This window comes from Methylobacterium sp. SyP6R, from assembly GCF_019216885.1.
Taxonomy (GTDB): Bacteria; Pseudomonadota; Alphaproteobacteria; order Rhizobiales; family Beijerinckiaceae; genus Methylobacterium.
Genome location: NZ_JAAQRC020000001.1, coordinates 5,323,518 through 5,380,254 on the forward strand (window position 1 = coordinate 5,323,518; position 56,737 = coordinate 5,380,254).

The 56,737-nt window shown below is 66.5% G+C and carries 53 protein-coding genes and 1 pseudogene (2 of these 54 only partly in view); 28 read left to right on the top strand and 26 right to left on the bottom strand.

The features are described 5' to 3' along the window. A protein-coding gene (locus HBB12_RS24380; RefSeq protein WP_236992878.1) for a pyridoxal phosphate-dependent decarboxylase family protein crosses the window boundary here: on the top strand, positions 1-849 show its 3' portion. The gene continues 567 nt to the left of window position 1, outside the view; the window shows 849 of its 1,416 coding nt (coding positions 568-1,416); its start codon lies beyond the left edge, outside the window; its stop codon occupies positions 847-849. Between the two features lie 89 nt (positions 850-938). Here HBB12_RS24380 and HBB12_RS24385 read toward each other — a convergent pair whose 3' ends face one another. From HBB12_RS24385 to larC, 8 genes are all read right to left on the bottom strand, one after another. Continuing rightward, the gene (locus tag HBB12_RS24385; RefSeq protein WP_236991737.1) at positions 939-1,976 is read right to left on the bottom strand and encodes a hypothetical protein; all 1,038 of its coding nucleotides are present in this window, start codon (positions 1,974-1,976) and stop codon (positions 939-941) included. After that, the gene (locus HBB12_RS24390) at positions 1,973-4,036 is read right to left on the bottom strand and encodes an ORC-CDC6 family AAA ATPase (protein ID WP_236991738.1); all 2,064 of its coding nucleotides are present in this window, start codon (positions 4,034-4,036) and stop codon (positions 1,973-1,975) included. Before HBB12_RS24390 ends, HBB12_RS24385 begins: the two co-directional genes overlap by 4 nt. Next, a complete protein-coding gene (locus HBB12_RS24395; protein WP_236991739.1) occupies positions 4,033-5,355 on the bottom strand; it encodes a metallophosphoesterase family protein in 1,323 nt (440 codons plus the stop codon). Before HBB12_RS24395 ends, HBB12_RS24390 begins: the two co-directional genes overlap by 4 nt. Before the next feature lie 527 nt (positions 5,356-5,882). Next, positions 5,883-6,083: a hypothetical protein gene (locus HBB12_RS24400; protein ID WP_236991740.1), complete on the bottom strand. Its 201-nt coding sequence runs from the start codon at positions 6,081-6,083 to the stop codon at positions 5,883-5,885. A gap of 93 nt (positions 6,084-6,176) precedes the next feature. Continuing rightward, the gene (locus HBB12_RS24405) at positions 6,177-7,295 is read right to left on the bottom strand and encodes an aldo/keto reductase (RefSeq protein ID WP_236991741.1); all 1,119 of its coding nucleotides are present in this window, start codon (positions 7,293-7,295) and stop codon (positions 6,177-6,179) included. A 22-nt stretch (positions 7,296-7,317) separates the two neighbouring features. Beyond that, entirely contained in the window at positions 7,318-7,995 is a 678-nt protein-coding gene (gene larB, locus HBB12_RS24410; RefSeq protein WP_236991742.1) for a nickel pincer cofactor biosynthesis protein LarB, read from the bottom strand. Further along, a complete protein-coding gene (gene larE, locus HBB12_RS24415) occupies positions 7,992-8,804 on the bottom strand; it encodes an ATP-dependent sacrificial sulfur transferase LarE (protein ID WP_236991743.1) in 813 nt (270 codons plus the stop codon). Before larE ends, larB begins: the two co-directional genes overlap by 4 nt. Further along, the gene (gene larC / locus HBB12_RS24420) at positions 8,801-10,105 is read right to left on the bottom strand and encodes a nickel pincer cofactor biosynthesis protein LarC (RefSeq protein WP_236991744.1); all 1,305 of its coding nucleotides are present in this window, start codon (positions 10,103-10,105) and stop codon (positions 8,801-8,803) included. The genes larE and larC overlap by 4 nt, the downstream gene beginning before the upstream one ends. Positions 10,106-10,329: 224 nt before the next feature. Here larC and HBB12_RS24425 point away from each other — a divergent pair, with 224 nt between their 5' ends. The 12 genes from HBB12_RS24425 to atpC all read left to right on the top strand — a co-directional run bounded on the left by HBB12_RS24425 (position 10,330) and on the right by atpC (position 24,319). Further along, positions 10,330-11,913: an aldehyde dehydrogenase (NADP(+)) gene (locus HBB12_RS24425; RefSeq protein WP_236991745.1), complete on the top strand. Its 1,584-nt coding sequence runs from the start codon at positions 10,330-10,332 to the stop codon at positions 11,911-11,913. 95 nt (positions 11,914-12,008) lie between these two features. Next, positions 12,009-12,242 (top strand): DUF2171 domain-containing protein, encoded by a 234-nt coding sequence (locus HBB12_RS24430; protein ID WP_236991746.1) that lies wholly within the window; start codon positions 12,009-12,011, stop codon positions 12,240-12,242. A 1,002-nt stretch (positions 12,243-13,244) separates the two neighbouring features. Next, complete coding sequence (locus tag HBB12_RS24435; protein ID WP_236991747.1) at positions 13,245-14,444, top strand: Zn-dependent hydrolase; 1,200 nt, start codon at positions 13,245-13,247, stop codon at positions 14,442-14,444. A 199-nt stretch (positions 14,445-14,643) separates the two neighbouring features. Then, positions 14,644-16,749, top strand: coding sequence for a TonB-dependent siderophore receptor (locus tag HBB12_RS24440; protein WP_236992879.1), 2,106 nt, complete (start codon positions 14,644-14,646; stop codon positions 16,747-16,749). Between the two features lie 289 nt (positions 16,750-17,038). Beyond that, positions 17,039-17,530, top strand: coding sequence for a glutathione peroxidase (locus HBB12_RS24445; RefSeq protein ID WP_236991748.1), 492 nt, complete (start codon positions 17,039-17,041; stop codon positions 17,528-17,530). A 657-nt stretch (positions 17,531-18,187) separates the two neighbouring features. Beyond that, a complete protein-coding gene (locus tag HBB12_RS24450) occupies positions 18,188-18,889 on the top strand; it encodes a DsbA family protein (protein WP_236991749.1) in 702 nt (233 codons plus the stop codon). 2 nt (positions 18,890-18,891) lie between these two features. Then, the gene (locus HBB12_RS24455) at positions 18,892-19,032 is read left to right on the top strand and encodes a hypothetical protein (RefSeq protein WP_236991751.1); all 141 of its coding nucleotides are present in this window, start codon (positions 18,892-18,894) and stop codon (positions 19,030-19,032) included. A 238-nt stretch (positions 19,033-19,270) separates the two neighbouring features. Further along, entirely contained in the window at positions 19,271-19,843 is a 573-nt protein-coding gene (locus tag HBB12_RS24460) for a F0F1 ATP synthase subunit delta (protein ID WP_236991752.1), read from the top strand. 63 nt (positions 19,844-19,906) lie between these two features. Further along, complete coding sequence (atpA, locus tag HBB12_RS24465) at positions 19,907-21,436, top strand: F0F1 ATP synthase subunit alpha (protein WP_236991753.1); 1,530 nt, start codon at positions 19,907-19,909, stop codon at positions 21,434-21,436. A 30-nt stretch (positions 21,437-21,466) separates the two neighbouring features. After that, positions 21,467-22,354 carry a F0F1 ATP synthase subunit gamma gene (locus tag HBB12_RS24470; protein WP_236991754.1) on the top strand — a complete coding sequence of 296 codons (888 nt, stop codon included), beginning with the start codon at positions 21,467-21,469 and terminating at the stop codon, positions 22,352-22,354. Between the two features lie 25 nt (positions 22,355-22,379). After that, positions 22,380-23,837 (top strand): F0F1 ATP synthase subunit beta, encoded by a 1,458-nt coding sequence (atpD, locus tag HBB12_RS24475; RefSeq protein WP_236991755.1) that lies wholly within the window; start codon positions 22,380-22,382, stop codon positions 23,835-23,837. Between the two features lie 80 nt (positions 23,838-23,917). After that, complete coding sequence (gene atpC / locus HBB12_RS24480; RefSeq protein WP_236991756.1) at positions 23,918-24,319, top strand: ATP synthase F1 subunit epsilon; 402 nt, start codon at positions 23,918-23,920, stop codon at positions 24,317-24,319. Positions 24,320-24,419: 100 nt separating this feature from the next. Here atpC and HBB12_RS24485 read toward each other — a convergent pair whose 3' ends face one another. From HBB12_RS24485 to HBB12_RS24495, 3 genes are all read right to left on the bottom strand, one after another. Continuing rightward, positions 24,420-25,820 carry a sulfatase-like hydrolase/transferase gene (locus HBB12_RS24485; RefSeq protein WP_236991757.1) on the bottom strand — a complete coding sequence of 467 codons (1,401 nt, stop codon included), beginning with the start codon at positions 25,818-25,820 and terminating at the stop codon, positions 24,420-24,422. A gap of 247 nt (positions 25,821-26,067) precedes the next feature. Beyond that, a complete protein-coding gene (locus HBB12_RS24490; RefSeq protein WP_236991758.1) occupies positions 26,068-27,681 on the bottom strand; it encodes an acetate--CoA ligase in 1,614 nt (537 codons plus the stop codon). Beyond that, positions 27,678-28,286 carry a nitroreductase family protein gene (locus HBB12_RS24495; RefSeq protein WP_442919376.1) on the bottom strand — a complete coding sequence of 203 codons (609 nt, stop codon included), beginning with the start codon at positions 28,284-28,286 and terminating at the stop codon, positions 27,678-27,680. The genes HBB12_RS24490 and HBB12_RS24495 overlap by 4 nt, the downstream gene beginning before the upstream one ends. A 153-nt stretch (positions 28,287-28,439) precedes the next feature. Between HBB12_RS24495 and HBB12_RS24500 the strand changes: the two genes are divergently transcribed. From HBB12_RS24500 to HBB12_RS24520, 5 genes are all read left to right on the top strand, one after another. Continuing rightward, positions 28,440-28,814, top strand: a complete 375-nt coding sequence (locus HBB12_RS24500) for a hypothetical protein (protein WP_236991760.1) — start codon at positions 28,440-28,442, stop codon at positions 28,812-28,814. 4 nt (positions 28,815-28,818) lie between these two features. Further along, complete coding sequence (locus HBB12_RS24505; RefSeq protein WP_236991761.1) at positions 28,819-29,112, top strand: hypothetical protein; 294 nt, start codon at positions 28,819-28,821, stop codon at positions 29,110-29,112. A gap of 26 nt (positions 29,113-29,138) precedes the next feature. After that, positions 29,139-29,312: a hypothetical protein gene (locus HBB12_RS24510; RefSeq protein ID WP_236991762.1), complete on the top strand. Its 174-nt coding sequence runs from the start codon at positions 29,139-29,141 to the stop codon at positions 29,310-29,312. A gap of 206 nt (positions 29,313-29,518) precedes the next feature. Continuing rightward, positions 29,519-30,940 (top strand): SNF2-related protein, encoded by a 1,422-nt coding sequence (locus HBB12_RS24515; RefSeq protein ID WP_236991763.1) that lies wholly within the window; start codon positions 29,519-29,521, stop codon positions 30,938-30,940. A 263-nt stretch (positions 30,941-31,203) separates the two neighbouring features. Further along, on the top strand, positions 31,204-32,001 hold the full coding sequence (locus HBB12_RS24520; protein ID WP_236991764.1) for a shikimate dehydrogenase family protein: 798 nt from the start codon (positions 31,204-31,206) through the stop codon (positions 31,999-32,001). Positions 32,002-32,007: 6 nt separating this feature from the next. On the opposite strand, the gene HBB12_RS24525 is transcribed toward HBB12_RS24520, so the two are convergent. Beyond that, positions 32,008-33,099 carry a S8/S53 family peptidase gene (locus HBB12_RS24525; protein WP_236991765.1) on the bottom strand — a complete coding sequence of 364 codons (1,092 nt, stop codon included), beginning with the start codon at positions 33,097-33,099 and terminating at the stop codon, positions 32,008-32,010. Between the two features lie 443 nt (positions 33,100-33,542). Between HBB12_RS24525 and HBB12_RS24530 the strand changes: the two genes are divergently transcribed. The 3 genes from HBB12_RS24530 (at position 33,543) to HBB12_RS24540 (ending at position 37,282) form a co-directional block, all read left to right on the top strand. Next, on the top strand, positions 33,543-34,952 hold the full coding sequence (locus tag HBB12_RS24530; RefSeq protein ID WP_236991766.1) for an FAD-binding oxidoreductase: 1,410 nt from the start codon (positions 33,543-33,545) through the stop codon (positions 34,950-34,952). A 252-nt stretch (positions 34,953-35,204) separates the two neighbouring features. Beyond that, positions 35,205-36,800, top strand: a complete 1,596-nt coding sequence (locus HBB12_RS24535) for a GMC family oxidoreductase (RefSeq protein ID WP_236991767.1) — start codon at positions 35,205-35,207, stop codon at positions 36,798-36,800. 14 nt (positions 36,801-36,814) lie between these two features. Then, positions 36,815-37,282 carry an ureidoglycolate lyase gene (locus tag HBB12_RS24540; RefSeq protein ID WP_236991768.1) on the top strand — a complete coding sequence of 156 codons (468 nt, stop codon included), beginning with the start codon at positions 36,815-36,817 and terminating at the stop codon, positions 37,280-37,282. 7 nt (positions 37,283-37,289) lie between these two features. Here HBB12_RS24540 and HBB12_RS24545 read toward each other — a convergent pair whose 3' ends face one another. The 5 genes from HBB12_RS24545 to HBB12_RS24565 form a co-directional block, all read right to left on the bottom strand. Beyond that, a complete protein-coding gene (locus HBB12_RS24545) occupies positions 37,290-38,066 on the bottom strand; it encodes a DUF4198 domain-containing protein (RefSeq protein WP_236991769.1) in 777 nt (258 codons plus the stop codon). A gap of 356 nt (positions 38,067-38,422) precedes the next feature. Further along, positions 38,423-39,727, bottom strand: a complete 1,305-nt coding sequence (locus tag HBB12_RS24550; RefSeq protein WP_236991770.1) for a CCA tRNA nucleotidyltransferase — start codon at positions 39,725-39,727, stop codon at positions 38,423-38,425. Next, positions 39,724-39,981: a DUF6111 family protein gene (locus tag HBB12_RS24555; RefSeq protein WP_236991771.1), complete on the bottom strand. Its 258-nt coding sequence runs from the start codon at positions 39,979-39,981 to the stop codon at positions 39,724-39,726. The genes HBB12_RS24550 and HBB12_RS24555 overlap by 4 nt, the downstream gene beginning before the upstream one ends. A gap of 19 nt (positions 39,982-40,000) precedes the next feature. Continuing rightward, a complete protein-coding gene (locus HBB12_RS24560) occupies positions 40,001-40,675 on the bottom strand; it encodes a CoA pyrophosphatase (protein ID WP_236991772.1) in 675 nt (224 codons plus the stop codon). Then, entirely contained in the window at positions 40,672-41,271 is a 600-nt protein-coding gene (locus HBB12_RS24565; RefSeq protein ID WP_236991773.1) for a DUF1285 domain-containing protein, read from the bottom strand. Before HBB12_RS24565 ends, HBB12_RS24560 begins: the two co-directional genes overlap by 4 nt. 368 nt (positions 41,272-41,639) lie before the next feature. Between HBB12_RS24565 and HBB12_RS24570 the strand changes: the two genes are divergently transcribed. Continuing rightward, positions 41,640-42,131, top strand: a complete 492-nt coding sequence (locus HBB12_RS24570; RefSeq protein ID WP_236991774.1) for a pilus assembly protein TadG-related protein — start codon at positions 41,640-41,642, stop codon at positions 42,129-42,131. On the opposite strand, the gene HBB12_RS24575 is transcribed toward HBB12_RS24570, so the two are convergent. Then, positions 42,119-42,550 (bottom strand): PaaI family thioesterase, encoded by a 432-nt coding sequence (locus HBB12_RS24575; RefSeq protein WP_236991775.1) that lies wholly within the window; start codon positions 42,548-42,550, stop codon positions 42,119-42,121. The genes HBB12_RS24570 and HBB12_RS24575 overlap by 13 nt on opposite strands. A 90-nt stretch (positions 42,551-42,640) precedes the next feature. Here HBB12_RS24575 and HBB12_RS24580 point away from each other — a divergent pair, with 90 nt between their 5' ends. Beyond that, entirely contained in the window at positions 42,641-43,081 is a 441-nt protein-coding gene (locus tag HBB12_RS24580) for a PaaI family thioesterase (protein WP_236991776.1), read from the top strand. Between the two features lie 41 nt (positions 43,082-43,122). Here the strand turns inward: HBB12_RS24580 and HBB12_RS24585 are convergent, their stop codons facing one another. After that, positions 43,123-43,479, bottom strand: a complete 357-nt coding sequence (locus HBB12_RS24585; RefSeq protein WP_048436119.1) for a c-type cytochrome — start codon at positions 43,477-43,479, stop codon at positions 43,123-43,125. A 270-nt stretch (positions 43,480-43,749) separates the two neighbouring features. Between HBB12_RS24585 and HBB12_RS24590 the strand changes: the two genes are divergently transcribed. From HBB12_RS24590 to HBB12_RS24600, 4 genes and pseudogenes are all read left to right on the top strand, one after another. Next, complete coding sequence (locus HBB12_RS24590) at positions 43,750-45,183, top strand: FAD-linked oxidase C-terminal domain-containing protein (RefSeq protein ID WP_236991777.1); 1,434 nt, start codon at positions 43,750-43,752, stop codon at positions 45,181-45,183. Then, positions 45,180-45,416 (top strand): hypothetical protein, encoded by a 237-nt coding sequence (locus HBB12_RS24595; RefSeq protein WP_236991778.1) that lies wholly within the window; start codon positions 45,180-45,182, stop codon positions 45,414-45,416. Before HBB12_RS24590 ends, HBB12_RS24595 begins: the two co-directional genes overlap by 4 nt. A 15-nt stretch (positions 45,417-45,431) precedes the next feature. Then, positions 45,432-45,512: pseudogene (locus HBB12_RS34550) on the top strand (hypothetical protein); the annotation flags it as partial. Between the two features lie 28 nt (positions 45,513-45,540). Then, positions 45,541-46,323 (top strand): hypothetical protein, encoded by a 783-nt coding sequence (locus HBB12_RS24600; RefSeq protein ID WP_236991779.1) that lies wholly within the window; start codon positions 45,541-45,543, stop codon positions 46,321-46,323. 77 nt (positions 46,324-46,400) lie between these two features. Here HBB12_RS24600 and HBB12_RS24605 read toward each other — a convergent pair whose 3' ends face one another. Continuing rightward, positions 46,401-47,642, bottom strand: a complete 1,242-nt coding sequence (locus HBB12_RS24605; RefSeq protein WP_236987776.1) for an IS110 family RNA-guided transposase — start codon at positions 47,640-47,642, stop codon at positions 46,401-46,403. A 342-nt stretch (positions 47,643-47,984) separates the two neighbouring features. On the opposite strand from HBB12_RS24605, the gene HBB12_RS24610 reads away from it, so the two are divergent. After that, complete coding sequence (locus HBB12_RS24610; RefSeq protein ID WP_236991780.1) at positions 47,985-48,155, top strand: hypothetical protein; 171 nt, start codon at positions 47,985-47,987, stop codon at positions 48,153-48,155. Between the two features lie 55 nt (positions 48,156-48,210). Here the strand turns inward: HBB12_RS24610 and HBB12_RS24615 are convergent, their stop codons facing one another. The 6 genes from HBB12_RS24615 to HBB12_RS24640 form a co-directional block, all read right to left on the bottom strand. Further along, complete coding sequence (locus tag HBB12_RS24615) at positions 48,211-51,969, bottom strand: hypothetical protein (protein WP_236991781.1); 3,759 nt, start codon at positions 51,967-51,969, stop codon at positions 48,211-48,213. Position 51,970: 1 nt separating this feature from the next. Beyond that, a complete protein-coding gene (locus HBB12_RS24620) occupies positions 51,971-53,587 on the bottom strand; it encodes a hypothetical protein (protein WP_236991782.1) in 1,617 nt (538 codons plus the stop codon). A gap of 931 nt (positions 53,588-54,518) precedes the next feature. Next, on the bottom strand, positions 54,519-55,340 hold the full coding sequence (locus HBB12_RS24625; protein ID WP_236991783.1) for a maleate cis-trans isomerase family protein: 822 nt from the start codon (positions 55,338-55,340) through the stop codon (positions 54,519-54,521). Continuing rightward, a complete protein-coding gene (locus tag HBB12_RS24630; RefSeq protein WP_236991784.1) occupies positions 55,337-55,783 on the bottom strand; it encodes a nucleoside deaminase in 447 nt (148 codons plus the stop codon). The genes HBB12_RS24625 and HBB12_RS24630 overlap by 4 nt, the downstream gene beginning before the upstream one ends. Before the next feature lie 61 nt (positions 55,784-55,844). After that, positions 55,845-56,228: a DMT family transporter gene (locus tag HBB12_RS24635; RefSeq protein WP_236991785.1), complete on the bottom strand. Its 384-nt coding sequence runs from the start codon at positions 56,226-56,228 to the stop codon at positions 55,845-55,847. 152 nt (positions 56,229-56,380) lie between these two features. After that, positions 56,381-56,737, bottom strand: the 3' portion of a protein-coding gene (locus tag HBB12_RS24640) for a DMT family transporter (RefSeq protein ID WP_236991786.1). 30 nt of this gene lie beyond the right edge of the window; 357 of the gene's 387 nt are visible here — the last part of the coding sequence; its start codon lies beyond the right edge, outside the window; its stop codon occupies positions 56,381-56,383.

The following is a 56,737-nucleotide window of genomic DNA, read 5'->3' on the forward strand; positions in this document are numbered from 1 at the left end:
GCCGGCATCGGCGACGCCAACCTGGTGCGGATCCCGGTCTCGGGGGCCCTCCACGGCATGGACCCGGACGCCCTCGACGCGGCGATCCGAGCCGACCGCGAGGCGGGGCTGAGGCCTGCCGCCATCGTCGCGTGTCTCGGCGGCACCGGCATCGGCGCCTGCGATCCGATCGAGGCGGTCGCCGCGGTGGCGCGCCGGCATGGGGTGTTTCTCCACGTCGATGCCGCCTGGGCCGGCAGCGCGATGATCTGCCCCGAATTCCGCGACCTGATGCGCGGCGCGGAGCTTGCCGACAGTCTGGTGTTCAACCCGCACAAGTGGCTGTTCACCCATTTCGACTGCTCGGCCCATTTCGTGCGCGACCCGAAGGCGCTCACCGACACGCTGGGCCTTCGCCCCTCCTATCTGCGCACGCTCGGCCGCGACGGCGTCGTCGATTACAACGAGTGGTCGATTCCCCTCGGGCGCCGCTTCCGGGCGCTGAAGCTGTGGTTCGTGATCCGCTCCTACGGCGTCGAGGCGTTGCAGGACATGATCCGCGCCCATGTCGCCTGGGCGCGGGAGCTGGCGGAGATCATCGACGCCGATCCCGACTTCGAGCTGACCTCGGCCCCGGTCCTGTCGCTGTTCAGCTTCCGCTACGCGCCCGCCGGTGTCCTCGACCTCGACGCGCTGAACGCCCGCCTTCTGGAGCGCATCAACGACGACGGCCGCACCTATCTGACCCAGACCCGCCACGCGAACCGCTTCGTCATCCGCTTCCAGGTCGGCCAGACCACGACGACGCGGGCGGACGTGATGATGGCGTGGGACGCGGTGCGGGAGATCGCGCGCAGCGGATGCACGTAAGCCTTCCAACTTATAACAATTACGTCGGTTCAAAATAAATTTCATATTTTTGACTTATTGTTTTTGATTAAATTCATATGCAACAAAATTCAAACGCTGGTTCGGTCATCCAGGCGATATAATTTACATTTGTTTAAAGGCATTCGCTGCATGTGGACGACGCGATCAGGAACAGTTGCAAGCAGTGGGCACTCCGATTTCAATATGCTGTGTAATGTTGCAGCCGTAGCGAAAGGTTTTCCGCCTGCACTAATTATAATCGAGTGAATATTGGTCCGGTTTATACGCGAAATAGCTAGATCAATCAGCTTAATCGTTTCATTTAAATTCCATCTTTTTGTTTTTAATATGCCATCTGGGTCAATATCTAAATTTCTACACAAGCTCTGTAGAGACGCAAAGCTTTTACTATCTCTCACGGCCTCGTCTTCGATAATTAAATCGATCCGGGCTGGCTCAAGTTCTCTAATTTTAGCTATTGTTCGCTGAAAATCTAGACCGCATAAAAGTATAATATGTCTTGGTAAATTTGGTTTATACTTTCCTTCGGAATATGGAACGGCCGAAAAGCAAAAATCGATATCATTAATATCATGATGTAAGGGCCCTGCAGCATAGACATCATGAAGCCAAAGACCATTATATTGGTAATCAGCTTGCTGATATAAGATATCAATACCAGAGACAGCCCTTGTGCGAACCAACATTCCAACTATTGATGAGAGGGCTATTTTACTTATTGCCGTCGCGTCGATTAAAACTCTTCTTCTTTTTCCAGAAAAATTACGAAGATTTTTGTCGAAAAAATGCCGCATCTGCTGGAATTCTTTGGCAAAAATCATTGTATTTTCTGAATCGGACCAGCGGAAATATTCTTGATTAATTCGATCTGAGTAGACGACCAAGCCATTTTGATTTATATTGTAGCCTAGATTAACGCCACATTTGTAAAAATTTAACTGATTGATCCATTCTAACGTATATTCAGAATGAATATATCTAGGTGACAATATACCACAAGCGTAAATGTTATCATATGGCGATATATTTTCGATTGTATCTTCATATAAATCGTACCAGCCGATTCTATGTGATGAAAATGCATCTCCACCGTTTATCTTCATCATATCAAATCCTGCTGGTTCAGATCGGAAGCGCTATTCGCAGATTTTTCTTCCAAGATTTTCAAAATTTTTTCTGCCCAATGGCGGCTATCAAATTGCACACTTTCCGTTAGAATGATAAAATCAGATAAAGGTACCTGCACACTTCTTTGTGGCCCTCGTGAAGAAAAATTATATATCGGAGCTATTAACCTATGAAGCCTGAATGTTACTTCGTTTGTCTCCGATATATTTCCGTGAGATCTAAATTCTCCTTCAATGACACGAATAGATCCTGTATTTTGCCCCCTTGCCAAAGCTTTTCGGATCAAAGTTATAGTGTTTTCTTCGTCTAGCAACATGTACTCGGAGAAGTCCAGTCGAATCGCCCCGCGTTCCGGCTGAGATAATGCTCGAAATTTATCTTTTGACTGCAGCATCCTATTTAACTCAGCTACACCATTTACAATGCGCGCCAATGTACGCCCAATTCGGTCAGTCGCATTGTCCACTTGCTCAAGATAAGTGCGGCTTGCTTCGCGAAAGCATTTTGTTTGCTTATCGATTGGTATATGTCGTCCGTCTTCTAAATTAAAAAAAGGAATTAGCGACCTTTTCCGATCTCGATAATCTTCGGCAACAGAATCATACAAAACAGAAAGTATCCGGAGGAAGTCTCGTATGCAACCATCAGCTAAAAGTATCAACGCATTTTTTCCCGCATAGGGAGTTTGCCGACTTAACTCGTTAGCGGCGCAGACCAAGGCAGCAATATTTTTTTGTCGAAAATAGTTATCTACACCAGCTGGATTACGTATAGCCAGAAATTGCTCAAATCGGCCCTTGTCTTCGGCAAATAGTATATTAAAAATATACGTATGATATAAATAATTCATTTTGTTGATTTTATGGGTGTTCCAGCGAGCTCCGCGCAACCCACTCGATTTATCCGCCAATTTTTGTGCAACATATTCTACGTTTTTCAGTAGCCGCTCTCGAAATGCATTGCTACTCGTATTGTCTACAAGGTCTGAAAACAGCATACTGATATTTAGATTGCCTAGAAGTTTTGCATAATTAGATCTATGAGGTTCATGGTCATCTGTATCTCTACTGTAAGTTCTTATATCATATATTTTTTGACACAGCCGCCAAAAGTTCCTTGGATTATCTCTGTAACTTAAATCAACCAATTCAACATCATGGTGTGTGAGGGGCGAAGAGCTGTCTGGCGACAGAGATGGATCGTAACCTCCTGTGACGTATGATAAATTCCAAGTTATAGGAGATGTATTTATCTCAATAATGCTGTTAAGTAGACCCTGTTCATTCTTGCCAAATCTATGCACATCATCAAGAGAGATTTTTATATGCTTGGAAATACCAGTCCCACGAAGTATTGCGCTATCACTAATCATTTGACAGAAATCGCGATAAAATTTAACGGGGTCAACATATTCCAATAACCGCAGTATACGCTCTGGACGCAATCTGATACTGTTAATTCTCATACTCATACAAATTTTTGAAAGAATAGACCCGCATTCCAAAATCGTTTTTGCAGACGTTAAGTCGACTTCTTGCGAAAAATGCTGACGCAATAAAAATAAAAATCCTGATACAAAGCCGTTTTCGTCATATGCATTGTACTGCAAGATGCCAGCAATTCGACATTCGTCTATCGAGTTCAAAACCTTTATAAGGCATGTGAATATTAAATATGATTTGAACCATTGACTATGTATACTAATATCACTTGATAATAATAATTTTTGTTCGCTATATATACCATCGAGTTGAAGCGGCAAAAATTCTGTAAACTCAGCGATTATATTTATATACACACCTAAGCAATTTTCAGGCCTATCATCCGGATTCAGAAACCAATGATTATGATTGATGCTTGCTAAAGGATCTAGGCAGTTTAAAAGCGCGGTCTTGCCTGTGCCGCGAAGTCCGCTTATAAGGCATGCTTTAGGCGATGCAACTTTTGATATTTCGGGCGGTATCCATATCCTGTGTGATATCTCAGTTTCCCATCTGTGCGCTGTAAATGGATTGCTCCTAGGTGGTGTCTTGCTCATATCGCGCTGCCTATGTTCCACCGTTTAGACGCTCGATTTCGATTGGCGATTTGCACTAATCCGAGCCATTCAAGCTCAAGTAATGCCCGTTCGATAGCATCTTCCGGTTCAAGGGGATATTTTTTGCATACATCGCCAAAATGCAACTGCGAATTACTGGCAAATGTATCATGAAACATCCTTCGAGCAAGTTCCGTTATAGCGGCAATTCTGTGTGGCCCCTGCCTGAAGGGGATTCTTCTAGGCTCCAAGCGAGTCATTTTTCCTATTGAGTCTTGTCTTACGGCGTTTATCACAAGACCTAACGGACTACCGTCTTCTGAAAAGTGAATTTCTAATACATTATATCCATTGATAAACTCAGGCGCCGAAATTGATATGACGCAACTGGTTGGATTGCTTTGACTAAATACGACTTCAATAGGGTCTTGATGAATATGACCATGGAGATAAATAATTGGATCATCCTTGCTTGCTAAAAAAGATCTAAGTTCCCCTGAATTCATTAATTCACTAAAAAGGGCAATACGAGGAACAGTCTGAGGTAGTAGATTATGGTGACCAACAACTACATGTACCGAAGAGGGGTTTTCATTAGAGTTGCGAATAATCAAATTATCAAGTTTGTGAAGAATGCTCGAGTCGATTAGTGGTGCATCGAGCCGCTCTGTCAAATCCATAAAACTATTTACTGCGTCGTCGATTTGTTTATCAGACGTCGATCTTAGAATATCTTTCAGTCTATTTGAAAGCTCGGCTCGCATGGAGTCTGGGAACGATAAAAATTCTCCGCAGCCGATGCAGGTATTGATCCCATATATGAATGCCGACAACTCTCCTTGTTTTGCAGTGATTACCGAGATATTTTCGGCGGAGTTATGAGCATAGCCATATTTACCAATCTTTTCTATATAATATTGAAACTTTCCATATCTATCTCCGGAGCTTGACGGACATTTCGTTCTATCAACGTCATGATTTCCCGGCACGAAAATAGATCTCGCATGACCGTGTTTTCCAAGTAAAATTTTAATAACATTTCTATCGAGATAGTCTATGCACTCCTCCATTGATTGCATCTGAGATAATAGATCGGGATTGCCAGTTGTATAATCTCCCATAAAAGCAATAGCATCAAAATACTGCTCTTCATACTGTGAGAAAGATTCGGATATTTTCTGGATTCGCAGGCCTATCGGCGCAATTTCATCAGAAATATCAAACGGGTCTCTTTTCAAATCAGCGTCTGGACGATTGGAAATAGCTTCAGGAAAATGAATATCTCCGATTTGTAGAATACGAAGCGGCCGATTGCGCAATTTTTTTCTCCTCACCGCCTGAATGTCACAACAAATTTATATCATTCACTCCTTTAAATGTTATCTTCCAGAAATTTGGAAAAGGCAATAGGCAGCCAACATGCATCTTCGACTGGAAATCTGATCGCGTCACAATTTGTATTCGTTCAACTATGAATAAAAACAAAAACTAATTCACTAGTTTCTTGCTAAATATATCTTATACTAAATAAATATAATTATACAAATACAAAATCACACACTTTTTTGAATAGGCGAATACACCATTCGTTTTTGACCGTTGGGGAGAAAATGTACAAAATTTTAATCATAATCTGTAAAAAATCGTATGTAAGATCTAGCAGAATACCTGCATCAATGCAATCGGACTTCGAAAGTCCAAACATTATTGTGAAATAGCCGATCGATTAACATGACTGTGTGAAAAAATATCTCGTAAGGCGCCGAAATACGTTCGTACAGCAATGCAGCGAATCTCGTCTATGGTCTCAATACTGGCTGGCGGTTCTTGTCAAGCGCAAAGATGCTCACCCTTGGTCCGGCGGGCAGCGCAACGCCGCCTCCACCTCCTCGCGGGTCTTGCCCCGCACGGCGTAGCCCATCGCCTCGAAGCGCTCGATCAGGGCCGGGCTGTCCTCGGTGGCGCAGGCGGCCCAGGCGGCCAGCCGCTCGTTCATGGTGTGGAGTTCGGCGGACGGGTTACGGTGAGGAACGGTCGTGTCGCTCATGAGACGGCCTCAGTCTCGGCAGGGTCTTGCCGGCGTGACAACACTGGGTCAACGCGCCGGCAGCCGTCATGGTTGTGTCGTAAAACGCCGCCCTCACTCCATGGTGGGCGCCAGCGTCTTCACCCCCGGCACGTCCTCGCCGAGCCAGGCGGCGTTCTTGGCGGTGCCGTCGAAGGTGGCGCTCGTCTTGAACAGCTCGTACTTGCCCTCGAGCGCGTAGGGGCGGCTGCGGGACAGGAGTTCCGCCACCGTCGCCTTGTCCATCGGCGTGAAGGTCTTCACCGCCTCGAAGGCCTGGTCGAGGTCGCGCTGGTTCTGGATGCCGGTGATGACCACCGAGGTCTGCAGATTCAGCGAGAAGTGCAGGTACTCGATCGGCTTGATCGGCGCATCGCTCTTCAGGATCACCCCGTCGCCGAAGGTCTTCATGGCGAGCGCCGCGATGCCGTTCTGCACCAGATAGGGCAGCACGAGGTGGCCGAAGCTGCGGAAATGCGCGTCCATCACGTTGAGCGGCATCTGCACGGAATCGAAGTGGAAGCCGCGCTCGGCCGCCACTTCGAGCATCTGGAGGTGGATGCGCGGGTCCTTGTGGCCGGTGAAGCCGATATAGCGCAGCTTGCCGGCTTTTTTGGCCTCGACGAACGCCTCCATGGCGCCGCCCTCGGCGAAGACCCGATCGGGGTCGTCGTAGCGCAGGATCTCGTGATGCTGGACGAGGTCGATCCGGTCGGTGCGCAGGCGGCGCAGCGACTGGTCGATCTGCTTCATGGCTTCCTGCTTGGTCCGCCCGTCCATCTTGGACATCAGGAAGACCTTGTTGCGATACCCGTCCTGCTCGAGGGCGATGCCCATCCGCTCCTCCGAGCGGCCCTCGTTGTAGTCCCAGCAATTGTCCATGAAGGTGATGCCGCGGTCGATGCCCTCATGCATCAGCCGCGTCGCCTCGGCATCGGTCACCGCGCTCTTGCCGAGATGGAAGCCGCCCATGCCGATGGCGGAGATCGTTTCGCCCGTGCGTCCGAAGGGACGGTAGAGCATCTCGCCCCGGCGCTCGCCCGGATCGGTGACCAGCGGCAGATCGGCCGGGTCGGCGGGCCGGGTGCCCGGCAGGGGAGGGGGCGGGGCGTTGTTCACAGCCGCCCCCGCGCTGCCGGAGACGGCGAGACCGGCCCCGAGGGCGGCGCCTTGCAGGAAGCTGCGACGTTCCATGGCGATTCTCCTGAGATAAGGGTCATCGGGAGGCCTCCGCGAGCCGGTGTGCCGCGTGGAGCAGGCGCATCGCCGCGCAGGCCGCGCCGTAGCCGTTGTCGATGTTGACGACCGCGATGCCGGGGGCGCAGCTCGCCAGCACCGCGTCGAGGGCGGCGCGCCCGCCTTGCGCCACGCCGTAGCCGACCGAGGTCGGCACCGCGATCACCGCCCCGGCGACGAGGCCGCCGAGCACGCTCGGCAGGGCCGCATCCATGCCGGCGGCGCAGATGACGACCGGATGGGCCCGGATCTCCTCGATCCGCCGGGTCAGCCGCCACAAGCCGGCGACGCCGACATCGGCGATCAGCGTGGTGGCATGGCCCTGATAGGCCAGCGTCCGCTCGGCCTCGCGGGCCACCGGCACGTCCGAGGTGCCGGCCGCCACGATGGCGATGCGGGAAGGGCCCACGACGGGCCTCGCCGCGCCGAAGAAGGCGGTGCGCGAGACCGGGCAGTAATCGAGCCGGTCGCGGTAGGTCAGCGCCACATGGCGCTCCGGGTCGAGGCGGGTGACGAGAAAGCGCGCGCCGCGCTCGTCGGCGGCGGCCAGGATGGCGTCGATCTGGGCCGGCGACTTGCCGGCGGCGAAGACCGCCTCGTCGAGGCCGATCCGTTCGTTGCGGGCGAAGTCGAGGGTGAATTCGTCGCTCAAGTTCACCGCGCCGGCCCTCCGACCAGAAAGGCGCTGCCGGTGCGGTAGGGTGCGAAGGAGATCGGCGCCGCGGCGAGCCGAGCCGGGGCGCGGGCGGCGATGCGGCGGCCGAGATCGCTTCGTGCCGGCTCGGTCAGGCCGGCGAGGCTCTGCGCGTCGAGTTCCACCACGATGCCCGCGGCGCGCACCCGGCAGCGCACGGCGCTCTTCGCCCCCGTGACCGTCAGGTCTTCGCCCACCAGCCGCTCGACGGCGTGGATGAAGGCCAGGGTCTCGGGTTCGATGCGGATGCCGGTCTCGACCCGGCTCGACAGGCAGGGGGCGGCGGGCAGTTCCGCCACCGCGCCGAGGCCCAGGTCGCGGGCGAGCGCCCGCACCATCGCCTTGCTGAACCCGGCTTCGACGAAGGGGTGGCGCACCCCGTGCTCCCGGGCGGCGTCGAGGCCGGGGCGGTACTCGCCGAGATCGTCGAGATTGGCGCCGGATACCATCTGGCGGTCGGTCACCTGCCGGATCGCCCCGTAGAGGTTGGTCTTGCAGAAGAAGCAGCGGTTGACCGGATTCTCGCGATAGGCCGGGTCGGCGAATTCGCCGGCCTCGATCACCCGCAAGGCCCAGCCCTCGCGGGCGGCCTCCGCCCGCACCCGCGCGGTCGCCTCGCCCGGCACGGCGGGGGAGACGGCGTGGACCATCAGGGGCGGCTCAGGGCTGGTGCGATGCGCGATCGTCGCCAGCGTCAGGCTGTCGACCCCGCCGCTCACCGCGACGGCGATGGGCCCGAGGCCGGACAGGACGGTTTCGAGGGGCGGGCTCATCGCTCGTCCTCCGGCAGCGACAAGGCCCGACGCTCGGCCTCGCGGCGCAGGGACTGGCGGGCGGCGTGGCCCTCCGTCGCCAAGGCATCGTCGGATTCCGCCTTGGCGGTGCGCCCGCCCGGCCGCGCGACGCTCTTCACCCTGACCGTCTTGCCCCCAACCTCGACGGTGTCGAGGCGCCGCCTGAGCGCGGTGCCCGAGACGGTGTGATGGCGTAGCCCGATCGTCGTGGTCTCGCGAAAGCAGGCCTCGATCGCCTCCTCGATCGCGTCGGCCCGGACGAGCGCCCGGACATGGGTCATCATCCGGCCCTTCTTGCCGAAGACCGGCATCTGCACGACGTCGAAGATTTTGTCGTGCGCCCGCAGCCGGTCGAGTCCCATGGCGAGGTCTTCCGCCGACTGGTCGTCGACCTCGAACTCGATGATGCCGAGCTCCCGGTGACCGGGAGAACCCGTCTCGCCCTGTTCCTCGAAGGCGAGCACCCGCAGCACGTTGCTCAGGCCCGGCAGCACCTTGGTGCCGAAGCCGAGCCCGCTGCGCAGGAGCCGGCGCGGGCCGCTCGTCCTGGGCTGGCCTTCGCAGAGATGGCGCAGGATCGCCGCCCCCGTCGGGGTCACGCGCTCGCCCGGCACGCCGTCGTCGAGGGTGAGGAAGCCTTCGAGCAGGAGCGCGGTGGCGGGCGCCGGGACCGGCAGGGGCCCGTGCTGGGTCCGCACCCGGCCGGAGCCGAGCGGCAGCGCCGAGACCGACCAGCGGGTGGCGCCGATCGCGTCGATCAGGTGCGCCGCCGCCACGATGTCGGCGATCGAATCCCAGGCCCCGACCTCGTGGAACGCCACGTCCTCGACCGGGATGCCATGCACCCGCGCCTCGGCCTCGGCCAGGTGCCCGAAGATCGCGAGAGCGTGGGCGAGTGATGCCGGAGACAGCCCGCTCGCCTCCAGGTCGCGGCGGATCGCGGACCAGTGCCGGTGCGCGGGGTGGCCGCCGTGATGGTGATGGCCGTGATGGTCGTCGGGGTGATGAGGGTGATCGTGGTGATGGTCGCCGTGACGATGGCCGTGATCGTCCGCGTCCGCCGGCCGGTCGGGCGCCTCGCCCTCGGGGACGGTGACCGCGAAGCGCCGGCCCTGGAGCACGCCGTCGCCATGGGCGAGGAGCGCGCAAGTCGTGCGGCCGCGGCTTGCCCGCGCCACGCTCTCGCGCACCCCCGCCTCGTGCTCCGGAAAGGCGTCGAGGAGCGCCGCCGCGAACATGTCGCCGGCCACTCCGCCGACGGCGTCGAGATGAATCTGCATCGCGTCCTTCGTCCCGGCATCGACCGGATGCCGGTCGGGGGCACATCGGCCCGCAGGGGCCGACGGCAAGCGCCCCGGACAGACGGTCGCAGCGCGGACGACGCGGATTTTTCTCGCGGAATCTCCTCACGAGACCGGTTTTTCCAGCCTGCCCGGTGGATCACCCGCCGCCCGCCGGGGCATAAGCCCGCTCAACACCGCAAATACAGGAGAGGACGCGACCCATGCCCATCACCGGAGAGAACCTGATCGGCGCCGCCGCCCGCCGGGGCGAGGGCGAGACCTTCCGGGCCGTCGAGGCCGCCACCGGCAACAGCCTGGAGCCGGCCTTCGCCTCGGCGACCCCGGCCGACGTGGAGCGGGCCTGCGTACTCGCCGCCGCGGCCTTCGACACCTACCGCGAGACGTCGCTGGAGGACCGCGCCCGCTTCCTCGAAGCGGTGGCCGAGGCCATCCTGGGCGTCGGCGACGACTTGATCGTGCGCTGCATGGCCGAGAGCGGCCTGCCCCGCGCCCGGTTGGAGGGCGAGCGCGGGCGCACCGTCGGGCAGCTGAAGATGTTCGCCGGCGTGGTGCGCGACGGCGGCTTCCTGGAGGCCAGGGTCGACCCGGCGCAACCCGAGCGCAAGCCGCTGCCGCGCCCGGACCTGCGCCTGCGCCAGATCGCCGTCGGCCCGGTCGCGGTGTTCGGCGCCTCGAACTTCCCGCTCGCCTTCTCGGTCGCGGGCGGCGACACGGCCTCCGCGCTCGCCGCCGGCTGCCCGGTGGTGGCCAAGGCCCATCCGGCCCATCCGGGCACCTCGGAGCTGGTCGGCCGCGCGGTGCAGGCGGCGGTCAAGCAATGCGGGTTGCCCGAGGGCGTGTTCTCGCTTCTCCTCGATGCCGGCATCGCGGTCGGCCAGGCGCTGGTCGCCGATCCGCGCATCGCGGCGGTCGGCTTCACCGGCTCGCGCCGCGGCGGCGTCGCGCTGATGCAGGCCGCCGCCGCTCGCCCGGTGCCGATCCCGGTCTATGCCGAGATGAGCAGCATCAACCCGGTCGTCCTGCTGCCGGCGGCTCTGGAGGCACGGGGCCGCGACATCGGCCGCGCCTTCGTCGGCTCGCTCACCCTCGGTTCGGGCCAGTTCTGCACCAATCCGGGCCTGATCCTGGCGGTCGAGGGTGCCGGTCTCGACGGCTTCGTCGAGGCGGCCTCCGCCGCCCTCAAGGAAGTCCAGGCCGCCACGATGCTGACGCCCGGCATCCACAAGGCCTATTGCGCCGGCGTCGCGGCGCTCGAGGCCAACCCGGCCGTGGCCACGCTCGCCCGGGGGCTTGCCGGAGGCACCCACCAGGGCCAGGCGGCCTTGTTCTCGACGACCGCGGACGCCTTCCTCGCCGACCATACCCTGGCCGAGGAGGTGTTCGGCGCCGCCTCGCTGGTGGTGCGCTGCCCCGACCTCGCGACGATCAAGGCGGTCCTGGAGCGGCTGGAGGGCCAGCTGACGGCGGCAATCCACCTCGACGAGGCCGACCACGACGCGGCCCGGGCGCTGCTGCCGGTGCTGGAGCGCCGGGTCGGGCGCATCCTGGTCAACGGCTTCGGCACCGGCGTCGAGGTCGGCCATGCCATGGTGCATGGCGGGCCGTACCCGGCGACCTCGGACGGCCGCACCACCTCGGTCGGCAGCCTGGCGATCCATCGCTTCCTGCGCCCGGTGAGCTACCAGGACCTGCCCGAGTCCCTGCTGCCCGCCGCCCTGAAGGATGCCAACCCGCTCAAGCTGTGGCGGCGGCAGGACGGGAAGGCCGTGGCGCCGGGCGCCTGATCCCGCGCCGTCCCGGGAGGCCTCGCCGCCTCCCGGGACGGCCGGAACCCGCCCCCTGTATCCTCGTTGATCGCCGCACCAGAAGGAAAGCCGCGATGATCGATACGAGCCGCATCAAGGAGCACATGCCGGTCGTCGGTTCCGACGGCGGTCATGTCGGCACCATCGATCACCTCGACGGGCAGCGGATCAAGCTGACGAAGACCGACCCGGAGGCCGGCGGCCACCACCACTTCATCCATGTGGATTCGATCGCCGGCATCGAGGATGGGCAGGTGCGCCTCAACCGCACGAAGGCCGAGGCGAAGGACGAGTGGGCGACGGCGTAAGGCCTCGCGCTTCCCGGGCGGAACGCCTTTCGGCTGAGGGCAGGCCGCCAATGGAGGATGCAACCCAAGGCTCTGATTCGAGTTAGGTTAACAATCCTGGACGAAAAAAAGGCCGCCCTGCGAGAAGGCGGCCCGAGTCTAGGGAGGAAACGCCCGAGGAGGGCGCGAGCAGCGCAGCGGCATCGCCACCGCCCTGCACAGGACAAACCCGGTCCGCTGCCGCGTGGTTCCCGGGCGTGAACTGAGACCAAGGTCCGCCTCGGCGGGCCTTCTTTTTGCCGTGATCGGCGCGGCGTGAGCCTCGTCCGATCGCGCTGCGATCGGACGCTGCCCTACGGGACGAGGCAGGTCCGGGTTGTCACGACCTTGTGCCATCCCCACGGTGTCGGCCCGACGCGCCGGGTGGTCGTGCAGCCGGGTCCATAGCCCACGGGCCGGCCGTAGACGGGATAGGACCCCGCCACAAGGACGCGCCGGGGACCACCCCGCGCGATGATCGGGCGCCCGCTCCAGTGCGGTCCATGCCAGTGCGAACCGTGCCAGCCGCCGCCGCGGTGAGGGTGGTGACCGCCTCCGCCATGATGGTGATGCCCACCATGGCCGCGATGGTGGTGGCCGTGCGGGCCGCCATGATGATGCCCGCCATGATGATGCCCGCCATGATGATGCCCGCCATGAGCCGATGCCGGCGAGATCGAGATGGCGCCGAGCACGAGGGCTGTCGCCGCTACGAGACCGAAAGACGTGTTCATCGCGTTTGGACCTCTCGAGAAGTCCCCCCGCGTCCCCATGACGGAGGACGGCTGAATGGCGAGGCTCCGCCTCGTTCATCGGCCGTGCAGGCACGCCGATCCCCGGGCCCGACGGGTGGCGAGGGAGGCGCGCACCGGACCGTCCTGCTTGTTATGGCTTGGCTCGCCGGTGTCATGGTACGGATCGTGCCTCACGCGATCCGTGCAGAGCCCCGGGCCTCTGGCGCGGTAACCCATGGCTGCGAGACACATGCGGACGATCGACACGCAGGCCTTCCTCACGGATCTCCACGACCTGCGGGCCATCGGCCGCTTCCGCACCGGCGTGCACCGTCCGACCTATTCCCCGCAGGACATGGAATCCCGGCGCTGGCTGATGCGGCGCCTGGAGGAATGCGGCCTTCGACCCGCGATCGACGGCGTCGGCACCGTGCTCGGCCGTCATCCGGGGGCGGGGCCGCATCTCCTCGTCGGCAGCCACATCGAGAGCCAGAACGAGGCCGGCTGGCTCGACGGGGCGCTCGGCGTGGTGGCGGGGATCGCGCTGGCCCGGGCCGGGCTGCCGGTCGATGTCTGCGCCTTCGCCGACGAGGAGGGGCATTTCGACGTCGGCTTTCTCGGCAGCCGCTCCGCCATCGGCGAGGTCACCGAGGCCGAGATCGACGGCAGCCGCAACCGCACCGACGGTACCCCCTTGCGCGAGGCGCTTGAAGCGGCCGGTCTCGCCGGCCTGCCACGGATGCAACTGGAGCCGGGACGTTACCGCGGCTTCCTGGAGATGCATATCGAGCAGGGCACGCAGCTCGAAGCGGCGGGCCGGCGCCTCGGCATCGTCACCGGCATCGTGGCGATCTGGCAATGGCGGATCGTGATCGAGGGCGCGCAGGACCATGCCGGCGGCACGACCATGGCGGAGCGCCGGGATGCGGGGCTCACCGCCGTGCGCCTGCTCGCCGCCATCGACGACGCCTTCCCGCAGGTCTGCGGCGAGCGCAGCACCTGGACCACCGGCCGGATCATCCTCGATCCCGGCGCGCCGAGCATCATCCCGGGCCGGGCCGAGATCCTGTTCCAGTTCCGCGACGTCTCGATGCCGGTGCTGGAGCGGATGGAGGCGACCCTGCGGGCGCTGATCCGCGAGAGCAACCGGCGCGAGCGCTGCACCGCGACCCTGCACGCGATCTCCCGCAACAGCCCGGCCCTGTGCGATCCCGGCCTGATGGCCGCTCTCTCGGGGGCGGCCGAGGCCCTGTGCCCGGGCAACTGGCAGACGATGCCCTCGGGGGCCGGCCACGACGCCCAGAACGTCGCCAAGATGATGCCCGCCGCGATGCTGTTCGTGCCCTCGATCGGCGGCATCAGCCATCATTGGGCCGAGGACACGAAGGAAGAGGACCTGGTGCTCGGCGTGCAGGCGCTGGCCGCGGCGGCGGAGCGGGCGCTCGCCTGACCGGGTGCCCGGATGTGTTTGTATTTATTCAAATGAAGATTTGTTTCTCCACAAGTAGAGTGTCTGTCTCATCGTGTCTGAACGTTGACGGTCGGTGTCTCATGCCGTAGGGCCAGCCCAAGCGTAGCTATTCGTGTAGATCCCGACCGTGACTGTGAAAACTTTCCGGGGCGGTGCCGCCGTTGCGGCCGCCCTGTCGATGACCTGTGCCGTGCCGAGCCTGGCCCTGATGCCGCAGGCGGCGCGGGCACAGGCTGCCGCCGATGTCTCGCCCGAAATCCAGCTCGACGAGATCTCGGTCGCCGGCAGCAGCGGCAACCCCTTGAAGACCGACGGGTATCTCGCCCGCAACACGGTCAGCGCGACCCGCACCGACACGCCGCTGCGCGAGGTGCCCCAGACCGTCGTGCCGGTGCCGCGGCAGGTTCTCGAGGATGCGGCGGCGACGCGGATCGACACCGCGCTCGATCTCGCCGGCGTCGGCCGCGCGAACAATTTCGGCGGTCTCGGCCTCACCGAGTTCACCATCCGGGGCTTTGCCACCGGCGAGTATTATCGCAACGGCTTCCCGATCAACCGCGGCTACCCGAACTCGCCCGACATCGTGTCGATCGAGCGGATCGAGGTGCTGAAAGGCCCCTCGGCCTTCCTCTATGGCCGCGGCGATCCCGGCGGCACCTTCAACATCGTGACGAAGCAGCCGACGCCTGAGCGCTCGCTCACGATCGGCACGCAATTCGGCAGCTTCAACGCCAAGCGCAGCACCTTCGACGCCACCGGCGCCCTCGACGAGGGCGGCACGGTGCTCGCCCGCCTCACCGGCGCGGTCGAGGACAACGGCAGCTTCCGCGATTTCGTCCACGGCGACCGCACCTACCTCGCCCCCGTCATCGCTTGGAAGCCGAATGCCGACACCACGGTGACGCTGGAAGGCGAGTTCATCAGCGCCGGCCAGATCTTCGACCGCGGCATCGTGCCGTTGCGCGGCGACCTGCGGGCGGTGCCGCGCAGCCGCTACATCGGCGAGCCGGGCCTGCCGCCGTTCCGCAACGACAACGCGCTCGGCCAGTTGCGCGTCGAGCATAAGCTCGACGCGGACTGGGTCATCAATGCCGGCGCACAGCTCCTGGCCGGCAACCTCGCCGGCCAGGCGGTCCAGGCCACCGGGACCGTCGGGAACAATGGCGTGTTCTCGCGCACCTACGACCGGCGCGAACTGACCTGGTCGGACCTCGACCTGCAGATCAACCTCGCCGGCAAGTTCGAGACCGGTGCCTTCCGCCACACCCTGCTCGTCGGCCTCGAGCGCGACGCCTTGCGCTACCGCGAGGCCATCCCCCTCATCTCGAACCCCGCCATCAATCCTTTCGCTCTGAACCTGCTGGCGCCGGTCTACGGCCAGCCGCTTCCCGTCCCCACGCGGCCGTTCAGCGACTTCCTGCAGAACACCACAAGCTATGCTGCTTACGTCCAGGACCAGATCGACCTGACGCCGAAGCTCCATGCCCTCGTCGGCGTGCGGGTCGAGGACATCGCCCTCGATACGGCGAACTATATCAACAAGACGATCACGCGGCAGCAGGGCAATGCGGCGACGCCGCGCATCGGCCTGGTCTACGACGTGACCGAGATTGCCTCGATCTACGGCAACTACTCCCAGTCGTTCCGGCCCAATCCCGGCACCGACCGCACTGGCCGGCCCTTCCCGTTCCAGCAGGCCGAGAGCGTCGAGACCGGGGTCAAGCTCAGCCTCCTCGACGGCCGGCTGGATGCCACCGCCGCCTTCTTCGACATCCGGCGCACCAACCAGCTCGTCACCGATCCGGTCGACCAGGGCTTCAACACCGCGGCCGGGGCGGCGCGGAGCCGCGGCTTCGACATGAGCGTGGTGGGTTTCCTCGCCCCGGGCTGGCGGGTGATCGGCACCTACGCCTTCGTCGATGCCGCGCTCACCGAGGCTACCACCGCCCCGGTCGGCGCCCGGCTCGCCAATATCCCGCAGAACAGTCTTGCGGTGCAGAGCGTCTACGAGTTCCAGGACGGGCCTTTGCGCGGCCTCGGGCTCGGCGGCGGGATCACCTATGTCGGCTCGCGCCTGGCCGGCGAAGCCCGCCCGACCTTCAAGCTGCCGGACTACACCCTCGCCAACCTGATCTCGTATTACACGATCACGCCCGACGTGCGGGTGTACCTGAACGTCGACAACCTGTTCGACGAGCGCTACTTCGACCGCTCGTGGCAGAACCGCTACGCGACGCCGGGCCTCCCGCGCACGATCATGGGTGGGGTGGCGGCCCGGTTCTGAGCGCTTGTCCAAGCAGCTTCGACTGTCGAAATCTGACAGTGAGCATCGAAATATCCTGCCTATTTACCTCATTCTGAGGTGTTAGTCGATCGAAGATCGACTGACCTCGAAGGAGGGCTCCAGAAGTCTCGGTGGTTTCTGGAGCCCTCCTTCGAGGCTCCCTGCGGTCGCACTTCAGGATGAGGTGAATGTTTGGGATTGCCCCGATCACCTCAAGTCTTGGTTGGAAAATCGTGCTCAACCAGGCTCGGAGGCTGACGGCAGGGGCGGGCTCCGCCATAAGGCCGTCATGACCACAATCCACGACTTCGCCCCCGCCGCCCCGGACGGTACGCCCCACCCGCTCGCGCAGTACCGGGGCAAGGTGCTGCTCGTCGTCAACACCGCCTCGGCCTGCGGCTTCACCCCGCAATATGCCGGGCTCGAAGAGCTGTGGCGGCGCCACCGCGACGCCGGCCTCGTGGTCCTGGGCTTTCCCTGCAACCAGTTCGGCGCCCAGGAGCCGGGCGACGCCGCCGAGATCGCCCGGTTCTGCACGCTCAAATACGACGTGACCTTCCCGCTCCTCGCCAAGGTCGAGGTGAACGGGGCGAAGGCCGAGCCGCTGTTCTCCCATCTGAAGCAGGAAAAGCCGGGTCTGCTCGGCACCCAGGCGATCAAGTGGAACTTCACCAAGTTCCTGATCGGCCGCGACGGGCGGGTGATCGAACGCTTCGCCCCGCGGGTGAAGCCGGAGGCGCTGGAGGCCGCGGTGGAGAAGGCTTTGGCCGAGACGATGTGATATCGTCACTTCAAGTGCGCTTGAAGAATAAGTCGCGGGATCCCCTCTCCCGAGTGGGCTAGCGTATTCACACATCTCGGTTCGAGCGCTTCTCCATTTGAAAGTCGCGCGCCTCTCCTCCCCAGGCGATCCCGGGCTTGCCCGAGATCGCTCAAGCTTGTGGGGAGGAGTTGGAGGTGGGGGTGGTGCCGGATAGAGCGCTGCGGTGCCTCCTGCACCACCCCCACCCCTGACCCCTCCCCACAAGGGGGAGGGGAAAACGCGCACAGTTACAGTGGTTTAGCTCTCTGAGGAGAAGTGTGAATCCGCTAGCCCGAGTGGGAGAGGGGTAGGGGCGATCGAAGATCGCGCAGGGTGGCACGCTTCCGCGTAGAGCGCTGAGTGTCTAGCCGCACAGCTCGACGGTTCAGGGTCATTGCGGACACCGAGCCACCCTCACCCCTGACCCCTCTCCCACTCGGGAGAGGGGAATCGCGCTTTATCCTTGCCTTTGGCCGATGCCGTCACACGCGCCATCACGTACATGGCCCGGATGGGCAGATCGGGGATTGGGCATCGCCCTGAACAGCCGAGCCTGGTGTGAGGCCATCATCCGGCCAAAATGGCCGAGCTAGACCTTGAGGCGTGACGAGGTCCCGTCGCCCCGGAAATCCGCCCATGTCCCTGTCCCGCCGCTCCCTCCTGGCCGCCTCCCTGGCGGCCATCCCCGCCCTCGCCACCGGGGCCCTGGCGCAGACGGAGGGCCAGTGGCGCGCGGTGACCGGCGACAACGGCCAGCCGATCCCCAACACCCGCCTGCCGGGCGAACTCGCCTCCGAGATCGGGACCTTGCGCGGCGTGACCTGGCTCGGGCCGCGGGAGGCCTCGGTCACCCTCTACGAATTCTTCGACTACAATTGCCCGTGGTGCCGGGCGGCGGCGCGCGACCTCGACGACCTCGTCAAGGCCAATCCGGACCTGCGCATCGGCTTGATCAACAACCCGATCCTGTCGGTGCAGTCGGCCCAGGCCGCCAAGGTGGCGATGGCCGTGCAGCGCACCGGCGGCTCGGCCGCGACCGCCAAGCTCTACACGGCGCTGCTCGGACCCGGCACCTCCGGACGGATCGACGGGCTCCGGGCGCTCGACGCAGCCGCCCGCCTCGGCCTCGACCGGGCGGCGATCGAGCAGGGGGCGGATTCGGACGAGGTGCGCGAGGCCCTGAAGAGCCAGATGCGGCTCGCCGCTAATCTCGGCCTGCACGCGACCCCGTCCTACGTCGTCGGCACCTCGGCGCTTCTCGGCTATCCGGGACCGAAGAGCCTCGCCCGGGTCCTCGCCAGCGTGGCCGAATGCGACGAGATCGCCTGCGGGAGCTGACGATGGCCGACCTGCGAAATCATTCGGAAACCGTGACGAAACCTCCTCGGCCCGGCGCCGCGGAGGAAGAATCCCTGCCGCGTCCGGCAGGAGGCGCTTCGCGCGAGCGCAATCCGACCATCGTCGAAGTGCCGCCCCGTTGACGCAACCGCGAGGCGCCGGATGGGTTTAAGCCTACGGCCCGCCTCGCGATTGCCGCGCCTCCGCTCGCCTTGCGCCCCTTAAAAACCCATGCTAGGCCGGCGCCGCGCCGGGGGAGGGGGCAGTCTTCTCGCGCCGGAGCCTTTCCCATCATCGACGGGCCGCGCGCCGCCGCCGCTCTTTTCCAGACCGGCGCGATCGGCCGGACCCGTCGGGCCAGGACATGAAGAGAGAGCGCTGGTGGCTCAGAACGCATCGGAATCGGGTTCCCCCCTGGCGGGCGTCGCCGGGCGGTACGCCTCGGCGTTGTTCGAGCTCGCGCGCGACGAGCGGGCCGTCGACGCGGTGGCCGAGGGGCTCGACCGGTTCGACGCCCTGCTGACCGAGAGCGCCGACCTGCGGCGCCTCGTGCGCAGCCCGGCCTTCTCGGCCGAGGATCAGGTCAAGGCGATCGAGGCCGTGCTGGCCAAGGCCGGCATCGGGGGGCTGGCCGGCAACTTCATCCGCCTGTCGGCCGCCAACCGCCGCCTGTTCGCCCTGCCGGACATGATCCGCGCCTATCGCGAGCTGGTGCGCGAATCGAAGGGCATCGTCCGCGCCGAGGTGCGGCTCGCCGAGCAGCCTTCCGACGCGGTGCTCCAGGACATCAAGGCGTCCCTCAAGGACGTCGCGAAGGCCGAGGTCGATCTCGATCTCCGCATCGATCCGAGCCTGATCGGCGGCATCGTCGTCAAGCTCGGCTCGCGCATGGTCGACGCTAGCTTGCGCACCAAGCTCAACAGCATCCGCCTGGCGATGCAGGGCGCCCGCTAAGGGCCCCGACGCACCCGCCGACCCAGAACAACGCCCGACACGAACGAACGAGGGAAGGTCCAGATGGACATCCGTGCCGCCGAGATCTCCGCCATCCTGAAGGAGCAGATCAAGAACTTCGGCCAGGAGGCCGAGGTCACCGAGGTCGGTCAGGTCCTGTCGGTCGGCGACGGCATCGCCCGCGTCTACGGCCTCGACAACGTCCAGGCCGGTGAGATGGTCGAGTTCGAGTCGGGCGTGCGCGGCATGGCCCTGAACCTCGAGCAGGACAATGTCGGCGTCGTGATCTTCGGCTCCGACCGCGAGATCAAGGAAGGCCAGACCGTCAAGCGCACCGGCGCCATCGTGGACGTGCCGGTCGGCAAGGGCCTGCTCGGCCGCGTCGTCGACGCGCTCGGCAACCCGATCGACGGCAAGGGCCCGATCGTCGCCGAGAAGCGCAGCCGGGTCGACGTGAAGGCCCCGGGTATCATCCCGCGCAAGTCGGTGCACGAGCCGATGGCGACCGGCCTCAAGGCGATCGACGCCCTGATCCCGATCGGCCGCGGCCAGCGCGAGCTGATCATCGGCGACCGCCAGACCGGCAAGACCGCCGTCGCGCTCGACACCATCCTGAACCAGAAGCCGGCCCATGCCGGCACCGATGAGAAGGCCAAGCTGTACTGCGTCTACGTCGCGGTCGGCCAGAAGCGTTCCACCGTCGCGCAGTTCGTGAAGGTGCTCGAGGATAACGGCGCGATGGAGTACTCCATCGTTATCGCCGCCACCGCCTCCGACGCCGCCCCGATGCAGTTCCTGGCGCCCTTCGCCGGCTGCGCCATGGGCGAGTACTTCCGCGATAACGGCATGCACGCCGTGATCGTGTACGACGACCTGTCGAAGCAGGCCGTAGCCTACCGCCAGATGTCGCTGCTGCTGCGCCGCCCGCCGGGCCGCGAGGCCTATCCGGGCGACGTGTTCTACCTGCATTCCCGCCTGCTGGAGCGCGCCGCCAAGATGGGCGACGCCGCCGGCAACGGCTCGCTGACCGCGCTCCCGGTCATCGAGACCCAGGCCAACGACGTCTCGGCCTACATCCCGACCAACGTGATCTCGATCACCGATGGCCAGATCTTCCTCGAGACCGACCTGTTCTACCAGGGCGTGCGCCCGGCGGTGAACGTCGGCCTCTCGGTGTCCCGCGTCGGCTCCGCCGCCCAGACCAAGGCGATGAAGTCGGTCGCCGGCAAGATCAAGGGCGAGCTGGCGCAGTACCGCGAGATGGCGGCCTTCGCGCAGTTCGGTTCGGACCTCGACGCCTCGACCCAGAAGCTGCTCAACCGCGGCGCCCGCCTGACCGAGCTCCTGAAGCAGCCGCAATTCTCGCCGCTGAAGATGGAAGAGCAGGTGGCGGTGATCTATGCCGGCGTGAACGGCTACCTCGACGCGATTCCCGTCAACCGGGTCCGCGCCTTCGAGGACGGCCTGCTCTCGACCCTGCGCACCCGCCACGCCGACCTGCTCGACACGATCCGCTCCTCCAAGGAGCTGTCGGCCGACAGCGGCGCCAAGCTGAAGGGCGTGGTCGAGTCCTTCGCCAAGTCCTTCCAGTAAGCCTCCGGCTCGACACCAAAGGACGCTCCGATGGCGAGTCTGAAGGACCTGCGCAATCGCATCACCTCGGTGAAGGCGACCCAGAAGATCACCAAGGCGATGCAGATGGTCGCCGCCGCCAAGCTGCGCCGGGCGCAGATGGCGGCGGAGAGCGCCCGGCCCTATGCCGAGCGCATGGCGCAGGTGCTCGGCAACCTCGCCGCCAACCTGACCCCCGGGGCGGAGACGCCCCGGCTGCTCTCCGGCACCGGCCAGGACCGCACCCACCTGCTCGTCGTCTGCACGGCGGAACGGGGCCTGTGCGGCGCGTTCAACTCCTCGATCTCGCGGCTCGCCCGTGACCATGCCCGGCGGCTGATGGCGCAGGGCAAGACGGTCAAGATCATCTGCGTCGGCAAGAAGGGCTACGACGTCCTGCGTCGCGAGTTCCGCGACCAGATCGTCGAGCTGATCGAGCTGCGCGGCGTGCGCCAGCTCGGCTTCGAGAACGCGGAAGGCATCGCCCGCAACCTGCTCGGCCGCTACGACGCGGGCGAGTTCGACGTCGCGACCCTGTTCTACTCGCGCTTCCGCTCGGTGATCGCCCAGATCCCGACGGCGCAGCAGATCATCCCGGCGGAGATCGCCCCGACGGAGGCCGCCACCACCGGCGCCTCGGCCGACGCGGTCTACGAGTACGAGCCCGGCGAGGGCGAGATCCTCGCCGCCCTTCTCCCGAAGAACCTCACCGTCCAGATCCTCCGGGCGCTCCTGGAAAACGCCGCCTCCGAGCAGGGCGCGCGCATGGGTGCCATGGACAGCGCCACGCGCAACGCCGGCGAGATGATCAAGAAGCAGACCTTGATCTACAACCGGACGCGCCAGGCGATGATCACCAAGGAGTTGATCGAGATCATCTCGGGCGCCGAGGCGCTCTGACCGCACGCAATCAGGGATTAGCATCATGGCGAACACTGCCACCCCCGTCGCCGGCTCGACCAAGGCCGGCCGCATCACCCAGGTCATCGGCGCGGTCGTCGACGTGCAGTTCGAGGGTCACCTGCCCGAGATCCTGAACGCCCTCGAGACCAAGAACAACGGCAACCGCCTCGTCCTCGAGGTCGCCATGCAGCTCGGCGAGAACACCGTGCGCTGCATCGCCATGGACACCTCCGAGGGCCTGGTCCGCGGCCAGGAAGTCACCGATACCGGCTCGCCGATCCGCGTGCCCGTCGGCGCCAACACGCTCGGCCGCATCATGAACGTCATCGGCGAGCCGATCGACGAGGCCGGCGAGATCAAGACCGAGTCGCTCCGCGCCATCCACCAGCCGGCCCCGTCCTACGCCGAGCAGTCGACCGAGGCGCAGATCCTCGTCACCGGCATCAAGGTGGTGGACCTGCTGGCGCCCTACGCCAAGGGCGGCAAGATCGGCCTGTTCGGCGGCGCCGGCGTCGGCAAGACCGTGCTGATCATGGAGCTCATCAACAACATCGCGAAGGCCCACTCGGGCTACTCGGTGTTCGCCGGCGTCGGTGAGCGGACCCGCGAGGGCAACGATCTCTACCACGAGATGATCGAGTCCAAGGTGAACATGGACCCCAAGGAGCACGGCTCCGCGGAAGGCTCCAAGTGCGCCCTGGTCTACGGCCAGATGAACGAGCCCCCGGGCGCCCGCGCCCGCGTCGCCCTGACCGGCCTCACCGTCGCCGAGCATTTCCGCGACGAGGGCCAGGACGTGCTGTTCTTCGTCGACAACATCTTCCGCTTCACGCAGGCGGGTTCGGAAGTGTCGGCGCTGCTCGGCCGCATCCCCTCGGCGGTGGGCTACCAGCCGACGCTCGCCACCGACATGGGCGCCCTGCAGGAGCGCATCACCACCACCACCAAGGGCTCGATCACCTCGGTGCAGGCGATCTACGTGCCGGCGGACGACCTGACCGACCCGGCGCCCGCCGCCTCGTTCGCCCACCTCGACGCCACGACCGTGCTGTCGCGCTCGATCGCCGAGAAGGGCATCTACCCGGCGGTGGATCCGCTCGACTCGACCTCGCGCATGCTGTCGCCGGCGATCCTCGGCGAGGAGCACTACAACGTCGCCCGCCGCGTCCAGCAGGTGCTGCAGCGCTACAAGGCGCTCCAGGACATCATCGCGATCCTGGGCATGGACGAGCTGTCCGAGGAGGACAAGCTCACCGTCGCCCGTGCCCGCAAGATCGAGCGCTTCCTGAGCCAGCCGTTCCACGTCGCCGAGATCTTCACCGGCTCGCCGGGCAAGCTCGTGGCCCTCGAGGACACCATCAAGGGCTTCAAGGGCCTGGTGGACGGCGAGTACGACAACCTCCCCGAGGCCGCCTTCTACATGGTCGGCTCGATCGAGGAGGCCAAGGAGAAGGCCCAGCGCCTCGCCGCCGCGGCCTGATCGGCAGCGACTTAAGACGGGCCCGGTCTCACGACCGGGCCCTTTCGTGCGTCTGACGAAACCGGAAACGACCTGACCCCATGGCCACCTTCCAGTTCGACCTCGTCGGCCCCGAGCGGATCCTGTATTCCGGCCCGGTCGACGCCGTGCAGCTTCCGGGTTCCGAGGGCGAGATGACGGTGCTGCCCGGCCACGCGCCCGTGCTCACCACCCTCAAGACCGGCATGCTGGTCATCACCGAGAGCCCGCAGCACGGCAAGCGGGTGCTGGTGCGCGGAGGCTTCGCCGAGATCAACGCGACCTCGCTGACCGTGATCGCCGAGCGCGCCACCCCCCTCGAGGAACTGACCCCGGCGATCATCGATGCCGACATCGCGGCGGCCGAGATGCTCTACGATGCCACCGACGATTACGACCGCAAGCTCGAGATCGAAGGCCAGATCGCGCAGCTGCGCGAGGCCAAGGTGGCGCTGAGCTTCTGATCCGCGCACGGCACAGCGACCAGCGAGACCGTATCGGAGGCGGCGGGGCACGGCTCCGCCGCCTTCCTCGCGTTCAGGCCGGTCTTCAGGCGCTTACTTTTCAGGGCTTGGCCGCGGCGAGCCCCGCGGTGGCGACCGGGATCGGCGCGAGCCGGATCCACGGCACCCGGCCGGGCTTGAACGCGTCGCGGGCGGCCCGGCGCCACAGCGGCGGGGCGTGGTCGCCGACCATCAGGATCTCGGTCCCCGGATGGGTGAGCGCGAGGTGCGAGACCGCCGCGAACAGGTCCTGCCAGATCTCCACCATGGCGCAGACCTCCGGATCGGGAAATCGGCTGCCCGGCTGTCCGCAATCCTGCCGCGGGGTCGCCTCGTGCCGCGGCACCGGCACGTGCGAGTTCAGGGTGAGCCAGTAGACGAAGGACGGCCCGGGCGCGTCCAGCTCGGCGCCGACGACGTGCGCCAGATCGGTGTCGCAAGGTCCCGGGAACGGGCCGCCGCAGGTCTTCGGGAAGAGAGCTCCCAAGGTCTCGCCGAACAGGCTCCTCTGGAAGCCGGCCAACGGGTACCAGTGCGCGCGGCCGTAGAAGCCGGCATGGTAGCCGTGCACCGAGACCGTCCGGTAGCCGAGGGCAGCGAACCGGTCGGGCAGGCAGGTCGGATCTTCCCCGGCGAAGACCTCGCGGTGCGCGCGGTAGGTGCGGCACAGCTCGCGCATCTCGCCCGACGCGGTGGCACCGAAGAAGGCGCTCGTGCCGGTCGTCATTGTGTAGAGCCGGCGCAGGGCCGGATCGTCGAACGGCGCCGTCAGGATCGCACGCTGGTTGCCGTCGCGCAGGACGCCCAGGCCCTCGACCAGGACCATCAGGACCCGGCGGGGCGGCCGCTTCTGGTCGGGCAGAGCATCGAACCCGGACCGGGTGCTCCCCGACTCGAACGCCTTGCCGGTGCTCGCCAGGGTTCCGAAATCGTAGGCCGTGGAGCCGTTGACGAGGCCGTCGCCGATCAGCAGCGCGGCGACCGCCGCCGCGAAGACGGGGCGGTTGCCCCGGCGCATTGCCGGGCCGGCCCGCACCAGGAAGGCCAGGTAGGCGAGCGTGACCCCGACGACCGCGACGGCGCCGGCCGCGTAGACCGGTGTCGCCAGGAGCGTCGCCAGCACGTCGAGGTCGATCAGGTGCATCAGCCCGTCGGGATCGAGGAAGAACATCCGGGCGACGGCGAAAACGAGATCGAACACCATCGTCGACAGGCCGAGCAGCACCAGGGCGTAGCCCGGCAGCCTGCCGGCCATGAGGGCGATCACCGCGTAGAGCGCGATGGCGCTCGTCCGCGGCGGCACGCCCGCGACGGTGTCGATGGCCAGCGCCAGGACGTTCGGCAGCACGAGGCCGCCGACCAGCAGGAGCAGGCAAGGGCGATCCGGCATGAAGAAGGCCGGAAGGCAGCGAACGAAACGCCCGATCGCGGCGCGGGCTGCAGAGCCATGACGCTGGTACATGCCGGCTTCCTAGCCCGCCGCGAGTTAATTCGCGCTTCAGATCCGGTCAGAGCTTAAGTCTAACAGCTGCCCATTCGGGTTATATCGTCGGACGCTTGGCGAGTTAACCGCCGTTGCATTGGCCGCGATACATTTGGGAGCGACGTTCGGCGGTAGCCATTCCCGTCATCCGGCGCTGCCGCCATGCGATGAAGAGAAAAGGATGACCCAGCGGCGCAGCCCGGCGTCTGGAATCGGATACCGTCTCCTATGCCTCGTCGCGCAAGACCCGCCGGATGATCTTGCCGGTGGTGGTGAGCGGCAGGCTCGACCGGAACGCGATCTCGCGCGGATATTCGTGGGCCGAGAGCTGCTTGCGTACGAAGGCCTGGATCTCGGCGGCCAAGGCCTCGGACGCCGCGTATCCGGGGCGCAGGACCACGAAGGCCTTGACGATCTCGGTGCGGACCGGATCGGGCTTGCCCACCGCGGCGGCGAGCGCGACGGCCGGGTGGCGCAGGAGGCAATCCTCGATCTCGCCGGGGCCGATCCGGTATCCCGACGAGGTGATGACGTCGTCGTCGCGGCCGACGAAGTGGACGTAGCCGTCCGCGTCCATCCGGCCCTGGTCGCCGGTGGTCATCCAGTCGCCGAGAAACTTGCGCTTCGTCGCCTCCGGGTCGTTCCAGTAGCGCAGGAACATCACCGGATCGGGCCGGGCGACGGCGATCTGGCCGGTCTCGTTGGGAGCCGCCGGGCTGCCGTCCGGGCGGATCACCGCGACGCTGTGGCCCGGCACCGGTCGACCGGTCGAGCCTGCGCGCGCCACGCCCAAGCCCGCACAGGAGGCGAGCACCAGGTTGCACTCGGTCTGGCCATAGGCCTCGTTGATGGTGAGCCCGAGCGCCTCGCGCGCCCAGTGGAAGGTCTCCGGCCCCAGCATCTCGCCGGCGGAGGCCAGGGTGCGAAGGCGGCGCAGGTCGAAGCGCCCGTTCGGATCGGCGACGGTGCGCAGCATCCTCAGCGCCGTCGGCGGCACGAAGGCGTTGGCGACCGAAAGGTCGGCCATCAGCCGGAACGTCTCCTCGGGCTCGAACTTTTCCGCCTTGCGCGCCACCACGGCGACGCCGTGATGCAGGCTCGGCAGCAGCGCGTTGAGCAGGCCCCCGGCCCAGGCCCAGTCGGCCGGGGTCCACATCCGGTCGCCGGGCTTCGGCATGAAGTCGTGCATCATGGCAAATCCCGGCAGGTGGCCGAGCAGCACCCGGTGGCCGTGCAGGGCTCCCTTCGGCGGGCCGGTGGTGCCGGAGGTGTAGATCATCAGGGCCGGGTCGTCGGCCCGCGTGTCGACCGGGACGAGGTCGGGCGAGGCCGCCGCCAGAAGGTCGGCATAGCCGAGCGCGCGATCGCCGACGCCGTCGGTCGAGACGACGAGGTCGAGGTCCGGCAGCACGTCGCGCAAAGGATCGAGCTTGGCCACGCCGCCGGCATGGGTCACGACGGCCCGCGCCCCGGCATCGCCGAGGCGGTGGAGCAGGCTTTCCGGCCCGAACACCACCGCGAGCGGCAGGGCCACGGCGCCGAGCTTGTAGATCGCGAGATGGGCCACCACCACGGCGGGGGATTGCGGCAGCAGCACCGCCACCCGGTCGCCGGCCTGGATGCCGTGAGCCCGCAGGGCATTGGCGAAGCGGTTCGACGCCTCGCGCAAGGCGGCAAAGCTCCAGGATTCCACCCGGCCGCTCGCCGACACGTCGAGGATCGCGGTGCGTTCCGGATCGGTCGCGGCCCAGCGGTCGCAGACGTCGACCGCGATGTTGTAGCGCTCCGGGATGCGCCAGCGGAACCCGGAGCGCCACTCCTCGTAAGCAGTCGGGATCACGCCTCGCGCGGCGGGAACCCGCCCTCGAACGTGAAGTCGGCCAGGGGGTGGCGGCTGTTCGGGGTCTCGCGGGCGCGGGTCTCCTCCGGCAGGGTCGCGGGATCCGCCTTGCGGCCGACCGCGAAGGCGGCCTCGACCCGGTGGTGGGGCGGCAGGTTGAGCGCGGCCGGCGCCCGCTCGTGGTCGAAGCCGGTCATGCCGTGGGCGTGCCAGCCCATCGTCACCGCCTGGAGCTGGAACAGGGCCGAGGCCGTGCCGGCATCGAAGGAGGCGCTGTAGGACGGCTTCAGCCCGTCCGGCGTCTGCATCATGCCGTTCGAGGCCAGGAACACCAGCGCGCCGGCATTCTTCACCCAGCCCTGGTTGAACGGCACGAGGAGCCCGAACAGCGTCTCCCAGGCGGGGGTGTCGCGAAGGGCGTAGACGAAGCGCCAGGGCTGCGAGTTGTAGCCCGAGGGGGCCCAGCGCGCCGCCTCGATCATCGTCATCAGGTCGGGCAGAGGCACCGCCTCGCCGGTGAAGGCGCGGGGCGACCAGCGCTCGAGGAACCGGGCGTCGATCGGATGGTCGGCTTGACGGGAATTGGCGGTGGTCACGGGCGTCAGGTTCTCCGTGGATGTCGCGCCGTCCTGCCAGCAAGCGCGGCGGTTGTCACGGGCCGGGGCATGGGGCCTCGGGCGCGGCTGACCCGCGGAAACATCATACCGTCCCCGGTGTTGTCCCCGACACGGACGAGGCGGCCGCGACAGGAGACCCTCATGGACAAGACGAATCAGGCGCGGCCCAGCTTGCGCGACTTCGATCCCTATACCGACCGCAACGGCCAGGATCTCGGTCAGGATTCGCCCCTGGATGTCGGGGTGCCGCCGCGAACGCAAGAGGACATGACCCACGACCCGATGGGCCAGGCGCAGGATGCCCGGACCGCCTCGGACTTCAATCGTCTCGATGCGATCGGCGCCACCGACGGCAGCCAGGCCACCGAGGACGAGACGCCGCCGGAGAACCTGCGCCGGATCAGCGATCCCTCGACCGGCGGCCCCGCCGCGCAGACGCCGGCCACCCGGAACTCCGCCACCAAGGAAGCGATCGACCGGGCGACGGCGGCGGTCGGCCAGGACGAGGGAGAGTGACGCGATGACGCGCAAGCCCGACGACGTCGTGGGCAGCCGGGGCGAGCCGGCGGTCGGCGGCGGCCACCAGACCCCCGAGCAGGCGGCGATCACCCGGCAGGAGGGGGGCGGCCGCGACGAGGCCGAGCTGAAGCGCGAATGGTCCTCGGCCGGCACCCCTGGCCGGCCGCCGGTCTCGGTCGGCGGCAGCTCCGGCGGCCATTCCGACCAGATCGCCGCGCAGGGTCCCCGCGAAGGCGAGAAGGTCGCGGACGGCGAATACCGGACCGAGAAGACAGGCGGCGAGGTCGATCGGTGATCGAGGCGGCGAGAGGGGAGCACGGCATGGCGGAACGCAAGGACGACCGGGACGGCAAGCCGGCCCGCGACGACAGGATCACCGCCGACGACCTGAAGGGCGTCGCGGCGGTGCCGAAGGACGGCGACGGCGAGAGCAACAAATCCGGTGCCCATGCCGGGGACCGGCAAGGCGACGAGGTCGATCCGGGGGCGGGGTAGCGATCGGTCCCACGCGCGGCGGGGAGCCCTCCTTGCGGAGGGCAGGGCTGTCCGGGGAAAGAATAAGGGCGTGGGTTTCCCCTCTCCCCGCGGGCGGGGAGAGGAGGGTTCCCGCGCCATTCCTTATCCCCGGACAGCCCTGCGCAGAGGATGGAGAGTTCAGGGGCGCCCTTGAGCGCGGTCCCGCCCCCCGGCATACGGGGCCGATGTCCTCCCTCTCCGCGCCGCCCCGCCTGATCCCCCGCCCGCATCAGGTCGAGGCGACCCGCGCCATCCTGGCCGCCCGGGCCGAGGGCCGTCCGGGCTTCCTCCTCGGCGACATGACGGGGCTCGGCAAGACGCTGTCGGTCTGGGGTGCGGTGGCGGCGATGCCGGAGCGCGCCGTGCTGATCGTCTGCCCGAAGGGAGCGATGCCGCAATGGCGGCGCACGATCCGGGATTCGGGGCTGGCCGAGAAGGACGTGACGCTCACGAACTACGAGCGCACCAAGTCCCTGCTGGCGCTCCCCGCTGCCAGCGCCCGCCGCTCGGTGCGGGCGAAGAACAACGAGCTCGCCAAGCTCGGCCTCCCCAAGCGCGTCTGGCCGATCGTGGTGTTCGACGAGGCCCACCGCCTGCGCAACCCGAACTCGCAGCAGGGCCAGGCCTGCCGCCGGGTCGCCGAGGCCGCGGCCTTCACGGTCTATGCCAGCGCCACCGCGGGCCAGGCGCCGCACGAATTGTCCTATCTCGGCGCCCTGCTCGGCCACGCCGTCGGCCGCCCGGTCGAGACCCTGGCCGATTTCCGCGCCCTGATGCAGCACCTGACGATCGGCCGGGCCAAGGGGCGCTGGCAGAACTGGTCGTGGGAGCCGAATGCCCGCGACCAGGAGACGATGGCCGGCCTCCTCTATCGCGGCCGGAACGCGATCGGGCTCCGGCGGCGGCCGGCCGACATCGCCGGCTGGCCCGAGGTGCAGCGCGACCTCGCCCCCACCGCCCTCGATGCACCGGCCAAGCGCCTCTACGACGCGACCTGGCGCGAGTTCCGCCGCGAATGGGGCCTGGCCGGGGGCTCGAACCGGCGCGCCGCCGGCTGGGCGGCCGATCTGCGTTTCCGCCAGAAGGCGAGCCTGATCCGGGTCAACGGGACGCTCGACCTCGCCGAGGATCTGTTGCAGGCCGGCGAGCAGGTGGCGGTCTCGGTGGCGTTCCTGGAGACCGGCGCGGCGCTCGCGGCCGGGCTGACCGGCCGCGGCTGGCGCGCCGGCACCATCGACGGCACGCAAAAATCGGAGACCAACGAGGCGGTCCGGGTCGCCTTCCAGCGCGGCGAGCTCGACGCGGTGGTGTTCACCGTCACCGAATCGATCTCGCTCCACCGCAACGAATTGCCCGGCGGCGAGCGCCCGCGCAGCCTGATCGTCCACGACATGCGCCACAGCGCGATCCAGCTGAGCCAGATCGAGGGCCGCTGCCACCGCGACGGCGAGTGCGCCGCGATCCTGTTCGCCTATGCGGAGGGCACCGTGGAGGAGCGGGTCGCCGCCACGGTGATCGCCCGCATGGCCGGGATGGACAGGATGGCCGGCGAGGATACCTCCCTCCTCGACGCCATCGGGCGGATCATCGATGGTGAGGCGGAGTGATGTCCCGGCCCGCCGGGGCCCAGCGGATGTCGCAGGGGCGGCGGTCGGGTTCGCAACGACAATCTGCGGTCGAACAAGAGCCTGATACTAAATCCGGAAGATCCCTTCCGGATTTAGTATCACCAGCCCGCGCGGCGCTTGAGCGAAGCCGACTTCCGCATCGCGAAGCGATCAATCGGAAGTCGTATGAGCCTGCAAGCCGGTCCCGTTCGTGCGCCGGCACGCATGATCCGCACCGCGCGCTTCGGAGGAGAGACGGCGCAATGACAGAGATTACCGGCCGCACCCGCGTCTTCGCGATCCTCGCCGACCCGATCGCCCAGGTGAAGGCGCCGCAGGGGCTCAACCGCATCATGGCCGAGCGCGGGGTCGACGGGGTGATGGTCCCGCTCCACGTCGCGGCGGCCGATCTCGCGACGGTGCTGGCGGGCCTGCGGGCGGTGCGGAGCTTCGGCGGCGCGATCGTCACCGTGCCGCACAAGACCGCGATCGTGCCGCTCCTCGATTCCGTCAGCGACGCGGCCGGGCTGGTCGGCGCCGTCAACGCCGTGCGGCGCGAGCCCGACGGCCGCCTCGTCGGCGAGATCCTGGACGGGGCCGGCTTCGTCGCCGGCTTGAGGGCGGCGGGCCACGACCCGCGGGGCCGCAGCGTCTACCTCGCCGGGGCCGGCGGGGCGGCGAACGCCATCGCCTTCGCCCTCGCCGAGGCCGGGGTGAGCCGTCTCACCGTGCACAACCGCACGCCCGCGCGGGTGGAGGACCTGGTCTCTCGCCTGCGCCGGCTCGTCCCCGACCTGACGCTGGCCCTCGGCGGCCCCGATCCGGCGGGCCACGACCTCGTGGTCAACGCCACCTCGCTGGGTCTGCGCCCCGACGATGCCCTGCCCCTCGATCCCGCCGGGCTCACGCCGGACCAGCTCGTGGCCGAGATCATCATGCAGCCGGCCGAGACCCCGCTGCTCGCGGCGGCGGCGGCGCGGGGCTGCCGCACCCATCCGGGCCTGCCGATGCTGGATGGCCAGCTCGCCCTGATGGCGGATTTCTTGCGGATGCAGCCGTGACCCGGGTCACAGCCCGAGGCGCATGGCGGTGCGCAACGGCGCGATCACCCCGTAGCCGAGGCTCTGGTGCCAGCTCGACGGGCCGCGGCGGAGAGCGTCGGCCCGGAGCGCGACGGTGAGGTCGCGGGGATTGAGGACCCGGTGCGGCACCCGGGTCCGAAGCGCGGCGACGCAGCCGGCGGCGACCGGGCAGGCGGCGGAGGTCCCGGCATCGGCCTCGCCGGGCCCGCCCGCCTCCGAGCCGAGGAAGTCCGTATAGCTCGCGAGGTCGGGCTTGGCGTAGACCATGCCGGGGATGCCGGGCCCCTCCGAGGCGTAGGCCGTCCGCCGGCCCCGCAGGGTCGCGCCGGTCACCGTGATGACGTCCGGATGAGCGTTCGCCCCCATGATGGCGGACCGGCTCCGGGCGCCGGAGCCATCTTGGCCGCCATGGCCGGCCGCGAACAGGATGTCGACGCCGTAGCGCGACAGCGTTCCGACGATCCGGTTGAAGGGATGGCCCGGATTGTCGACGTAGCGTCCGGGATGCCCGGCCGGAAAATCCCAGCTCTCGTGGCCCAGCCCCCAGGAATTGGTGACGACGAGCGCCTTGAAGCGCGGCTTGTCCGCCCGCACCGCCGCGAGCAGGCGGGCATAGGCCTGGAGCGCGTCGCTGAGGAGGCCGGGCCCCGTCGCCGGCAGGATGGGCAGGTCGAGCAGCGTCGCCCGCGGGGCGGCGATCAGGGCGCCATAGGCGCAGAGCGTGCCGGGGCCGACCGGGTGGTGGCCGGCCTCCACCGGATGGGGCGGCCAGGTCACCGCGGCGTCGAGCGAGGCTGCGACGTCTCGCGACGCCAGGTGCGCGAGGTTGATCCCCCCATCCACCACCGCGATCGCCACGCCCGCGCCGTCGAGCCGGCGCGCGGCGAGCCCGGACACGCCGAGGCGCTGCGCCACCTCGGCCGCCGTGCCGCCCGGGACGCTGGCCGGCGCCGTGAAATGCGCGATCGGCGGATCGGAGAAGATCGCCGCGCCCTCCGTCGTCAGCGCCGCCGGCTCGGCCGCGGCGTCGATCGTCGCCCGGACGGCGTAGTGCGAGGCGCCGTCGGGTGACGACACCGAGACGGGCGAGCCGGACTGACTATCCCCGAGCGGGACGGCAGAAAAGCGTGTGTCTATGTCCGCTCGGACTGGCAATCCGGTGAGCCGCCGTTGGATTCCGCCGCCACCATTCAGCCTCATCATGGCCGAATCGTGCAGCGCCTCCTGCGTCGGCAGGACGAGAATCACGCGCCGGTCGGGCATCGTCATCTCCATTCGGGCATTGTGCGGGGTTTTATATACGTTTGAATGTATTGCAAGTACTTTCCGCCGACAGAGGCGCACGCCTTCGCCGAAAACTTGGATGAAAGCCCCGATCCGGCCGGCGCGGCTGAAATGGTCTTTCCCATCGGTGGCGCGCGATGACGCCGCCGCTGCCCGCGCGGGCTTGACCCCGGCGGCCATCCGGGCGAGGCCGGCGCGATTCCCGATCCCGCCCGCGCGACCCCCGGAGGACGCCGATGACCCTTCCGGCCCACCAGCCCCTTCACGACGACCTGATCCACCGCCTCGGGGCACGCCTCGGTCCCGCCGGCCTCCTCACCGACGAGGCCGACATGGCCCCCTTCGCGATCGACTGGCGGCGGCTCTTCCCGGGGCGGCCGGCCTGCGTGGTGCGTCCGTCCTCCACCGCCGAGGTGGCCGACGTGGTGCGGCTCTGCGCCGAGGCCGGCGCCGCCCTGGTGCCGCAGGGCGGCAATACGGGGCTTGCCGGCGGCGGCGTGCCGGACGGCTCCGGGACGCAGGTGGTGCTGTCGCTCGCGCGCATGACTGCGATCCGGGCGGTCGATCCCGTCGGCCTGACTCTGACCGCCGAGGCCGGCTGCGTCCTGAAGGTCGCGCAGGAGGCCGCCGAGGCGGCCGGGCGGCTCCTGCCGGTGAGCTTCGCGGCGGAGGGCTCGGCGCTCATCGGCGGCGTGATCGCCACCAATGCCGGCGGGATCAACGTGGTGCGCTACGGCATGACCCGCGGCCTCGTCCTCGGCCTCGAAGTGGTGCTCGCCGACGGCAGCGTCGTCGATGGTCTGCGGGCGCTGCGCAAGGACAATGCCGGCTACGACTGGAAGCAGCTCTTCATCGGCACCGAGGGCACCCTCGGCATCGTCACGGCCGCCGTGCTGCGCCTCGTGCCCAAGCCGCGCCACAGCGCGACGGCGTTGCTGTCGGTGCCCGATCCGGCGGCGGCGCTCCGCCTGTTCACCCTGGCGCAGGAGGAGATCGGCGACAGCATCCAGGCCTTCGAGCTGATCTCCGGCACCTCGCTCGGCCTGGTGGAGAAGCATGCGGGCCTGAAGAGCCCGGTCGGGCAGGCGGGCTGGAGCGTGCTGATCGAGGCGGCCTCGTCGCTCTCGGGGCTTCGCGAGGCGATGGAGGGCGTGCTCGGCTCCGCTCTGGAGCGCGAGGACGCCCTCGACGGCGTGCTGGCCGAATCCGGCCGCCAGGCCGCCGAGCTGTGGGCGCTCCGCGAGCACGTGACCGAGTGCGAGGCCCGCGAGGGTAGAAGCGTCAAGCACGACGTCTCGGTGCCGATCACCGCGATCCCCGCCTTCCTCGACGAGGCCGGCCGGGTGCTGGCGGCAGGCGCCCCGGGCACCCGCGTGAACGCCTTCGGCCACATGGGCGACGGCAACATCCACTACAACGTGCTGATCGGGCCGGACCATTCGTCCGAGGCGATCAACGGCCTCGTCCACGGGGTGGTGGACCGCTTCAGCGGCAGCATCTCGGCCGAGCACGGCATCGGCCAGTACCGCGTCGCCGAGCTCGCCCGTCACCGGCATCCCGACGAGATGGCGCTGGCGCGGCGGATCAAGGCGGCGTTGGATCCGGAGGGAATGCTCAATCCGGGAAAGGTGCTGGCGCGGGGCTAGAGCATTTTCCGACGAAGTGGACACCGGTTCGTCGAAGAAAATGCAGTAAAACATAGACTTAGAGAGCTTCGCGATTGCAGCGCGATCGTGAAGCGCTCTGGACGGGACACGCGGGCGAACCCTCCCCCGACGGAACTCGGGCAAGTCCGAGTTCCGCATCCACGAGCCCAAGTCGGGCATGCCCGACTTGGGACGGGGGAGGGTTCAGGGGCGAGCCGCAACGCTAAGAACCAACAAATACGGGGAGGAACCATGGACGCGTTCGACGTCGTCATCGTCGGCGGGGGCACGGCGGGCTGCGTGCTGGCCAACCGCCTGAGCGAGGACCCGCACACCCGCGTGCTGCTGCTCGAGGCGGGCGGGGAGGGGACCGGTTTCTGGGTCGGCATCCCGGCGGGCTTCCCGAAACTCCTCACCGGCGGCGCCTTCAACTGGCGCTTCTCCACCGAGCCGGAGCCGAACACCCACGAGCGCGCCATCGTGGTTCCCCGCGGCAAGGGGCTCGGCGGCTCGACGCTCATCAACGGCATGATCTTCGTGCGCGGGCAGCCCCAGGATTTCGACACCTGGGCCCAGAGCGGCAACCGCGGCTGGGCCTGGGACGACGTGCTGCCCTATTTCCGCAAGCTCGAGCATTTCGAGGACGGAGACCCCGCCCTGCGCGGCCGGGGCGGGCCGCTCCACGTCACCCGGGTGGGGGTGCGGAACCCGCTCGCCGACGCCTTCATCCGCGCCGGGACCGAGGCCGGGTACCCGGAGAACCCGGACTATAACGGCGCCTCGCAGGAGGGCTTCGGATATTACCAGGCCAACCAGCGCCACGGCCGGCGCTGGAGCGCCCGGAACGCCTACCTGCAGCCGGCCCGCAAGCGCCCGAACCTGATCGTGCGCACCGACGCCCACGTCCTGCGCCTCGACCTCGACGGCACCCGCGTGACCGGCGTCACCTACCGCCGCGACGGGCGCGAGGAGCGGGTGAGCGCGAGAGGCCAGGTGGTCCTGGCGGCCGGCGCCGTGCAGTCGCCGCACCTCCTCGAACTCTCCGGCATCGGCCGGCCGGAGGTGCTGGCGCAGGCCGGAATCCCGGTCCGCCACGCCCTGAAGGGGGTGGGCGAGAATTATCGCGATCACTACGCCACGCGGATGAACTGGCGCGTGAAGGTGCCGGTGACCCTCAACGAGGCGACCCGCGGCTGGCGCCTCGGCCTCGCGGTCGGGCAATATGTCCTGACCCGCCGGGGCATCCTGACCCTCGGCACCGGCCTCGCCCACGGCTTCGTGCGCACGAGGGCCGACCTCGCCGGGCCCGACGTGCAGTACTTCTTCATGCATGCGAGCTACGCCAACGCCGCCGACCGCACCCTCGACCGCGAGCCCGGCATGACGATCGGCGTGACGCAGCTGCGGCCGGAATCCCGCGGCACCATCCACGCGGTCTCGGGCGATCCGATGCGCCCCCCGGCGATCCGCCCGAACTTCCTGAGCGTGCGCGGCGACCAGGAGGCCCTGATCGAGGGCATGCGCCTCGCCCGCCGGGTGATCGATCAGCCCGCCATGGACCCCTACCGCGCCCACGAGCTGAATCCCGGCCCGGGCGTGCAGACCGACGACGAGTGGCTCGATTTCGCCCGCCGCAACGGCCAGACCATCTACCATCCGGTCGGGACGTGCAGCATGGGGCCGGGTCCGGAGGCGGTGGTGGACGAGCGCCTGCGGGTGCGCGGCCTTCAGGGCCTGCGGGTGATCGACGCCAGCGTGATGCCGACCGAGGTCTCGGCCAACACCCAGGCCGCCGTGATGATGATCGCCGAGAAGGGCGTGGATCTGATACGGGAGGATCGCCGCTGAGAGGACCCGACGCGATGCGCACCCTTCCGATCGAGCCGATCACCGCCGAGGCCTTCGCGCCGTACGGCACGCTGCTGGTCGGCCCGGCGGCCGGCCCGCGGCAGGACCGGGCGGCCGAGATCGAGAACGGGCGCCCGGGTGTACCCCTCAATCTCGCGCTGGTCCGCAGCGAGCCCTTCGCCGGGACGATGCCGCTGCGGCGGCTCGAACGGCACCCGCACTCGGCGCAAGCCTTCCTGCCGCTCGCCGTCGGCGAGTATCTGGTGGTGGTGGCGCCCGACGCCGATGGGCGGCCGGACGAGGCGGGTTTGCGCGCCTTCCGGGTGCCGGGGGACACCTGGATCGTCTATCGCAGCGGCGCCTGGCACGCCCACATGACGACGCTGTCGGCGCCCGGCACCTTCGCCATGCTGGTGCACGAGGACGGCAGCGCGGAGGATTGCGTGTTCGCGTCGATCGCTCCGGTCGAACCGGCGGCGTAAGGCTCGCTCAATTCACCGACGGCTCGTCGAGCCGGAATGCGAAGGTCGCGGTGTAGATGTCCTCGTCGGCCAGCGTCGGGGTGGCCGACGGGCTCACCGTCTGGCTCACCGTGAGCACCTGGCTGCCGGCCTTGCGGATCGGCACCGTGGCGATGCCCTCCGGATCGGTGGTGTAGGCCGGTACCCCGGCCCGCTCCGGCTCCATGCCGCTCTCGCCGTAATAGAGGTCGGCCCCCGGCAGGGGCGCGCCGCGAAACAGCACCCGCACCCGGATCGCCCCGGCGGTGGGCCCCGGTACCTCGACCGGCACGATCTCCAGGGTGTGGCCGACCACCCGCAGCCAGGGCGCTCCGGGGCCGAAGGCGGCCTTGGCGTATTTCACCGACCAGCGGCCCTCGCGGGCCTCCGGCACCAGGCGCCGGCTGGCATGGAGGCGGGTGCCGTCGCGAAGAATCGTCCAGAAGCCGGCATCGTAGGTCGCCGCGACCAGCGTGCGGCCGGGCTTGGTGCCGAGGGGGGCCAGCAGGGCGGGGGGCACGTCCGGCGGGGCGGGCTTGAGGCTCCCGCGCAGGTCCGTGCTCCCGCCGTCCTGCGTCAGGGCGACGAGCTGGATGAGCTGGGGCGCGCGCGGCGCCTGGCGCTTCGAGGCGTGGCCGTAATTGACCCGGACCTGCGGCGCCTGGTCGGCGGTGCTGAGCGTCAGCCACAGCTCGTGCGCGCTGCCGGGCCGCACGGCACCGAGGACGAGGGCGGCGGCCAGGGCGGTGCGGAGCAGGGGCAGCATCGATCGTCGGTCTCCATCGGGCGGCGCCGGACAAGCGCCTCGCGCGGGTGGGGCGAGGCACGAAGCGGGCCCGCGGCAGCAAGGCATCATAACCCATCCGGCGGCAAACCGATCCCCCGGCATCGAGGTCGCGATCCCCCGGGCGCGTCCTCGGATCGACAATCCCTCAAGTCGGCGTGTCTCAGGCCGGCGTGTCTCAGGTCGGCGTGCTCAGGTCGGCTTGGCCTGCTGCCCCTGGCGCGCCCCGCTCCCCAGGGTGGACAGGTCCATCGCCCCGGCCATCAAAGCTGCCGCCGCCCCGATCATCGTCGCGATCCGCGCCATCCCGGTCCTCTCTCCGGGCAGGTCCGGCGATGTTATCTCTTGACCTGGGGTGAACGGCCCGCCTCTTCGCCGGTTCCGCCGGCCGCCTCGAGCGCCAGGGCGCGCAGCCGTGCCTTGGCGGCCGGGTCGGTCGGGCAGCCTTCCGCCAGCCAGGCCCTGCGGGCCGCCGCCAGGCCCCGGCCGAGGCCGCGGCCGGGCGGGGCGCCCGCCGCCACGAGCGCGGCGCCTGTGATCGGCAGGGCCGGCGCCGGCTCGGCCCCGGCTCCGAAGCGCGCGAGCGCATCGGCGGCCTCCGGGGTCAGTTCGGGCCGCGGCTCTCCCCTCAGCACCAGGGCGGCATCCGTCGCCGCCCCCGCCCCGTGCACGGCCACGAGGCGCCGCACATCCACGACCGTTAGGGGATCGCGCTTGCCGTGCAGGGCGGCCTCGGCCCCGGCGTAAGCGGAGAGCCGCCCGTGCTCGGCCTTCGACAGGCGCAAATCCTCCCGCAGGCGCTCGGCATCGGCCTGCGAGCGTACCGCCAGGGCGGCGAGGCGGCGCACGGCATCCGGCTCGGCCTCCGCGGCGGCGAGGCGGGCAAGCCGGCCGAGATCGCCGACGCCGCCGATCAGGCGCTGCAGCAGTCCCGTCTGCGACAGGATGGCGGTGACGGCGGGCGCGCCCGGAGCGACGAGGAGCTTCAGGAGTTCCCCCCGCACCCGCTCGCGGGAGAGCAGCGCCAGCCCGTCCCGCGCCTCGATCGACGCGGCGAGCCCCTCCGGATCGGGGTCGCCGGCGCCGTAGCGGGCGTGGAAGCGAAAGAAGCGCAAGACCCGCAGGTAATCCTCGCGGATGCGCTGGCGCGCCTCGCCGATGAAGCGCACCCGGGCCGCCGCCAGATCCGCGAGGCCTCCGACCGTGTCGTGCACGTAGGCGTCGGGCGTGACCGAGAGGGCGTTGACGGTGAAGTCGCGCCGGGCGGCATCGTGGCCGAAGTCGCGGCCGAAGCGCACCACGGCGTGGCGCCCGTCGGTCTCGATGTCCTCGCGCAGGGTCGTGACCTCGAACGGTTCGCCCTCCGCCACCACCGTCACGGTGCCGTGGGCGATGCCGGTCGGCACGGGCTTGAGGCCCGCCGCGTTCGCCCGCGCCACCACCGCCTCGGGCAGGAGCGTGGTGGCGAGGTCGATATCGGCGACCGGGCGGCCGAGCAGCGCGTCGCGCACCGCGCCGCCGACGAGGCGGGTCTCCTCGCCCGGAGCGTCGAGGGCGGCGAGCACCGTGGTCAGGCGCGGCCGCGCCAGCACCGCCCGTAAAGAGCGCTCGTCGAGGGCGGGATGCTCGAAGGAGGGGCTCACCGGAACTGCCCCGGCACCACCCGGCCGTTCTCGAGATGGGTCGGCACGAAGCCGTCCCGGTGCCGCTCGGAGGTCAGCGCAACCGCCACGAAGGAGAGGATGACCAGGGCGGCCCCCGCGATGGCGAGCCGCGCGGCCTGGTCGCTCCAGTGGATCCAGCGCAGCGGGCTGCGCTGGCGCAAGACCAGCCACACCCCGAAGGCCGCGAAGGGGAGCAGGAACAGCAGGATGTCGTCGATCAGCGCGCGGGCCATGAATTCCGACTCGATGTCTTCACGCGTCCGCGTCGCGGAGCCGTTCGTAGAGGTTGCGCACGATGCCGGCGGTCACCCCCCAGATGTAGCGCTCGCCGAAGGGGATCGCGTAGTAGCGCCGCTGGCGCCCGCGCCATTCCCGGCTGTGCAGGGCGTGGTTGGCGACGTTCATCAGGAAGTCGAGCGGCACCTCGAACGCTTCGGCCACCTCCTGCGGATTGAGGCTCAACCGGGCGTCCGGCGCCACCAGGCCGACCACCGGGGTCACCAGGAAGCCGGTGCCCGACAGGTAGGGATCGAGGTAGCCGAGCGGCGTCACCGCCGCAGGATCGAGGCCGATCTCTTCTTGCGCCTCCCGCAGGGCCGCCGCGAGGGCTGAAGGGTCGCCGGGATCGATCTTGCCGCCCGGGAAGGCGATCTGGCCCGAATGGTCGCGCAAGTGCGCCGAGCGCAGGGTGAACAGCACCGCGACGCCGTCGTCGCGCGGGATCACCGGCACCAGCACCGCGGCGAGCCGGGCCGGGCGCGACAGCGCGGCCTCCAGCACGTCGGGCTCGAGGTCGTGGTCGCCCCGGGGGTTCGAGGTGTCGTCGTGCGGACCCGGTGGCTCGGGCCGCAGCCGGTCGCGGGCGCGCTCCAGGAAGAGATCGAGGGCAGAAGAACCCAGGATTTGCGGCGCGGTGAGATCGGTCACGACAGCTCGGTCGATTGGGCGATGCGGTGGAAGCGCCCCCCGGCGGCGAGCCCGAACCAGCTTTCGCCCGCCTCCTCGCGCTCCTCGCAGAGGTCCACGAGGTCGTAAGCGAGCGCCCGGGTGAGGCGGGCCCAGAGGCCGTGCCGCACGGCGATGTAGGGCTTGAACCCGCCCTCCGGGTCGCGCTCGACCCGCAAGGGGTGGGATTCGTCGAGGGGCACGACATCGTCGAGGTTGGTGCGGAAGGCGATGGCGCGGGTCTCGCCCTCGCCCTCCACCGCCATCTCGACCGCCAGGAAGGCCGCGTCCTCGACCTCGATCCCGACCCGCTCCACCGGCGTCACCAGCACCGTGCGCCCGTCGGGGTCGCGCCGCAGGATCGTCGAGAAGAGCTTGACCAGGGCCGGCCGGGTGATCGGGCTGCCGTTGTAGTGCCAGGTCCCGTCTCCGGCGATCCGCATCGGGATCTCGCCGCAATAATCGGGATTCCAGCGATCCACCGGCGGCGGGCCGCGCCGGCTCCCCTCGGCGCCCAGCGCCGCGGTCAGTCGTTCGAGGACCCCGCCGGGCGGGGCGCCGTTCGGATCGTGCGTCATCCGCCTCTACATAGCGGATCGGGGCGGCTTGTGCAGGCGTCGCCACGGGGAAGTCGCCATCGGTCCCTTTCGGGGGCCTCCACTCGCCATGCCGTCCGGCGCGGGCGCGACGGACGAGCGGGACAGGGGCTCCCGGGGGCGCAGCCGTGGCGGAAGAGATCGCCACTGGCGAGCCAGGCAACCCTTATCCCGGCTCCTGAAGCGGTCGCGATCGACCGAAACGGATCGATAAAAATAAAACACCCGCAAATCGTCAAGAACTGGCGGTTGAATCGCCCGAAGATTCAAATTCGAGATTTCTTAAGTCGTATTAATTGCGTCTTTACAAAAAGTTTCATAGCGTAACGAGGTAACGGAAAAAGATGCTGATGAATTGGGACGTCATGGCTAAAGTCGTCTCCTTCGCTCGTCAGCAGGGAGGAGGCGTCGCCTTCGTCTTCGCGATCCTGTTTCCCATCGTGATGGGCAGCGTCGGATTCGGCGTCGATTATGCGACGTGGCTGGTCCGCAAGCAGCAGCTCCAGGCCATCGCCGATGCGACGGCGCTCGCCGTCGTCTCCGACATGCAGGTCGCCGGCTACGACCGGGGCCGGGCGCAGGCCGTGGCGGAAGGCCAGGTGCGCAGCCTGGCGGCGGACAAGCTCGGTGGAGACCCGATCACGGTCGCGACCGAGCCGGTCACCCGCAAGCCCGCGGCGAACCCGGACGATTCCTTCACGGTGGCCCTGGCCAACGACCGGGACCAGCCGCCCACGGGCGTGAGGGTGACCCTGTCGCAGCGCAAGCGCGCCATCATGACCAAGTTCGTCACCGCCTGGGAGGCCGGCCGCGGCAGGCCGGGCGAGTCTCACGTCGGTTGAGTCTCCGGCCGGCGGCGCAGGATCTTCCACACCCCGGTGGCGGTGGCGACGATGCGCCCCGCGCTGCGCGCGTCGCCGCGCAGGAAGACCAGGCTCTGGGTGCGCTGCACCACCTCGGGCGTCATCGTGATCGTCTCGCCGATCCGGCCCGCCGAGACGAACTGCATCTCGAACTGCACCGTGACGCAGTTCGCCCCGCCGGCGGCCCGCATGGCGGCAAAGCCCAGCGCCCGGTCGGCGAAGGTCATCATCATGCCGCCCTGGACCACGCCGATCAGGTTGGCGTGCTTGGGCTCGGCCCGGAACGCGAAGCTGATCGTCTCGCCCTCCTCGCGCAGCAGAACCGGGCCGACCAGGGAGAGGAAGCCCGGATCGTCGAAGGGGCGCCAGCCGGCCGGGTCGGAATCGGGGGTGGTCATGGGCGGACTCGGGTGTTGAGGGCGCTGGACAGCGCGGCCGCGGCCGTGCCTCAACGTGCCTTACCAAGAAAATCCACAGGGAGGGGTCCTTTGACCGACCAGACACCCGACGCGCGCGTGCGCGCCAGCTTCGACCGGCAGGGCCTGATGCGGACCCTCGGCGCCAGCCTCGGGGCGGTGTCGCCCGGTGAAGTCGAGATCGCGCTCGTTCCCGGCCCGGCAGTGTCGCAGCAGCATGGCTTCGTCCATGCCGGTGCTGTGAGCGCCATCGCCGACAGCGCCGCGGGCTACGCCGCCCTCACCGTGATGCCGCCCGGCGCCGGGGTGCTGACGGCGGAGTTCAAGATCAACCTGCTGGCCCCGGCCGCAGGCAACCGCATCGTGGCGCGGGGGCGAGTGGTGAAGGCCGGCCGGACCCTGACCCTGGCCCAGGCGGAGGTGTTTGCGGAGAATGACGGCCGCGAGCGGCTCGTCGCGATGCTGACCGCCACCCTGATGGCCGTCCAGGGCCGGGACGGCATCGGCGATTGACGACCCGGCCCCGGCGGGCGCCGCCGGGGCCGGGTCGGCGCTTACTTCTGGGTCTCGAGGTAGGCTTCCAGGTCCTTGATCTTCTTGTCGTCCTTGACGCCGGCGAAGATCATCTTGTTGCCGGGGACCTTGGCCTTCGGGTCCTTGATGTATTCCATGAAGGTGGCCGAATCCCAGGTCAGGCCGGAATTCTTCATCGCGGCCGAGTAGTTGTAGCCCTCGTGGGTGCCGGCCTTGCGGCCGATGAGGCCCTTGAGGTCCGGACCGACGCCGTTCTTGCCGAAGGCATGGCAGGCCTTGCACTGGGTGAAGACCTTCTCGCCGGCGGCGGCGTCCTGGGCCTGGGCGGCGAAGGGGAGAAGGGCCGCAAGGGCGGCACCGAGGATGAGCTGACGCATGAGGTTCCCTCCAACGGACGTCGTTCGCGACCGGCCACCCGGGATATGGCCCAGCCTGCAATTTGGACCAGTTAAAAACGCCGACGGTTCGCGACGGGTCCCGTGCGGCGAAAAGAAGCTGTGCCGCGGCTCAACGCAATCGGACGAAGGTGCGGGGCGAACGGATGGATGGGCGCGGTCCCTCGCCTGCATTATGATGGCGCACGAGCGACCGCCCGACCGGTCGGATGAAATTCCGCGAGACTCCCCGCAAGATTCCGAGGATACGCCATGACCATCGCCTTCCCGTTGCCCGATCCCGCGATCCTCGCCCGCCGCGACGCGATCGTGGAGGGCCTGCGCGGCCTGGTGGCGCCGGAGGCGCTGGTGACGAGCGAGGACGAGCGCCGCGCCTTCGAGACCGACGGCCTCACCGCCTACCGCAAGATGCCGCTCGCCGTGGTGCTGCCTTCGACCACCGCCGAAGTGTCGGCGGTGATGCGCTACTGCCACGAGGCCGGGGTCAAGGTGGTGCCCCGCGGCGCCGGCACCTCGCTCGCCGGCGGCGCCATCGCGCAGGAGGATGCGGTGATCCTGGGTGTGGCCAAGATGAACCGGGTGCTCGACGTCGATTTTTCGAACCGCACCGCCCGGGTCCAGGCCGGCATCACCAACCTCGCCATCAGCGCGGCGGTGGCCCACGAGGGCTTCTTCTACGCCCCCGACCCGTCGAGCCAGCTCGCCTGCACCATCGCGGGCAACATCGCGATGAATTCGGGCGGGGCGCATTGCCTCAAATACGGCGTCACCACCAACAACCTGATGGGCGTGACGCTCGTCATGGTCGACGGCACCGTGGTGGAGATCGGCGGCGACCACCTCGACGCCGCCGGCTACGACCTGCTCGGCCTGATCTGCGGCTCGGAGGGCCAGCTCGGCATCGTCACCGAGGCAAGCGTGCGGATCCTGCGGGCGGCGGAGGGCGCGCGCCCGGCGCTGATGGGCTTCGGCACGGTCGAGGATGCGGGCGCCTGCACGGCGGCGATCATCGGCGCCGGCATCATCCCGGTGGCGATCGAATACATGGACCGCGAGGCGATCACGATCTGTGAGGCCTTCGCCCATGCCGGCTACCCGCTCGATGCCGAGGCGATGCTGATCATCGAGGTCGAAGGCTGCAAGGAGGAATGCGACGCGATGCTCGCCCGCATCGTCGAGATCGCCAAGCCCTTCAACCCGACGAGCCTGAAGGTGTCGCAATCGGAGGCCGAGAGCGCCGCGATCTGGAAGGGCCGCAAGTCGGCCTTCGGCGCGACGGGGCGCATCTCCGACTACATCTGCATGGACGGCACCATCCCGACCGGGCAATTGCCGCGCGTGCTGGAGCGGATCGGCGAGATCACCCAATCCTATGGTCTTCGTTGCGCCAACGTCTTCCATGCCGGCGACGGCAACCTGCACCCCCTGATCCTGTTCGACATCAACACGCCCGGCGAGATGGAGAAGGCCGAGGCCGCCGGCGAGGAGATGCTGAAGCTCTGCGTCGAGGTCGGCGGCTGCCTCACCGGCGAGCACGGCGTCGGCATCGAGAAGCGCGACCTGATGAATGTCCAGTACAACCCCGAGGATCTGCACCAGCAGATGCGGGTGCGGGCGGTGTTCGATCCGGCCTGGCTGATGAACCCGGCCAAGGTCTTCCCGCTGGAGGGGCGGATCGCCGCGTGAGCGGGAAACGGGGCGGCAAGAAAGCCCCCTGCAAGAAGGCCCCCGGCAAGCCTGCTACTCGCGAGGCGAAGGCCGAGTCTTCCCTGCCGGGCGAGGCGGCGATCAAGGCGCTCGCCGACCCGGAGGTGGTCGAGCGCGGCCGCGTGGTGGCGCGCTCGGGCGCCGTCTCCGACCTCGTGTGCCGCGGCGACCAGCTCGTCGCCGCGGTCGCGGGCAGCGAGAACGCGCCCTAACGGGTCAGGGTCCGGCTGACGGATCGCGGCGTGGCGGATGACCGCTGCACCTGCCCCTACGAGTGGGGCGGGGCCTGCAAGCACGTCGTCGCGACCCTGCTCGCCGCGGCCGAGCCCGGGGGCGGTGGCCGAGCGGTCGACCCTGCGCCGGCTCCGCGACGACCTGCCGCGCGAGGCCCTGGCCGACCTGCTGGTGCGCCGGGCCGAGGCCGATCCCGACCTCGCCGGCCGGATCGAGGCCGAGCTTGCTGCGCTGCCCGGCCGCGGCCCCGTCGATCCGGCGCCGATCGCCGCGCAGGCCCGTACGCTTCTCGGCCGGCAGATCAAGCGCGATTACCGGGACGATTACGAGGCCCACGGCCCGGCCGACGCGCTGAAGCAGCTGGTGGACAAGGCGGTGCCGTTCCTGGAGGCCGGCGACGGACGCAACGCGCTCAAGATCCCGGTGGCGGTGGCCGAGCCGTTCATCGAGCAATGGCTCGGCTACTACGTCGAGACCGACGAGGACATGTACCGCCTGTTCACGGGTCTCGACCGGATGATGGCCGAGGCGGCGCTGATGAGCGACCTCAGCGCCGATGAGCGCGGGTCCCTGCGCGAGACGATCGGGGGCTGGGAGGACGACCTCAACGACTACGCGCCCGAGGATGGCTTCTTCCTCGTCACCGCGGCCTTGAGGACGGCTTGGGACGATCCGGCCCTGCGGGCGGTGCTCGCCGGCAAGACGGGAGCGGCCCTACCGGAGAGCGAGGAGGAGAACCCGGAGCCGATCGCCGTGCGCCTGCGGGTGCTCGCGGCCGCGGCGCGCACCGACGAATACCTCAACCTCGCCCGCGCTGCCGGGGACGAGGCCGCCCTCGCCGGGATGTGCTGGTGCGCCTCGGCCGGATCGACGAGGCCGTGCTGATGCGTCTCGCCGAAGCAGCCCTGGAGCGCGACCCGGCCTGGGTGATCCGCTTCGCCGAGGCGAAGGCGAAGCCCCTCCTAAATAGAAACTGGCTCTACGGGTTTGATTTCGCACGCAAATCCAAGGCGCTCGATCTGCCGCACGAGCGCCTTGGCGCGGATGGTCGGGGCCGCCTTGCGGCCGTGATCAGGCCCGGGATCGACGTAAGCCGTGCCGGCCTTGAGCATGTGATAGATCGCGGTCAACATCGAAGCGGCGACCGCGCAGATCGCCTTCTTGGGGCCGCGCCGGCCGCGCAAGCGCTGGAACTGCGCCCTGATGTAGCTCGCCTTCTTGCGCACTCCGGCCCAGGCGGCCTGCACCAAGGCCGTCTTGAGCCAGGGCGCGCCCTTGCGCAGTCGCGTCGAGCGCCGCTTGCCCGCGCTCTCGTCGTTTCTCGGGCACAGCCCGGCCCAGGAGATCAGATGGCCGGCGGTCGGGAAGCGGCTCATGTCGGGGCCGATCTCGGAGAGGATCACCTGCGCGGTGAGGTCACTGATGCCCGGGATCGTCACCAGCAGCTTCACCGCTTCCCGGAAAGGGCCGAGGTCGCGCTCCACCTGCGCGTCGATCTCCGCGATCGCTCGCCCCAACCCGTCGTACTGGCGTAGATGCACACCGAGCAGGAAACGGTGGTGATCCCCGATCCGGCCCGTGAGCGCGGCCCGGATCGCCTCGGGCGCCGCCTTCACCCGCGGGCTGACCAGCGCCTGCAGCCCAGCCGGATCGCGCTCGCCCTTGACCAGCGCGTCGAGCACGGCGCGACCGGACTGGCCCATGATGTCGGTGAGCACCGAGGCGAGCTTGAGGTTGGCCTCCTCGAGGGTCTTCTGGATGCGCTGGACGTGGCTGGCCTGCTCGCGGACCAGTTGCTTGCGGGTGCGCAGCAGGTCGCGCATCGCCTGGGTCTGAGCCTCGGGCACGAAGCTGGCGCGGATCAGGCCGTGGGCGAGCAGGTCGGAGAGCCAGACCGCGTCGGCGACGTCGGTCTTGCGGCCGGGCACGTTCTTGACATGGGCGGCATTGGCCAGGATCAGGGTGCGGCTGTCGGCGTCGAGGACCTGCCAGACCGGGCGCCAGTAGATGCCGGTCGCCTCCATGGCGACATGGGTGCAGGCGTGCTCGTCGAGCCAGGCGGAGAGGTCGAGCAGAGCGGGCGTGGTGGTGGCAAACGTACGCACCTCACGCTGAACCTCGCTGCTCTCGGCCAGACGGATGGCTGCGACGACGGTGTCCTTGTGAACATCGAGGGCGGCGCAGCGGGGGTAGAGGACCTTCATCACGATCTCCTTGCCGTCAGGCCGCCGGCGCAGGCTCCCGTGAGATCAAATCTAAATGACGCGCTCCGGGGCTGGCCCGAGGACCGGCCCGTGACGCAAGCGAGGGGACTGAAGAGGAGCCCGGATCCAACTGATACGCGGGGTCTGGCACACCAAAGACGAACCGATCTCTCCGCCGACGGCAAGTCCACTCTGCCATATGTTTCATCCGCAAGGGACCGCGAAGCCGGTGACGAACTGATACGAAATCCGGAAGATCACTTCCGGATTTCGTATCATCAGCCCGCGCGGCGCCTGAGCGAAGCCGCTTTCCGCATCGCGAAGCGATCAATCGGAAAGCGTATGACCCGGGGACCCCACGCCTACGAGCAGGCCTCCGCCTGGCTCGGCCGCGCGAAGCAGGGCTGCTCGGCGCAGGGCCGGCAGACGGCGTGGACCGTCCGGATCGGTGACCTGATCGCCGAGCACAAGCGGCGCTACAAGCTGAAGCCGCTCTTGGAGGCGTTGCGTTAGGTCACGCCCCCATCGACGTCCACCCGGACAGTGGCGACCCGGGCGGGCCGCCGGATCAGACCGAGATGTAGTGGACCAAAGTCTCCACCTCTTCGATGTCGGCTATGAATGGATTGATGGCCCCTATGGTCGATCCGAGGGCTGCCGCGGCGTAGAGCGCGCTCCCGGAGAAAAGAATGCCGCGGTCGGTGATCGGCTCCTCGTCCGCGAGAGCCATCGGCTTGCACAATCCGCCAAGCGCAGCGTAGCCGTTGCTGAGTTCGTCGGCGAGCAAATTCAACGGCACATGCTGTAACTTGGACGCCAAGAGATCGGCGGGGAACAGCACGGCGGCGGCGCAGAAACCGGTCATCGCCTGTAGCGTGCCGCCGAGCGCTGCCGATGTCTTGACCTGAGGATTGACCTGCACCGTATCGATCCAGCCGCTACCCGCATACACGAGTCCGCTCGCAACCGTGTAGAAGACCGATCCGGAATAGGCGAAGATCTTCAACGCGCCCGACGCTTCGGTCATCGGCGACGTCGTGTCGAAGGTGAGTGGCACGCTGGACACGTTGCGGATGACGTTGAGAGCGATCATCAGCCTGTCGCTGCGCAGGTAGCTCATGATGCCGGTCTTCGGCGCCTGAACCTTGAGGGCTTGTGCGATGTTCTTGTACAGGCCGGCGGTCGCCGCGACCGTCGTACCCCAGATGACATACTGCTTCCTGAACTCCGCGAAAGCGTCGGCGACGCTCGCGTCGGCCGCGTCCGACGGCCCTTGCGCCGCCAAGGCGTAGCGCTCCACGGCGCGGGGCTCCCGGGCGAGGGCGGCGCCGTCCTGCGATCTTCCGATCTGCTCCGTCGTCTCCCCGGTGATCCGCGCGAGCGGCGCGGGGCTCTGCCCCCCGCCTCCCGCCTTGGACAGGAAATGGGTGAACACGTCGGGCGATGTGAACCGGTCCGCCTGATGCACGAGGTCGAGCGACACGCCCGTCAGCCGGGCGGACTCGACGATCGGGACGGCCAGGAGCAGGGCCATCCCGTTCACCGTGGTCAGCGTCTCGCCGTTGCCGCACAAGGTCGTCACGAACCGGTAGAACCCTGACAGGAACGGGATGTCGACCGGATCGACCAGGGCGCTCTTGATGAAGTTCAGAACGTCCTTGGCGAACTTCAGTGCGCCTTTCATCAGTGTCTTCAGAGGATCGATGATGGTCTTGATCGTGTCGACCACGAAGCGGAGCAGGCCGCCGAGATCCGGCTTCTCGGCGAGCGCGCGGATGTCGTCGATGTCCTTGAGGAGGTCGCCGCCGAGGGACTTCATCGTCGGGATCATGACGTCCTCGACGAAGTCGCGTGCCAGATCGAGGGTCGAGGTCACCGGATCGGCGGCCGTGCTGTTGAGCATGCCGCCGTGGTGGATCTGATACTGCGCGAATCCGCTCGGCGCGGATCGCGACGCCAGGCCCTGCGGCGTCTTCGTCACCGCCGCGCCGATGGCACCGGGACTGCCGGACGGCAGGACGGCCTTCTCGATGCGCTCCTCCAGGCCGTCGAAGGCGGCGTCCACCTTCCCGATCAGCCAGTCGATCTCCTTGTCGACGAAGGCCACGGCGGCCTCGATGCCGTTATCGACCATCCTGGTGATCACCTTGTGGACGGTCCAGATGTCGTCCCATCCGAAGAGGTGGCCCAGCCACTTCATCACGTCGATCAGGGCGACCTTGATGAGCTTGAGCACCCAGCTCAACGCTTTGTAGACCGAGCTCAGCGTCGTCAGCGCCACCGTCAGAACCTTGCCGGGCAGCCGAACGACGAATTGCAGGGCGTCCTCGACGCCGTCCTTCACCTTCTGGATGACGAAGCTGATGCCGCCTTCGAGTTCCGTCGAGGCCCCCTCGATCGCGCCGATCGCCTCGTCGACGGCGGTTTCGAGGTAGTGCAGGGCGTCGCCGGCGAGGGCCTCGAACTCGGTGAGGACGCCACCGAGGCTCGCCATCTCCATGGCCGGATGGGGCGTGGGGTGCCAGACTCCGCCGGCGCGGTGCATCCCGACGGAGAAGCCGTCCGCGAGCGGCGTCGCGTCGACCGAGCCGTCGTGCTTGACGTCCGCGATCGCGACGAACGTCGTGCCCGACAGGGGCGCCGACATGTCCTTGGTGCCGATGCCCGCCAGCCGGTTGACGTTGGCGGCCACGGCCGCGAGCTTGTCGGAGGAGATCGGCGGGACGATCGCCGTGCCGTCCGGCGCCTTCGCATTCTTGAGGTCGTCGCCGGTCTCGATCGCCCTCAGGCCCTTCTGCACCTTCCCGTTGGGATACAGGTTCACGACCTTGTCGAGGGCCGCCGACGCGATGTGGATGATCGGCGTCGCGATGTCGCCGGCGGTCGCGACGATCGTCAGGCTGCCGAGCGCGTCCGTCTTGATCCGGCAGGGCGTCTCGGAGTCGAGGCTGTAGACCATGCCGTTGATCGTGACGTAGGTCCATTCCGAGGCCGTGATGTCCATCTCGACATCGCGGACCGGGTTCCCCGCCGCGTCGTCCAGGTGGAGCCGCGAAGTGAACGTCGCGACGTCGAACAGGTAGTCGCCGGCCGGCGCCGTGATGACGCGCCTCTGCCACAGCGTCGATTTCGGGTCCTGCCAGTGGTGGGAGACGTTCAGCGCGGTATCGACGAGGAAGATCTCGTTGGCGTTGCGGGTCCGGAGGCGCAGCGGTGCGAGCCGGACCGCGGACTCGCTGAAGACGATGGGCGTGTTCCACGTGTAGTCCGCATCCGGATCGTTCGGGTCCTTCGCGCCGAGGATGTAGTGGAGACGGTCGGCGCCGGCGCTCAGGGCCCAGACGGCGATTCCCCGGCTGTCCTGACGCACGATGATCTGCCGGCAATCGGTGATGCCGTCCGAGATGCGCTGCATCTTCTCCGACACGCCGCTCCGGAAAACGTAGATGCCCGTGTCGGCTCCCACGTAGACGTCCGAGGAGATCGAGAAGGGGTCCGTGTCGGTTCCGGTCGCCGTGGCGATGCAGCGATACATCATGGCCGGGATCGACGAGCCGCCCCCCGGGCTGAGATCGAAGGTGAGGCTCGGCCCGGACGAGGTCGCAAGCGTGGTGCATTCGAGCGTGCAACCGTCGCCCTCGTCGTACAGGAACCAGACGCCCTGGCCGCCCTCCTTGAAGGCGTTGGCCATCGCGGCCGGCTTCGTCACCGTCTCGGGGAAGCCGAAAGCTGTCGCCCCCGTCGCCTTCGAGGTCGCCTGATAGTAGATGCGCTTGCCGTTCAGCGGACCCACCACGGTGAGGAGCGGGTCCATGTCGCCGTCGGACGTCCCGAGCAGGACGTCCTCGGCCGCGAAGCGCGGGTCGATGCCGCCGAGCGGCGGCCCCATCAGCGCGACGAAGGCGGACCAGGTCGCGTCGCCGAAATCGTTCGGCAACTTGGTCGCCAGGAAGACGTCGGTCGCCGACGTGTCGGCGCGGGCGATCGCCACCGCGATGCTGATGCGCCCTTCGAGGTCCTCGACGACGTCGAAGGCCGTCGCGACCCCGTAGCCGGCGAACTGCGCGCTGAGGTCGATCTCCGCGAAGCCGTTGGAGAGGCCCGCCCTCACCTTGATCAGGCGGAGGCGGCCGTCCGTGCCGATGCTGAAGACGACCGGATTGCCGCTCCCGTCCTGCACCACGGCGAGCTTCGTCGCCGTGGGCGAGATGGGGGAGCCCGGCAACTGGTTGTGCATCAATTCGCAGGAGACGGTCAGTTCCAGATTCGTACCGGCGAACGATCCCGCCCCGGCGACACTGACCCGATCGATGTCGGACACCGGCATGTCAGTTCTCCGTTTTGTAGGTGAGCAGCAGGGACAGGTTGGCGTCCTGATCGATCGCGGGATCCTTGAAGAAGAACGTCTGTCCGCCCGGCAGGATCAGCGCCCCGTCGATCGATTTCCCGATATTGCTCATCGCCTGAGCGGGCGATCCAAGATCGGGCACATCGATCGAAAGCAGGGATTTGAAAAGATTCGAGAAAAAATTATTATCGAACGGCACCAGCGAGTCGAGAAATCCTCCCAATATCTTGCCTATGATTTCCAGAAATTTTGCTTCACCATTTTCTCCATGATCGGTATGTTGGCTGTCGAGGGTGTAGGACATCTGTGGCAGCAGTGTCGGATTTCCGCTTTTGTCCTTGCTGGCCGTGATCGAGATGCTGCCATGCCATTTCGTCGTGGCGTTGGCCCACGCCGTTGCGTCTTCGGGCCACTCGGATTTCGAGACGTGTTTGTAGATGTAGATGGAGCCGTTCGTGATCGCGATCGTCGGTGCTGCACCACGCGCCGGGAGGTCGGCTTGGAACGTGTTGACATACTGGTCGTCGCCCGTGTCGACGTTCGAGATTCGGAACGTGAAGATTCCGTCCGACAGGCTTCTCCCCTGATCATAGCTGTTATTCTGTGAAACGGAAAGTTTGCCGGAGACCGCGTTGTAAAGATCGTCTTTGATCGTGTCGTAGAGCGGTTTCAGCAGGAGCGGTTCGACAAGCACCTTATGTGAGTAGATCATCTTGCCGTCGCATTGGTCGCTGGGACCGATCCAGTTGCTGTCGAAGATGCCCGGTGATGCCTGGATGCCGTCGACGCCGCCCCGCGTCGCGAGAACGAAGTTGATGTTGCTCAGGTCGGCATGGTTCGGGTCGTGATAGACCGTGAACGTCGTACCGATCGGGCGGAGCAGGGGCGGAACCTTGGAATCGGCGATGGACGCGCTCGACGTCGCCGTCGGGACGTAGCCCAAGATGAACGGGTTCGCGGCTTTCCCCGCGGCGGTTCCTTCGGTCGTGAAGATCGAAAGGTAATCTCCCATGAATTCGCTGAACTGCTGCTTTATCTCATCAGGCTGCCCGTTCACGGAACATGCCGCTGCATCCGCGTAGAGGTTGGCGGAGTCGAAATCCATGAAAAGGTGATTGACGCTGAACATGCTCGGATCGAAATGCGCGAGCTGGTCTTGAACGATCCGAGGCACGTTGGCCCCGTCGATCTTTTTGAGCGCGGCAAGGTCGAGGTTGACGTCGATCGGGCAGATCCAGCCCGCCATGGGATAGGATTTCAGTGTCGCGGCTGGTCCGAACCCACTCCAGAAGTGAGCCGTCCCGCCACGAAATCGGAGATTGAACTGAACGGTCGATCCACTGCTTGTAATCTCAATCGACGGTATAAGTTCTCCATCAATATAGGATGCCGATATTTTTCCATCCGTCCTCGGAATTTCATCAAGACTTTCGGCAATCTTGCTAATTGAATTGCCGTTGATATCCCAAGATTGATATATAATTAAATTTTGATGAACGATACCAGATTTGGTCAAGCTGAGGAGTTGATCGTTGATCGTCTTTTGCGTCAGCGAGACGACCATGTCGTACTGATCGAACACGTCGGTGTTTTTCACCGCAAGCTCCCTCGTCTGCGGCGCGCCGGACGACGCGAAGTCGCAAATTTTAGATATCGTTCCGGCACAAAATCAATTGACAAAACAGGATCGTCTGCATATTTTTTGATTTCAAGATGTGTCTATGCAGGTTGAGATTTTAGCTTCCGTCGGTTTTGAGGGTCTGCTTTCGGGCATCCCGCCTATGTCGACTTGCGTGACGTTTCAGACAACGTGCGCGCAATCGTCGAACGTCGGCTCCCGGCCTGATGCGGCGCTTGAGGCTCGACTGTACGAAAGACAGGTGTTTTTCCGGCATGGGCCGAGCCGATCTCACGGCGCACCAACCTTCGCCGCAGAATTCATGCAGCCGACCCTGTCGGATTGATGCGATGTGCGAAAACAGGGGCGGCCGACGCTGACCTTCGAGAGCAAAGCGCCTACCCGCTGCCGCGTGCCGACGCTGAAGCGGGCGAAGGACGGCTCGGCCTGCTGCGGCCCGGGTGCGGGCGTCATAACCGCGACGCCTGCACCACACACGCGGAAGGGCCGGTTTCACCACCGGCGGCGACGATCCAGCGGGCGACGAGCCGGATCCTATCGATATTCGCGTGCGGCGTCGGCGTGCAGAAGCGCCATACTGCAGCTCGGGAGCGGGCCCGGCAACTGCTCACCTGCCTGCAAGCAGGGGGCGGGTCGACAGGCGTCCCCTGCGGGCCGTCTTTGGAGCCAGCCATGGACCGTGCACCGGTTCCTGGGGCTCTCGGTTTGTCCCCGCCAAGCCTTCCCCATGCGAGGGCAGCGCCCGACCGCGTTGCAATCGAGCGCTGCTCCAGGCGGATTTTGTGCATGCCGCACTCGTAAAATATTTTTTATAATTATAATACTTCAAATAATATTCAAATAATAATGTTATATTCCACCATATCACAGTGTAATTTAGTCCGATTTATCAAAATCGTGTTTGAAACAATCTGCCATAGCTCCTGATTTCGACGCTTTTTCCTGTCAGCTTGAGGCCATGCCAGAAGATAAGCTGGTTGGCGGTGACCATTCTGATGCCGAGTGTCGACTCTACCTCGTCTATGATACCTACCGCTCGCTGACCGTTCCCCGCGATGAAGACGGTATCGACACGATGATCGGAGACGATCTTGCGGATCCAGCTGAACAGGCCGTCCGGCGTGATGTGGCGCTGCCCGCTCGGCAGGCCGCAGGGGCCATGGTGGACGATGTTGAAGCTCTGCTCCTCGAAATAGCGGGCCCCGGCCTGATCCAGATCGGCATCGAACCAGGGCGGATTGACAAGCGCGATTCGTCTGGAACCGAGCGCGTCGAAGGCCGCTGCCGCCGCGAGGCAGGTCGTCGTCAACGGGATGCCTCGGGCACGTGGTGCCAGCCGCTCGACGAGTTGCTGCTCGCCGCTGCTGCCATGCTTGTACGCCGAGCTGGTGAAGGCAAGCCCGATCACGTCGAGAGGCGAGGCCGCGAGGTGCTCGACCGCATCGTCCAGATAAGGAGCATCGGCGAAGGATGCGACCGGGGCATGGGGGATCGTCTCGTCCATCTCGCCGCCCGCGCGCATCGCGGAGAAGTACAGCCTGCCGGCATGCACCGACACATTCGGCCACGCCATCGCTCCGAGTTCGCATTCCGGACCGATATCCGCATGGGGCACGATGGCGCCGAAGCGCAGGCCGGCATCCCAACCGTCCCTGCGCCACCGGCGAGGCTCGAGCGAGGCGCGAGCGGTGAGGGCGTCGTGACGGCTCATCGGACGCTCCGTTGCGCAAACTTCTGAAACGGGACCAGACCGTCATCGACGCGAAGCGCCTCGGGGCGAAGGTTTCCCCAGGTTGTCGGGTCTGCCGCGTAGAGATCGTAACTCGACCGATAGTCGAAGCCGTACGACGCGGCCTCGTCCCGGCTCGCGGCGAAATACACCTTCGAGATACCCGAGAAGAGAGAGCTCATATAGCACATGGCGCAGGGCTCGCCGGATGCCAGGAGCGTGGCGCCCGAGGTGCACTGGATGCCGTGGGTACGACAGGCATCCCTGATGGCCTCGACCTCGGCATGGGCTGTCGGATCACAGTGCAGTCGAACACGATTGACGCCGCGCCCGAGAACGGTTCCGTGCCGATCGAGAACGAAAGCCGTGAATGGGATGCCGCCCTTGTCGACATGCTCGATCGAATAAGCGACGGTCTCCTTCATGCGCTCTGTCAGCCGTGAAGGTGGGAGATTTTGCATGGAATTTATCCGATCATTTAAAATGCTATGACATCTTGAAATTTTTTGTTTTCAGGCTCGCGCTGTCGGCGAGCTTCAGCCAGACGACGCCGAAGATGATGACGCCAAGCCAGAACGCCTGAACCAGCGTCAACGGCTGATCCAGGATGAAGGCGCCCAGGATCGCAGCTCCGACGGAGCCGATCCCCGCCCACACCGCATAGCCGATCCCGACATCGATCGTCCGCAGGGCGACGCTGAGGCAGTACAGCGTCAGCAGGAAGAAGACGAAAGCCGATATCGACCACGGCAGGACGGTGAAGGCTTTGCTGCCGCCGACGCTCAAGGCGTACCCGACTTCGAAGGCGCCGGCGAGCAGGAGCATCGCCCAGCTCCGGCCGGGGCTCGGGTTCTCGGTGGTTGTCGACATCTGAATCCTCCAATGTACGAGCGTGTGTTGAGGAAGCCGATCACGGCTCGTCATGCAACAAGTTGCAGAAACAGAGATCAGGAGCATCGTTCGACTGCGGCGCGACCGCGCGATACTCCGGTGCCGACCTTCAAGAGGCCGGCCGGGGTGGGTCAGGCGGCGCCGCTGAGCCGCAGGCCGACCACGCCCCCGATGACGAGAGCGATGCCGACGATCTTCATCACGCCGAGCTTTTGCCCGAAGAAGATCGCGCCCAGTACGGTGATCCCGACGCCTGCAACCGAGGTCCAGATCGCATATCCCACTCCGACGTCGAACGTCAGCAGCGCGAGGCTGAGGAAGAAGGTGGCGATCGCGCCACTCACCAGTGTCGCGATGGTCCAGCGCAGATCGGTGAAGCCTTTGGCCTTGCCGGCGGCGATACCGACGGCGATCTCGAAGATGACGGCGATGGCGAGGTATAACCAGCTCATGATGTCTCTCCTGCTTGTCGCTGCGGGTGCAGCGAC

What these genes read in the sequence shown, in the direction of transcription:
- HBB12_RS24435 (WP_236991747.1), top strand. Translation starts at nt 13,245, where the DNA reads ATGCGGACGATCGACACGCAGGCCTTCCTCACGGATCTCCACGACCTG.
- HBB12_RS24450 (WP_236991749.1), top strand. Translation starts at nt 18,188, where the DNA reads ATGTCCCTGTCCCGCCGCTCCCTCCTGGCCGCCTCCCTGGCGGCCATC.
- larE (WP_236991743.1), bottom strand. Translation starts at nt 8,804, where the DNA reads ATGAGCCCGCCCCTCGAAACCGTCCTGTCCGGCCTCGGGCCCATCGCC.
- HBB12_RS24445 (WP_236991748.1), top strand. Translation starts at nt 17,039, where the DNA reads ATGACCACAATCCACGACTTCGCCCCCGCCGCCCCGGACGGTACGCCC.
- HBB12_RS24635 (WP_236991785.1), bottom strand. Translation starts at nt 56,228, where the DNA reads ATGTCGACAACCACCGAGAACCCGAGCCCCGGCCGGAGCTGGGCGATG.
- HBB12_RS24530 (WP_236991766.1), top strand. Translation starts at nt 33,543, where the DNA reads ATGACCCTTCCGGCCCACCAGCCCCTTCACGACGACCTGATCCACCGC.
- HBB12_RS24500 (WP_236991760.1), top strand. Translation starts at nt 28,440, where the DNA reads ATGGACAAGACGAATCAGGCGCGGCCCAGCTTGCGCGACTTCGATCCC.
- atpA (WP_236991753.1), top strand. Translation starts at nt 19,907, where the DNA reads ATGGACATCCGTGCCGCCGAGATCTCCGCCATCCTGAAGGAGCAGATC.
- HBB12_RS24515 (WP_236991763.1), top strand. Translation starts at nt 29,519, where the DNA reads ATGTCCTCCCTCTCCGCGCCGCCCCGCCTGATCCCCCGCCCGCATCAG.
- HBB12_RS24605 (WP_236987776.1), bottom strand. Translation starts at nt 47,642, where the DNA reads ATGAAGGTCCTCTACCCCCGCTGCGCCGCCCTCGATGTTCACAAGGAC.
- atpC (WP_236991756.1), top strand. Translation starts at nt 23,918, where the DNA reads ATGGCCACCTTCCAGTTCGACCTCGTCGGCCCCGAGCGGATCCTGTAT.
- HBB12_RS24630 (WP_236991784.1), bottom strand. Translation starts at nt 55,783, where the DNA reads ATGAAGGAGACCGTCGCTTATTCGATCGAGCATGTCGACAAGGGCGGC.
- HBB12_RS24400 (WP_236991740.1), bottom strand. Translation starts at nt 6,083, where the DNA reads ATGAGCGACACGACCGTTCCTCACCGTAACCCGTCCGCCGAACTCCAC.
- HBB12_RS24610 (WP_236991780.1), top strand. Translation starts at nt 47,985, where the DNA reads ATGACCCGGGGACCCCACGCCTACGAGCAGGCCTCCGCCTGGCTCGGC.
- HBB12_RS24535 (WP_236991767.1), top strand. Translation starts at nt 35,205, where the DNA reads ATGGACGCGTTCGACGTCGTCATCGTCGGCGGGGGCACGGCGGGCTGC.
- HBB12_RS24390 (WP_236991738.1), bottom strand. Translation starts at nt 4,036, where the DNA reads ATGAGCAAGACACCACCTAGGAGCAATCCATTTACAGCGCACAGATGG.
- HBB12_RS24585 (WP_048436119.1), bottom strand. Translation starts at nt 43,479, where the DNA reads ATGCGTCAGCTCATCCTCGGTGCCGCCCTTGCGGCCCTTCTCCCCTTC.
- atpD (WP_236991755.1), top strand. Translation starts at nt 22,380, where the DNA reads ATGGCGAACACTGCCACCCCCGTCGCCGGCTCGACCAAGGCCGGCCGC.
- HBB12_RS24615 (WP_236991781.1), bottom strand. Translation starts at nt 51,969, where the DNA reads ATGCCGGTGTCCGACATCGATCGGGTCAGTGTCGCCGGGGCGGGATCG.
- HBB12_RS24555 (WP_236991771.1), bottom strand. Translation starts at nt 39,981, where the DNA reads ATGGCCCGCGCGCTGATCGACGACATCCTGCTGTTCCTGCTCCCCTTC.
- HBB12_RS24440 (WP_236992879.1), top strand. Translation starts at nt 14,644, where the DNA reads ATGACCTGTGCCGTGCCGAGCCTGGCCCTGATGCCGCAGGCGGCGCGG.
- HBB12_RS24470 (WP_236991754.1), top strand. Translation starts at nt 21,467, where the DNA reads ATGGCGAGTCTGAAGGACCTGCGCAATCGCATCACCTCGGTGAAGGCG.
- HBB12_RS24575 (WP_236991775.1), bottom strand. Translation starts at nt 42,550, where the DNA reads ATGACCACCCCCGATTCCGACCCGGCCGGCTGGCGCCCCTTCGACGAT.
- HBB12_RS24565 (WP_236991773.1), bottom strand. Translation starts at nt 41,271, where the DNA reads ATGACGCACGATCCGAACGGCGCCCCGCCCGGCGGGGTCCTCGAACGA.
- HBB12_RS24385 (WP_236991737.1), bottom strand. Translation starts at nt 1,976, where the DNA reads ATGATGAAGATAAACGGTGGAGATGCATTTTCATCACATAGAATCGGC.
- HBB12_RS24405 (WP_236991741.1), bottom strand. Translation starts at nt 7,295, where the DNA reads ATGGAACGTCGCAGCTTCCTGCAAGGCGCCGCCCTCGGGGCCGGTCTC.
- HBB12_RS24510 (WP_236991762.1), top strand. Translation starts at nt 29,139, where the DNA reads ATGGCGGAACGCAAGGACGACCGGGACGGCAAGCCGGCCCGCGACGAC.
- HBB12_RS24520 (WP_236991764.1), top strand. Translation starts at nt 31,204, where the DNA reads ATGACAGAGATTACCGGCCGCACCCGCGTCTTCGCGATCCTCGCCGAC.
- HBB12_RS24425 (WP_236991745.1), top strand. Translation starts at nt 10,330, where the DNA reads ATGCCCATCACCGGAGAGAACCTGATCGGCGCCGCCGCCCGCCGGGGC.
- HBB12_RS24430 (WP_236991746.1), top strand. Translation starts at nt 12,009, where the DNA reads ATGATCGATACGAGCCGCATCAAGGAGCACATGCCGGTCGTCGGTTCC.
- larC (WP_236991744.1), bottom strand. Translation starts at nt 10,105, where the DNA reads ATGCAGATTCATCTCGACGCCGTCGGCGGAGTGGCCGGCGACATGTTC.
- HBB12_RS24545 (WP_236991769.1), bottom strand. Translation starts at nt 38,066, where the DNA reads ATGCTGCCCCTGCTCCGCACCGCCCTGGCCGCCGCCCTCGTCCTCGGT.
- HBB12_RS24505 (WP_236991761.1), top strand. Translation starts at nt 28,819, where the DNA reads ATGACGCGCAAGCCCGACGACGTCGTGGGCAGCCGGGGCGAGCCGGCG.
- HBB12_RS24570 (WP_236991774.1), top strand. Translation starts at nt 41,640, where the DNA reads ATGAATTGGGACGTCATGGCTAAAGTCGTCTCCTTCGCTCGTCAGCAG.
- HBB12_RS24540 (WP_236991768.1), top strand. Translation starts at nt 36,815, where the DNA reads ATGCGCACCCTTCCGATCGAGCCGATCACCGCCGAGGCCTTCGCGCCG.
- HBB12_RS24590 (WP_236991777.1), top strand. Translation starts at nt 43,750, where the DNA reads ATGACCATCGCCTTCCCGTTGCCCGATCCCGCGATCCTCGCCCGCCGC.
- HBB12_RS24625 (WP_236991783.1), bottom strand. Translation starts at nt 55,340, where the DNA reads ATGAGCCGTCACGACGCCCTCACCGCTCGCGCCTCGCTCGAGCCTCGC.
- HBB12_RS24455 (WP_236991751.1), top strand. Translation starts at nt 18,892, where the DNA reads ATGGCCGACCTGCGAAATCATTCGGAAACCGTGACGAAACCTCCTCGG.
- HBB12_RS24485 (WP_236991757.1), bottom strand. Translation starts at nt 25,820, where the DNA reads ATGTACCAGCGTCATGGCTCTGCAGCCCGCGCCGCGATCGGGCGTTTC.